The 45,064-nt window shown below is 39.4% G+C and carries 41 protein-coding genes; 19 read left to right on the forward strand and 22 right to left on the reverse strand.

Features of this window, described 5'->3' with window-relative positions:
- Nucleotides 1–644: 644 nt before the first annotated feature.
- Both Q0993_RS17710 and Q0993_RS17715 read right to left on the reverse strand, forming a co-directional pair.
- A complete protein-coding gene (locus Q0993_RS17710) occupies nucleotides 645–1,667 on the reverse strand; it encodes a trypsin-like peptidase domain-containing protein (RefSeq protein WP_299535593.1) in 1,023 nt (340 codons plus the stop codon).
- 937 nt (nucleotides 1,668–2,604) lie between these two features.
- Complete coding sequence (locus Q0993_RS17715) at nucleotides 2,605–3,246, reverse strand: NAD(P)H-binding protein (protein ID WP_299535595.1); 642 nt, start codon at nucleotides 3,244–3,246, stop codon at nucleotides 2,605–2,607.
- 116 nt (nucleotides 3,247–3,362) lie between these two features.
- On the opposite strand from Q0993_RS17715, the gene Q0993_RS17720 reads away from it, so the two are divergent.
- The 6 genes from Q0993_RS17720 to Q0993_RS17745 all read left to right on the forward strand — a co-directional run bounded on the left by Q0993_RS17720 (nucleotide 3,363) and on the right by Q0993_RS17745 (nucleotide 8,506).
- Nucleotides 3,363–3,743 carry a hypothetical protein gene (locus tag Q0993_RS17720; RefSeq protein ID WP_299535598.1) on the forward strand — a complete coding sequence of 127 codons (381 nt, stop codon included), beginning with the start codon at nucleotides 3,363–3,365 and terminating at the stop codon, nucleotides 3,741–3,743.
- A 590-nt stretch (nucleotides 3,744–4,333) separates the two neighbouring features.
- Nucleotides 4,334–4,981: a rhomboid family intramembrane serine protease gene (locus Q0993_RS17725; RefSeq protein WP_299535601.1), complete on the forward strand. Its 648-nt coding sequence runs from the start codon at nucleotides 4,334–4,336 to the stop codon at nucleotides 4,979–4,981.
- Between the two features lie 24 nt (nucleotides 4,982–5,005).
- Nucleotides 5,006–5,815 carry an ATP-dependent Clp protease proteolytic subunit gene (locus Q0993_RS17730; protein WP_299535604.1) on the forward strand — a complete coding sequence of 270 codons (810 nt, stop codon included), beginning with the start codon at nucleotides 5,006–5,008 and terminating at the stop codon, nucleotides 5,813–5,815.
- A gap of 57 nt (nucleotides 5,816–5,872) precedes the next feature.
- Nucleotides 5,873–6,640: a patatin-like phospholipase family protein gene (locus tag Q0993_RS17735; protein WP_299535607.1), complete on the forward strand. Its 768-nt coding sequence runs from the start codon at nucleotides 5,873–5,875 to the stop codon at nucleotides 6,638–6,640.
- A gap of 380 nt (nucleotides 6,641–7,020) precedes the next feature.
- Nucleotides 7,021–7,203 (forward strand): hypothetical protein, encoded by a 183-nt coding sequence (locus Q0993_RS17740; protein WP_299535610.1) that lies wholly within the window; start codon nucleotides 7,021–7,023, stop codon nucleotides 7,201–7,203.
- Nucleotides 7,204–7,843: 640 nt separating this feature from the next.
- A complete protein-coding gene (locus Q0993_RS17745; protein ID WP_299535612.1) occupies nucleotides 7,844–8,506 on the forward strand; it encodes a DUF481 domain-containing protein in 663 nt (220 codons plus the stop codon).
- A gap of 267 nt (nucleotides 8,507–8,773) precedes the next feature.
- On the opposite strand, the gene Q0993_RS17750 is transcribed toward Q0993_RS17745, so the two are convergent.
- Nucleotides 8,774–8,932, reverse strand: a complete 159-nt coding sequence (locus Q0993_RS17750) for a hypothetical protein (RefSeq protein WP_299535614.1) — start codon at nucleotides 8,930–8,932, stop codon at nucleotides 8,774–8,776.
- Between the two features lie 186 nt (nucleotides 8,933–9,118).
- On the opposite strand from Q0993_RS17750, the gene Q0993_RS17755 reads away from it, so the two are divergent.
- Nucleotides 9,119–9,319 carry a hypothetical protein gene (locus Q0993_RS17755; protein ID WP_299535616.1) on the forward strand — a complete coding sequence of 67 codons (201 nt, stop codon included), beginning with the start codon at nucleotides 9,119–9,121 and terminating at the stop codon, nucleotides 9,317–9,319.
- Between the two features lie 143 nt (nucleotides 9,320–9,462).
- Here Q0993_RS17755 and Q0993_RS17760 read toward each other — a convergent pair whose 3' ends face one another.
- The 9 genes from Q0993_RS17760 to Q0993_RS17800 form a co-directional block, all read right to left on the reverse strand.
- Entirely contained in the window at nucleotides 9,463–9,774 is a 312-nt protein-coding gene (locus Q0993_RS17760) for a hypothetical protein (protein WP_299535618.1), read from the reverse strand.
- Nucleotides 9,775–9,859: 85 nt separating this feature from the next.
- The gene (locus tag Q0993_RS17765; protein WP_299535620.1) at nucleotides 9,860–10,231 is read right to left on the reverse strand and encodes a hypothetical protein; all 372 of its coding nucleotides are present in this window, start codon (nucleotides 10,229–10,231) and stop codon (nucleotides 9,860–9,862) included.
- 11 nt (nucleotides 10,232–10,242) lie between these two features.
- Complete coding sequence (dsrP, locus tag Q0993_RS17770; RefSeq protein ID WP_299535622.1) at nucleotides 10,243–11,487, reverse strand: sulfate reduction electron transfer complex DsrMKJOP subunit DsrP; 1,245 nt, start codon at nucleotides 11,485–11,487, stop codon at nucleotides 10,243–10,245.
- Nucleotides 11,488–11,523: 36 nt separating this feature from the next.
- Nucleotides 11,524–12,675, reverse strand: coding sequence for a 4Fe-4S dicluster domain-containing protein (locus tag Q0993_RS17775; protein ID WP_299535625.1), 1,152 nt, complete (start codon nucleotides 12,673–12,675; stop codon nucleotides 11,524–11,526).
- 18 nt (nucleotides 12,676–12,693) lie between these two features.
- Entirely contained in the window at nucleotides 12,694–13,311 is a 618-nt protein-coding gene (locus tag Q0993_RS17780) for a cytochrome c3 family protein (RefSeq protein WP_299535627.1), read from the reverse strand.
- The gene (locus Q0993_RS17785; protein ID WP_299535629.1) at nucleotides 13,308–14,003 is read right to left on the reverse strand and encodes a nitrate reductase cytochrome c-type subunit; all 696 of its coding nucleotides are present in this window, start codon (nucleotides 14,001–14,003) and stop codon (nucleotides 13,308–13,310) included. The genes Q0993_RS17780 and Q0993_RS17785 overlap by 4 nt, the downstream gene beginning before the upstream one ends.
- A 1-nt stretch (nucleotide 14,004) precedes the next feature.
- Nucleotides 14,005–16,335: a molybdopterin-dependent oxidoreductase gene (locus tag Q0993_RS17790; RefSeq protein WP_299535631.1), complete on the reverse strand. Its 2,331-nt coding sequence runs from the start codon at nucleotides 16,333–16,335 to the stop codon at nucleotides 14,005–14,007.
- A 10-nt stretch (nucleotides 16,336–16,345) separates the two neighbouring features.
- Nucleotides 16,346–16,573, reverse strand: a complete 228-nt coding sequence (locus tag Q0993_RS17795; RefSeq protein ID WP_299535633.1) for a hypothetical protein — start codon at nucleotides 16,571–16,573, stop codon at nucleotides 16,346–16,348.
- A gap of 3 nt (nucleotides 16,574–16,576) precedes the next feature.
- Complete coding sequence (locus Q0993_RS17800; protein ID WP_299535635.1) at nucleotides 16,577–17,839, reverse strand: alginate export family protein; 1,263 nt, start codon at nucleotides 17,837–17,839, stop codon at nucleotides 16,577–16,579.
- A 236-nt stretch (nucleotides 17,840–18,075) separates the two neighbouring features.
- Here Q0993_RS17800 and Q0993_RS17805 point away from each other — a divergent pair, with 236 nt between their 5' ends.
- From Q0993_RS17805 to Q0993_RS17815, 3 genes are all read left to right on the forward strand, one after another.
- A complete protein-coding gene (locus Q0993_RS17805; RefSeq protein WP_299535638.1) occupies nucleotides 18,076–19,011 on the forward strand; it encodes a hypothetical protein in 936 nt (311 codons plus the stop codon).
- Entirely contained in the window at nucleotides 19,008–19,895 is an 888-nt protein-coding gene (locus tag Q0993_RS17810; protein WP_299535640.1) for a hypothetical protein, read from the forward strand. Before Q0993_RS17805 ends, Q0993_RS17810 begins: the two co-directional genes overlap by 4 nt.
- A 146-nt stretch (nucleotides 19,896–20,041) precedes the next feature.
- Nucleotides 20,042–21,082, forward strand: a complete 1,041-nt coding sequence (locus Q0993_RS17815) for an L-dopachrome tautomerase-related protein (protein WP_299535642.1) — start codon at nucleotides 20,042–20,044, stop codon at nucleotides 21,080–21,082.
- A 788-nt stretch (nucleotides 21,083–21,870) separates the two neighbouring features.
- Here the strand turns inward: Q0993_RS17815 and Q0993_RS17820 are convergent.
- From Q0993_RS17820 to Q0993_RS17865, 10 genes are all read right to left on the reverse strand, one after another.
- Nucleotides 21,871–23,178, reverse strand: a complete 1,308-nt coding sequence (locus tag Q0993_RS17820; RefSeq protein ID WP_367279641.1) for a mechanosensitive ion channel family protein — start codon at nucleotides 23,176–23,178, stop codon at nucleotides 21,871–21,873.
- A 1,686-nt stretch (nucleotides 23,179–24,864) separates the two neighbouring features.
- The gene (gene cls / locus Q0993_RS17825; RefSeq protein ID WP_299535645.1) at nucleotides 24,865–26,286 is read right to left on the reverse strand and encodes a cardiolipin synthase; all 1,422 of its coding nucleotides are present in this window, start codon (nucleotides 26,284–26,286) and stop codon (nucleotides 24,865–24,867) included.
- A 148-nt stretch (nucleotides 26,287–26,434) separates the two neighbouring features.
- A complete protein-coding gene (locus Q0993_RS17830) occupies nucleotides 26,435–27,544 on the reverse strand; it encodes a DUF6051 family protein (RefSeq protein WP_299535648.1) in 1,110 nt (369 codons plus the stop codon).
- Complete coding sequence (locus tag Q0993_RS17835) at nucleotides 27,545–28,111, reverse strand: HdeD family acid-resistance protein (protein WP_299535650.1); 567 nt, start codon at nucleotides 28,109–28,111, stop codon at nucleotides 27,545–27,547. It abuts the gene before it with no gap.
- Nucleotides 28,112–28,204: 93 nt separating this feature from the next.
- Complete coding sequence (locus tag Q0993_RS17840) at nucleotides 28,205–29,032, reverse strand: universal stress protein (RefSeq protein WP_299535652.1); 828 nt, start codon at nucleotides 29,030–29,032, stop codon at nucleotides 28,205–28,207.
- 188 nt (nucleotides 29,033–29,220) lie between these two features.
- Nucleotides 29,221–29,655 (reverse strand): hypothetical protein, encoded by a 435-nt coding sequence (locus tag Q0993_RS17845; protein WP_299535655.1) that lies wholly within the window; start codon nucleotides 29,653–29,655, stop codon nucleotides 29,221–29,223.
- 558 nt (nucleotides 29,656–30,213) lie between these two features.
- Nucleotides 30,214–31,437 (reverse strand): ABC transporter permease, encoded by a 1,224-nt coding sequence (locus Q0993_RS17850; protein ID WP_299535657.1) that lies wholly within the window; start codon nucleotides 31,435–31,437, stop codon nucleotides 30,214–30,216.
- Between the two features lies 1 nt (nucleotide 31,438).
- Nucleotides 31,439–32,608, reverse strand: coding sequence for an ABC transporter permease (locus tag Q0993_RS17855; RefSeq protein WP_299535660.1), 1,170 nt, complete (start codon nucleotides 32,606–32,608; stop codon nucleotides 31,439–31,441).
- 5 nt (nucleotides 32,609–32,613) lie between these two features.
- Nucleotides 32,614–33,606 (reverse strand): efflux RND transporter periplasmic adaptor subunit, encoded by a 993-nt coding sequence (locus Q0993_RS17860; RefSeq protein WP_299535663.1) that lies wholly within the window; start codon nucleotides 33,604–33,606, stop codon nucleotides 32,614–32,616.
- Between the two features lie 10 nt (nucleotides 33,607–33,616).
- On the reverse strand, nucleotides 33,617–34,960 hold the full coding sequence (locus tag Q0993_RS17865; protein ID WP_299535665.1) for a TolC family protein: 1,344 nt from the start codon (nucleotides 34,958–34,960) through the stop codon (nucleotides 33,617–33,619).
- A gap of 313 nt (nucleotides 34,961–35,273) precedes the next feature.
- Between Q0993_RS17865 and nrfH the strand changes: the two genes are divergently transcribed.
- The 9 genes from nrfH to Q0993_RS17900 all read left to right on the forward strand — a co-directional run.
- Nucleotides 35,274–35,876 (forward strand): cytochrome c nitrite reductase small subunit, encoded by a 603-nt coding sequence (gene nrfH / locus Q0993_RS17870; protein WP_299535667.1) that lies wholly within the window; start codon nucleotides 35,274–35,276, stop codon nucleotides 35,874–35,876.
- Between the two features lie 11 nt (nucleotides 35,877–35,887).
- Complete coding sequence (gene nrfA, locus Q0993_RS17875) at nucleotides 35,888–37,387, forward strand: ammonia-forming cytochrome c nitrite reductase (protein WP_299535669.1); 1,500 nt, start codon at nucleotides 35,888–35,890, stop codon at nucleotides 37,385–37,387.
- Between the two features lie 31 nt (nucleotides 37,388–37,418).
- Nucleotides 37,419–40,568 (forward strand): cytochrome c biogenesis protein CcsA, encoded by a 3,150-nt coding sequence (gene ccsA, locus Q0993_RS17880; RefSeq protein WP_299535671.1) that lies wholly within the window; start codon nucleotides 37,419–37,421, stop codon nucleotides 40,566–40,568.
- A 705-nt stretch (nucleotides 40,569–41,273) separates the two neighbouring features.
- Nucleotides 41,274–42,137, forward strand: coding sequence for an alpha/beta hydrolase (locus Q0993_RS17885; protein WP_299535672.1), 864 nt, complete (start codon nucleotides 41,274–41,276; stop codon nucleotides 42,135–42,137).
- 496 nt (nucleotides 42,138–42,633) lie between these two features.
- Nucleotides 42,634–43,113, forward strand: coding sequence for a Dps family protein (locus Q0993_RS17890; RefSeq protein WP_299535673.1), 480 nt, complete (start codon nucleotides 42,634–42,636; stop codon nucleotides 43,111–43,113).
- A 12-nt stretch (nucleotides 43,114–43,125) separates the two neighbouring features.
- Nucleotides 43,126–43,485 carry a putative quinol monooxygenase gene (locus Q0993_RS17895; protein ID WP_299535674.1) on the forward strand — a complete coding sequence of 120 codons (360 nt, stop codon included), beginning with the start codon at nucleotides 43,126–43,128 and terminating at the stop codon, nucleotides 43,483–43,485.
- 303 nt (nucleotides 43,486–43,788) lie between these two features.
- Nucleotides 43,789–43,974, forward strand: coding sequence for a DUF4437 domain-containing protein (locus Q0993_RS21935; protein ID WP_367279644.1), 186 nt, complete (start codon nucleotides 43,789–43,791; stop codon nucleotides 43,972–43,974).
- Nucleotides 43,928–44,080, forward strand: a complete 153-nt coding sequence (locus Q0993_RS21940) for a hypothetical protein (protein ID WP_367279646.1) — start codon at nucleotides 43,928–43,930, stop codon at nucleotides 44,078–44,080. The genes Q0993_RS21935 and Q0993_RS21940 overlap by 47 nt, the downstream gene beginning before the upstream one ends.
- A gap of 409 nt (nucleotides 44,081–44,489) precedes the next feature.
- On the forward strand, nucleotides 44,490–45,064 hold a 575-nt coding region (locus tag Q0993_RS17900), incomplete at its 3' end, for a Crp/Fnr family transcriptional regulator (protein ID WP_299535675.1).

Consider the following 45,064-nt stretch of genomic DNA (forward strand, 5'->3'; position numbering starts at 1 on the left):
CCGCTACCACGGCAAGTTCAGTTTTGAGTGTTTCTCACATTTCAAAGGGGTCCTGGACAAACCAACGGTAATCGAAACAAACCTCAAGTACTACGGATATAACGAAAAACAAATGGGATTAATAAAAAAGTTGGGCTAAACTAGAATGGAAAACTATGTCCTTCAAAATATGTTATGCCCCATCACAAATGGGGCATAACGTATTTCACAAAATACCAAGCCGATAATATAGATAAGGGGAAAATAAAGGCAGGGTTAACAAATATGGATTCATGAAAATCGACAGTACTAAAGGATTTATAATTCTATAATAAATTTCAAAAGAGCATTTTGGTCGTCTCAACAATTTATTATTATTTTTTAGTTACCACATTGGATTTTCCCATATCCTTTCTAAAAGAAGAAAGAACCCAATCCTAACCAAAAGCAAATAGTCTTTTTTCGGTCTAATTTTATATATTAAATCAACTAATTCTAAGTAATGTTGACCGAACATGGCCTCTTATTTATTGCCGAAAGAAACGGAATCACATCAAATTGCGGGAGACGGAAGGAAGGGTCAAAAGAGGGTATCAAAACAATGCCCATTCTTTTGGCAAATACTTAATTCTTTGTGGTGCCTATTACATAATAAAATAAGGATTTTACTCCTTAAAATCAATCTGAAGCTGTTCTACTTTTCCACCCCGAAGCACTTGCAAAACCAAGGACTTCTGATCAAACAGTTGTGCTCTTTGCTCGTTATTTTGCTGAAGGTTTTCAAAAGATTCCTGGGTAAGAGGAAGACCATTCACCGAAAGGATGATATCACCTCCCAAAACCAATTGATTTCCACTTACGGAAATACCCTCAAAACCTCCCTTTAATCCAGCATAATATGCAGGGGAAAAGACCACAACGGATTCCACCAACATACCACCTCCATTTGGGACATTCAATATCCAAGATAAGCTATTGTCCAGAATGTATCCATTGATACCCGTCCATCTCCTATTTTCATCGATAACAGCTTTTTTGGCCGAATTGGAAGTGGCTGCAAAACCGATGCCCTCAAATCCACCAGATTGAGTGATAATATAACTCGCTATGCCAATGACCTCACCTTTTAAATTGAACATGGGGCCGCCAGAATTTCCCTCATTTATGGAAGCATCGGTTTGAAACGATTCAGGCAATAGAAACCCGGAAGTTCTTTCTTTTTTAGAATGCTTCCCACTGATATGACCTACGGAGAGGGAGTGCTCCAGCCCGTGGGGAGCACCTACAATAATGATTTCATCTCCAATGGAAACCGATTCGGAATCTCCCAATTTAGCAACATTGGATACCTTGGGAACCCAAGATAGCTTGAGCAAGGCAACATCTGCATTAGGAGCCGATCTAAAAACTTTTGCAGGAATTTCTTCCCCGTTTAAAAAACTAACCTTTATCCGCTCGGCATCGTTGACCACATGGGCCGCTGTCAAAACCTCATTTTCTGATATCAATACCCCGGAACCCAGTCCTTCAACGGTGGTTCTTTGATTGTTATTCCCTAAGGCTTTGGATTCCGTAAAAAGGGTGACCACCGAGGGATTAACATTTTTGTAAAGCTTTGAAATATCTTGGGCCATACCCAAGGTGAAACCAGAAACAAAGAAGATTGTGATAAATACTTTTGACTGCATATGGCAAATATACTTTTATTGGATAACATTCTTGTAAATAGAAGTACAAAGCCCAAATACTATAGTACAGAATAACACATTCATATTTCGTTAATTAGCAAGCGGAGTAACTGGAACCTTCGATTCCAAATAGTTCCTTTACTCACAGTAAAATAATACCGTTCTATGTTTTATGTCGTTTTAAACTATGGTTAATGGTATCCTTGGGAATGAAACATCCCTCAATTTAATCGATTACACATTGAAAAAGTCTGAACTCGATTCCAAAATTAATCTAGTCTGTTAAACCATAAGGCAGCTTTGACAAACTGTCAGTTTCAATTCTAGGAGAGCTTCAACAATTTTGGAATTCCCTTTTTGATGCTTTAGACCGCTTGATAGTTATTACTCTCTTAAAATGGCAGCTCCTTTATCGAATTTTTCAATGTCTCTGAGGATGATATTCTTCTTAGCTAATTTTGCTTAGCACATACATGACATTAAGTCGTCTAAAAAGATAGCTCTCACATTTATCTTCAAAACACACATTCTTTACCTGATTCATCAAAATAATACTTTTGTTTTCAAAATAGATAGGTTGACAATTTATATTAATATTACTTTTACAATAAGAAAGCACCTTTGGAATGACAGTGTGTAATTGGTACCTCAACTCAGTGCGAAAAGTTGGTTGATTTCAATACTTTACCAACAACGGAAGGAATTGTTTTGTACCTGAAGTAGTCTACCACAAGTATCAATTGTAAAATTTAGGTTGTAAAGAAAGATAAAGCTTTTTAGGAATTCTGAGGAAAATGATTCTCGTAAAAAAAATCGAAAACCTTTAGGAACATGGTATTTTTATGAAGTACGGATATTATAGATTAATTTGAAAAATTAAAGGTTGGCAAATGAGTATTGAAGCAAACCGTATACACGGTTATGACCGTAGTGGGCGTTATTTCAACCAATCCCGTATTTCCTGTTGTTTTATATATTGAATGCCCTCTTTTCCTTGCTTAAAGGCATTCACCATAGCCTCCGCCAATACTTTGGTGGATAATGGGCTTTGTGATTTCAAGACGCCAAGGGAATTCAAAAAACTTATGATTTTTACACCCCAAACTTCGGTTCCGCGTTTGCTGCCCTTTCTATCTAACAGAGGAGGTTTTAAGATAATCGTTTTTCTAAATTCTAATTTTTTTATGGCCTCTTCCAATTGCCCTTTCATTCGGGAATAAAAAATAGGAGATTTTGAAGAGGCGTTTGCCGCGGAAACCAAAACATAATTCTCCACTCCGTTGTCTCTGGCTGCTTTTGCAAATTCATATTGGTATCCATAATCCACTTTCCATTGCTGTTCTTTGCTACCTGCTGCCTTTACGGTAGTACCTAAACAGGAGAACAATACTCCTCCTTGGACTAGATGCCTCCATTCTTCCGTTTGATCAAAATCGATAAGATGGGTAGTCAGTTTATCCCTTTTGGGCATGCCCCGTCTCACAAAAATGTGCGCTTCGTGGATATCGTCATCCTCCAGGAGTATATTTAAGAGGTCTTTTCCCGTAGCCCCGGTTGCTCCTATAATCAATGCTTTCATGTTAGTATTTCATATTCCGTTTTCCCTCCCATTTAGTGATAAAATTACAAATCATTTGATAATAAATAAATTCACAGCATTTTGCAGCCTCAATTTAATTTATCTTGTGGGATGATATGAAATTCAGTAAGAAGTATGAAAGGGACTATCATTGGTATTTATCCGTAATAGACGTTTTTTCCTTTGATGGTACCGAGGAATACCATAATAATCAAGGTGTTGATCTAATTCAATTTGACCGACGTGGCCGAACTGCAAAAGAGTGCTTTTACCTCTATGACAGTAACGGTATTATCAAACCAACATGTGAACCTGAAAAATTAAAGGCCCTCTACAAAACCAAGGGAAGTGTCAACCTTCACATTAAAATGTTTGCAAAAGATAGAGCTAAGGGTTATTTGCCCAGGATTGAGTTTGAAAAAATGTGTAAGGAGTTCAATGTACCGGATTGGTTTGTCGTAGCTGTAGAAAATCAAAAGGAAAAATATTACGAGTAATTAGAGCTAAATGGACAGACCATACTAGATTTTGGGTGCCGCAACTTAAATTTTGACATAAGCGTATTATTTTTCTAGGTTTTTTTCATTAATTAACCTAGGGTAAATGATTCAAATCAAAGAGTCCATAGCTTTGTCCAGTCCCTAATATAATACCATTAATGATGAAATCAATTTATTCAAGAGTTAAAAACGAATGGGAGGAGGGCTATTGGATATACGAAGGAATTTCAATCGTTGCTTTCACTACTTTTGGGGGAGTTCCGCTTTTTGAAGTATTATTCAATGACCATAGGATTTTCCAAACGGTACAAGTGCTTAATATTCTGATTGTATGTAGCGTAGTGGCCCCTATAATCTTGGCCGTTCAAAAACCACGAATCGTGTTTCGTACTTTCGTGACATTACTTATTGTTAATATGGTGGAACTTATAATATTCAACTTTCAACTATGAAAAGATTTTCTGTCTATACCAGAACCATGAAGTTGAAGTTACCATTGCTTATGACATTAAGATAGAAATTAACTGTAAAAGTATAGTATTGTGATTCCATTGACTGACACCGCCAAAGTTGAAACATTCTGTTGGATGAATTGGACCTTAATCGGTTTGAATATTATCATTTTCTTTTTGGTAGCTGGGATAGATATGGAAAAGTTGCAACTATTAATCTTATATTTTGGAATTGTGCCGGAGAATTTCAGGGTACTCCTGATACATGGAATGACAGAAAATTTAGGTTTGGCTGGATTGACACTTATCACCAGTCAATTCCTGCACGGCGGTCTTGGCCACCTTATAGGAAATATGTGGACCCTTTACATATTTGGTGACAATGTGGAAGAGCGAATGGGAAGTTGGGGATATCTGATTTTCTATCTGCTTTGTGGAGTAATCGCTGGATTGACCCATGTTTTTATCAACCCTGACTCTGCAGTACCTACAATTGGGGCATCAGGTGCTATCTCGGGTGTCATGGGAGCTTATTTATTCCTTTTTCCCAAGAGTAAGGTTGTGTTTTTAATACCCTGGTTTGTTCCAATAGTGTTCATTCCATCAATATTCTATTTAGCTCTATGGTTCCTTGGTCAATCCTTAGGTGGTAGTTGGCAGGTCCTTACTTCCGAAACAGGGGGTGTGGCCTTTTGGGCTCATATAGGTGGGTTTATTGGCGGAATATTGATTCATTGGATTTTCGTTTTGGGAAATCGACTAAGAACCAAGGTGAAATTTTAAAGAACTAATTAAAATCAATATACTATGGAAGGTTTATCAGGGTTATTATGGATTTTTATTATCGTATCAGCCATACAGCCGGTTATTGCGCGGCAGTTACTTCAAGACGAAAGGCGAAAATTGATACAAAAACTGGAAAAAGAGCAAAAGTCCAAGGTCATTGCCCTTATCCATCGTCAAGAAAGCATGGCCTTATTAGGCTTCCCCATGGTAAAGTACATCAACTTGGAAGATTCCGAGGAGGTTCTCAGGGCCATTGGAGCCACCAAACCTGACGAAACCATTGATTTTGTTTTACACACTCCTGGTGGATTGGTACTGGCAGCAATGCAAATTGCCCGAGCCATTGAACAACATCCGGGCAAGGTAAGGGTCATTGTTCCGCATTATGCCATGTCCGGAGGCACCCTGATTTCTTTGGCTGCTGACGAAATCATCATGAGCCCCCATGCCGTACTGGGCCCCGTAGACCCACAACTGGGTAGCTTGCCCGCCCCCTCTTTGGTCAAGCTAAAAAAGGAAAAATCAATTGATCATATTGACGATAAGACCTTGATTATGGCGGACATGGCCGATAAGGCCATTCATCAACTGCAATCAGGTATCAAGGAAATCATGACCTCCACTTATGGCGAAGAAAAGGCTGAAGAGATTTCCAATATGTTAACTGAAGGAAGATGGACACATGATTATGGCATAACCGCAAGATTTGCCAAGGAAATTGGTCTTAATGTAAGCACCGAAATTCCAAATGATGTCTTAGCACTCATGCAGATGTATAGGCAACCGACGAGGTTGGCAGTGCCTACGGTTGACTATTTACAAAAAAAATAAGTTACCTTAAAACCACCATTGGGGCATAATGCCCCTACTTAAGATTGAAGATTAACCATGCATAATTTGGGAATGGTATTCTCCGGAGGAGGGGTAAAGGGTGCAGCCCACATTGGAGTCCTTAAGGCCTTGGAGGAACATGACATAAAACCAACCTGTGTTGCCGGTACCAGTGCGGGAGCAATGGCTGCAGCCTTTTACGCCTGTGGCTATAAGTCTGACGAAGTTCTGGGGTTAATGACAAGTAGGAATTTTTTAAAGTTCAGTTCCCTTTCATGGGCCAAGGCGGGTATGTTAGAACCGAAACTGTTCTTGAAGGTATTTGCTGACTTTTTTAGGGACAGGACATTTGAATCCCTGGATATCGAGTTGCATGTGGCTACAACCAATATTGTGGAAGGTTCCCTAAGGGTTTTTACCAAAGGGCCCATTTTGAAGCCTCTACTGGCTTCTTGTGCCTTTCCCTTTATTTTTTCACCGGTTCCAATTGAAGAATCATTGTACTCCGATGGTGGGATCATCAATAATTTTCCTACCGAAAGCGTCGTGAAGCGTTGTAAAAATACTTTGGGTGTATACGTCAGTCCGTTACGTAAAATCACTAAAGAACAACTCAGGAATTCCATAGATGTGGCCGATCGTGCTTATAGGATATCAAACAGGTATGAATCCATGTCGAAGAGGCAACAATGTACCTGGGTCATTGAACCTCCGGAACTTGAGCATTATGGGACTTTTACCCTAAGCAAGATTAAGGAAATTTTTGAAATTGGATATACCTATGGCAACCAAATGGTAGAGCGCATACATTCGGATTTGGAATAGGGCATACTTTCAAAATCATATACCCATGGCAACTATGGTTTCAAGTCAAATCACTTTTAATTTAGGTGCAAATCGTTTTTTACCCAAGAATAAGCCCTTTCATAATTTAGCTTCATACTAATTAGAGAGGACCACCAAGCTATAATTTTGGTTACTTCTTTCGACCCTTACAAAATTATGAGGCCACATAACTTTGTCATCGCTTTTATCATGGCTTTTTTATCCTCTTTTTATTGTTTAGGCAAGTAAAGATTCAAAAAAATGATACCAAATGGGACAATTTCATTTACGATATAGGCTCTATATTTGGAGAAATTGGCTATTCTTCTATTCGTCCATTATATTAGAAAGGGGAACAATTCCGAAACCTGGGTATTCTTGTGGCCGGAACCGTTGTCCCCTTCTTAATTGATGAAGATGTTCATAAGTGGATTGATGACTTCCGTGGTGATGTACCCTCGGTTATCAATGATTATGACATTGAATACGGAAACCCATCAAACAATTATGCTTTGACCGACTCCGTAATCCTTAAAAGACTTTTTACCAAAATGAGAGGCTGAGAAGAACAAGCGTTTAGTTGATATCGTCAACAAATGCAACCGGTTTACTTCAACAATTAGGTCAGTGTGCAGTCTAAAGGGCAAGGCCGAAGACCAATAAAAGAGCTTACACCTTTGATCGTTGTTTAAATATCGAAAGAAAATCCTCTTTTGATTCTTTTCCTTCGGGCCATGCTATGCTCATCTTTCCCAAGGCCTGCGCCAATGGAAAAAAATTTAAAGACCTTTGGTTTAAAGTTGTGATATATAACGTTGGCTTAGTTCCTGTTGCGGCGCAGTTCATCGATTTGTTCGATTGAATAATGATGTTATCTTCGGCTCGATTGTGACTATCTTTATCGTTAATTCGATATATCGTTATCTCGAAAGGCGTTGCGACGAAAGATACAACACTTCGAAATCAAATATGTTGGATTGGACACCTACAATTCACCCAACCGGCTTGGGGTGATTGTGAATTTTCGAGATTGCGACTACGGAGAAAATCAATAAATCAAGAAAAGAATCACTTATTATGTTTAGTAATCAAGAGTTAAGTAAAGGTTGTACTCGTTGGATGATATATCTCTTTCTTTTGCCTTTTATTATATCAGCTCAAATCAACGAAAGTGATTCCATTACGTTTCGAACAAAACTTAGTTTGAGCGGTTTTTGGCAAGGGGGAAATGTCGAAACCCTAATTTTCAGGACAAAATCGGATGTCAGTTTTAGGACGGGCAAAAAATGGGTATTTAAAACCACCAATTCCTATGTTTATCAAGAATCTGACAGAGTAAAGTCTGATGAAGATCTTTTAAGTATGAATTTCATTTATTTCAACCCGGAACGAAGGATATACCCTTTTGCGCTAGGTATCATTAATACTGATTTTGCTAGGGATATAAACTTACGATATAATTTTGGAATCGGAGGAACTTACCAAATTTTGAGGAAGAAAGAGCATTGGTTGAAACTTGCAATTAATGCGGGATATGAACAAACCGACTTTGCCAGTTCTGACTTCAACCGCCCGGAGTTTAACGGAACAAGTTCCATAAGCACTTTACGCGCAACGTTTTGGGTCAATGGAAAGTACGAACTATTGAAAAAAAAATTAGTGTTCGGTCATGAGAGCTATTTTCAGCCATCATTAGAACAGAGCAACAATTTTCGTTGGCAGGCCGACTTAAGCCTCGAGATGCCCGTTTGGGAATTTTTGAACGTCAAAATCAATTATTTGCACATTCATGAGAGTGTCGTAGTTGAAGAACAGAAGAAGGAAGACCGACTTTTGACAATAGGTTTTACTCTAAATACTCAATGACCCAAGCTAATTAAATTAAAAGCGAAAGTTTTATTTATGCCCTTGGCTTTCTTTGGTACGGGACCCGATATTGACTCACCGGATGACATATCTTTCAACCGTGCATTGATTTCCTTCATATTGGTCAGGATATGCCTAATCACAGGATTTGAGGAAGAAGAGTTTCGAAGCTCTTCCTGACGAAAACCAAAAATGGTATCCAATCTCCGAATAATCAAGGATATTCCGATGAATCCAAGAAAAAGCATTGGAATTGAAATCAATAAATTATTCAAAAATAACCCTGCCTATGGTGGTATCCTTATAGGCCTCCAAAAAGACAAAACCAATCATAAGAAATTGAACGTAGCCGATATACATCCGTGCCCGGTCGATATAGACCTTCCATCTTATCAAAGTTCTCTTGTTTGCTTTAATTTGTGCCATGTTCTATTTTTTAATTCTTTGTTCTTATGCTTTGATAGCGACTCCTTGGTTCGTCTGATGAACCTATAAATTACACGATCTTCAAAAAAAGCTAAATCCCAATAAACCTTTTATTTCTAATTTTAATGGAAAATTTACATTATTTTAATGATTTACTTACGAAAAATTATTTTTTGAATTGGTCCTATGAAGAAGTTTACTTTTGAACAGATACAAGCCAAGGTAGGCAGTTTGGACAAAGAGTTTGTTGAAAAGGTATTCCTGCTGACCAATGGCATGATTGAGGTGCATGGTTTTGAGCGTGAAACAGCTTATCACAGCGCCCTTGAGATTGCCAGTAGCTGGTTGATGAATGGGAAAAGTTATTTTCCCAAATCGAAAGGATAAATAAATCCACCTCGTGGATACCTTCAATGATTTTAATTTTTCGATGACCGCTTCCTATTATTTACCCCTTCTAATGGAATCCAATATTTGGGAACACCATTAGTCAATTCAATAACCTCCCTATCATAAAAGGGAAGATATCCTTACTCGTTTTCTCTGGTTACCCGAACCTTTCTATTAAAGAGTATAATAATGTTCTGCCCTTCTTTTTCCTGTCCCAAAACACTGCGATAGGAATAATTTCCTGTTTCAAAATGGACAGCGTACCATCCCATAGCGGATTCCTCCAATAGTTTGGAATTTACATCATCCATGAATCCTGATTGATCGGACCATTGGTAGGTATACATCATTATTTTCGATTCTATTTTGAAACTGGGTCCTTCAATTTTTTCCTGTGCTTTTGCACCCAAGAATATGGAAAGAGCTAGAAGAAAAAGAAATGTTTTTTTCATAATTAAATGATATTACTGGTAGTGGTATCCACGCCAACAAAGCCTCGTGGACCACTACGGTTACTTCCCTTATCGAATTTACAACTTATAATGTGCCGGCCTTTGGGTTTGGATAGTTGTCCGATTGATCTTCGGTAGTTTCATCCATACACATGAAATCTTTTTCCAGCGTCAATTTTAGCATGTTACCCCTCTGAAGGCTTTGGTTGTGATAAAAACCGACCCGATCAGTAGTATCCCAATCCATTAAAAGGATATTTGGAATATAGAGTAGTATCCGGTTGCCGTTAAAAGAGACAAAAAGGTTTTCGTGTACGGCAGAAGCCTTTATTGCATATGTGAATTCAGAAGTATCGAACTCTGTTTTCTCTTCAAAATACCCTGCCCTACACAATTCCGAAACTTCGGATTTTGTTAAACGGAAGCGTACCGAATTTCCCCGTATCCTAATTTTCATTTGTTTTGTCTTTAAACGTTTTCAGGTTCAAGAACCTCCTTTTTCTTATATCTCAATTCGCCCAGTTCTATCCCAATGGCCGCTTTGGCTAGAATTGTAAAGACAAAGGCTCCCATGGCCCAAATGCCGAGAGTAACCCAGATTTCAATCCATGTTGGGGTATATTCTGCAATTTTACCGTATGGTCCCGGGATGAATCCGGGGACAATAAGGCCAAACCCTTTTTCAATCCAAATGGCAATAAAAAGAATGAAGCAGCAGAAATAGAGTACCTTGAAATTATTGCGAAACCTATGAAAGGTCAACATTACAGTGGCAAATACATTCAATGGTATTGCCGTCCAAATCCATGGCAAAAGAGCTGTTTTTCCATCCATCCCAAAGTAAAGATAAAAGGCACTTTCACTGTGATGGGTAGGCGCGTAAAATTCCTTGAACAATTCAGATACCAACATAATCAGATTGATTTGCGCAGCTACAGTTACTATCAAAGCAATTTTCTTAATGGTCTTATCAGCAATGGAAAAATCGGTGAATTTTCGAATAAGTGCGAGCACTAAAATGATAAGGGCTGGTCCGGCCGCAAAGGCTGAAGCCAAAAACCTGGGCCCTAGGAGTGCATTGTTCCAAAAAGGTCTTGCCTGTAGCCCTTCATATAAAAAGGCAGTTACCAAATGAATGCCTACGGCCCAGAATACAGAAAGGATGGAACCCGGTACATAAACCTCATGTTTTGCTTCCTTACCTTGATAATGACAGTAGAGAATATACAGTGGTATAGAAAAGTTGATAAAGAGGTATCCATTAAGTACAATAACATCCCAAGTTAACATGGAATTTGGAAAATTGAACACCCCAATGCCAGGAATCATATGCCATACCACCCAGGGTCCTCCCATATCCGCAATGATAAAAGCAAGACACATAACAAGAGCCGCAACAGCCAAGCCCTCACCAAGTAAAACTGCTTGTTTGAAATCAATATCGTGCAGGATATAAGTGGGCATGACTAGCATAACAGCTGCTGCCGCCACACCAACCAGAAAGGTGAAGTTTGAAATATATAGGCCCCAACTAACCCTATCGGTCATTCCGGTGGCACTTAGGCCTTGTTCCAATTGTATGGAATAACAATACATGCCCAAAAGCATTACAATCGTCAGGAAAATCATCCAAATATGATATGTTCTGGAACCATAGGTGACATATCCAAAACTATCTCTTAACATATTTCCAAAAACCCTTAATGTTCTCATTGAACAGATTTTTTAATTAAATTCCACTTCTATTTATCAGTCCATAAAATACCAGAACTTGGGTTCGGTACCCAAATCCTCTTTCAATCTAAAAACCTGTTTGTTTTCAAGAACCCAACGAATGGTACTATTGGAATCCAAGAGGTTTCCAAAAATTCGAGCTCCCGTAGGACACGCCTCGACGCATGCGGGGTCTTGGCCCGATCTCGACCGTTGCACACAGAAGGTACATTTTTCCATTACACCCTTTTTTCGCATGCGGTTGCCTAAATAATGTTGGTTTTTATTTACCTCCTCTTCTAGCACCTCTGGTTTACTCCAGTTAAATCGTCTTCCATCATAAGGGCAAGCCGCCATACAATATCTACATCCTATGCACCAATCATAATCAATAACGACCAGCCCGTCTTCTTCACGCCAGGTTGCTTGGACAGGACAAACGTTCACACAGGGCGGATTATCGCAATGGAAGCATTGCGTGCCCATGTAAAAGTGTCCTTCGGCCGGTACTTCATGATAATAATTATCGTCAGCTTCATGAAACTTAAATCCCTGACCATCTTTCATTTCATGGATTCTTATATACTGCATTTGGGAATTCCTATCCTGATTGTTTTCCTCAACGCAAGCACTGACACAGTTCATATAGCCTTGGCACTTTGATATATTGAAAGCATAACCAAAAAGGACATCCTCCAATGCGTCGGTAGAGGACATTTTAATGTTCTTCTTTTTCCGAAGTTGGTAGGAACGTACCAATCGGTCAACGGTGGCCTGTTTTTCCTCTTTGGTCATTAACTTATAATTTCCCTTGAACTGTTCCTCCCAGTCGATTTGAGCCTTTTCCTTGGCTTCTTCCCCAGCCGTTACGCTGCAAGAAGTGTGTATGGCCCCAGCTCCAACAAGGAGGCTGGCCGTTAATTTTCGAAATGCCGTCCTACGGTCCATCCTAACATCAAACACTTGCTGAAAGCCATCTTTTTTGGTCTGGCCGACAGCCGTATCTTCCATAAGCTCCCTTTCTACGGCAGCATCAAACTCTTCGGCGGTTATAGAGTATTGGTTTTTAGGTTTAACGCTATCCAAACCACAGCCTCCTTCGGTCTTTCCACATCCACAGGTTTCTGAAGCCGCCTGTTTGTTGTTAAGACCTAAATCCAATTGAAACCATTTCTTTTTATTTTCCATGCAACAGTTCTTACTAAGCTATTTTCGTTCTATTTCCATTTGTGAATTAAATCTGATAGGCCATTTTGGAGGAATCTGAGGTTGGTGGGGGTTGTGACAGTTGACACAGGTCATTGATGCCCTTGGTTTGGCCCACCCTCCAATATTTTTTCCGTGGGCGCCACCTTTCCAATCTTCAAACTGGGGACTATGACACTGAGCACATAGCAAGTAACTCATATTAAAATCAACCTGATCATTGGCCAAGCTTTTCAAATGATTCATATCGTTACCGTTATGACAGGTAGCACAATTCATGGTACTCGCATTGGCATGTTTCATTTCGACATCCCAATGTGCCCTTTGAATTCGCGAATCCTTTTGCATCCCCACCAATGGTCTCGAATGGCACTCGGTACAGGAAAAAGATTTTATTTGACTTTTTCGTTCCGGTATCAAAAAGGTATGTCCACCCTCTGAGATTTCCACCAATTCATAATCATTGATATAAGCTTCCGAAGAAATATCGATTCCATGATACGTTTTACTCTTTTCCGTAATTTTTTCTTCAAGATTGTGGTATTCTGATTCTTTGTGCTTGCAGGAAAAGAGAAGACAGATCAAGAACGACCCTATTGCTGTTGCTTTTGCTTTCATCTTGAGCCGTTATTTGTTCTCAGGAACAATTTTACATTTTGAATCTCATGAAGCTTGGGAACATGACATTGTCTACAATTCACACGTTCTGGATGACTTACCCAAATCTCCTTAACGGCTGAGGGTCCAGCATGACAGGCAAGACAATTTTCCCGCATTTGCAATTGATGGGGAATTACAGGTGGACTACCAGGAAGCGCATTGTTCACCCCAATTTCGGGCGCGGGCTTTTTATAAAAATCCGTGGCCACAAATGTTCTCTGTACCTGTTGTTCTATATGGCATTGTTTACAATTGATCATTTCGGGATGTGGGGTCACTGGTGCATAAGCATTGAATTTTTCAACGAATCCACCATTCTCATGGCATTGAAGACAGTTATTTCCTCCAATACCCATTTTCTCGCTTACTGGATGTGGAATGCTTGGAGGGGCCCCCGGATAGGCCCTGTTGTCATAATAGGTGGCTATGGTTCTTCTATGCTGTTCATCTATTGGTATCCTCGCATAGTCAAGAGCTTTATCCGAACGCTCAAAGACCTTGATTTCCGATGGGATTACAGGGCCTTTTTCCACCTCGTTTATGGGTATGTAAGCTTCTTCCAAACCTTGATAGTAGCTATAGGTCCAATTGGCCAGAAAAGCTGTGAATAAAATGGCAAAAATCAACAATATGCCCACTCTCTTTTTCATACTAAGCCTTTTCAACCTTTACCGCACATTTTTTATAGTCAGGTTCTTTTGAAATAGGGCAAAAGGAGTCAAGCGTAATATCGTTGATAAGCATGCTCTCATCAAAAAACGGAACAAATACCTGCATTGGTGCCGGCACCCCACGTTCGTTCACCGAAGCGGGTAAGGTGATTTCACCCCTTCTGGTGGTCAATTTGACCCGGTCCCCGGTATTGATGTCCATTCTTTTCGCATCATCTGGATGCAGTTCAACATAACCATGGGGCATTGCCTGATGGAGCACGGGTATTCGCCTAGTCATGGAACCGGTATGCCAATGTTCCACAACCCGTCCTGTTCCCAACCAGAAGGGGTATTCCCCGTCCGGTTCTTCTGCTGCCGGCTCGTAAGGGCGTTGCCAAATAATAGCCTTACCATCCTTTTTACCATAAAAATGAAAGTCCTTTCCATTGGAGCAAGCAGGATCGTATTTTGAGTTAAAACGCCATTTGGTCTCCTTTCCATCGACAAATGGCCACATTGCTCCTGGTTGTGATTTCAAAACTTCCAATGGAGCTAAATTGTGTTTCTTGCCTTCATGATGCTTACGGTATTCATTGTAGATCTCTTCAATATGGCTTACTTCCTGGTAATAAAACTGTTTTTCAAAGCCCAAGCGTTTTGCGACCTCTACAATTTGCCAAGTATCACTCATGGCTTCTCCAGGAGGTTCCACCATTTGTTCAAAGTGCTGTGTCCTGCGCTCAGAGTTACCGTACAAACCCTCGCGTTCCACCCACATGGCGGAGGGGAGAATTACATCAGCAATATCCGTCGTTGGGGTAGGGTACACATCGGAAACTACAATAAAGCGCCCCTCTTTCTTGGCCCCGTCCCTATAACGTTTCAGTTTGGGCATGGTGACCATAGGATTGGTCACTTGTATCCACATAAACCGAATATCGCCTCGATCTAGTGCACGGAACATTTCTACCGTATGATAGGTAGGTTTTGGGTCAATGTTTTCGACGGGTACATCCCAAATCTTGGCGGCAAATTCACGATTTTCCTTATTGGCGACGACTCCGTGTGGCAGTTTATGGGTCAGGGTACCCACTTCCCTTACGGTTCCACAGGCACTGGGTTGACCGGTCAACGAAAATGGACTGTTCCCCGGACTGGAGATTTTGCCGGTAAGCAAATGAATGTTATACACTAGATTGTTTATCCATGTACCTCTCGAATGCTGGTTCATACCCATACACCAAAATGACATGACCTTGGTATTGGGATTACCAAACATAGCAGCCAAGTATTTAATGTCCTTTACAGAAACCCCGGAAAGTTTGGATATCTTTTCTGGCGCATAGTCCTCTAAAAATGAGCGATACTCCTCGAAACCAATGGCCTCCGGTTTATCGGTGAACTGATAGTGATCTTCCAGACCATATCCCATATTCGTCAGGCCTTTACTGAAATTACAGTGCTCTTCAACAAAGGCTTTGTTCATCCATCCATTTTCAATGATTTCGTAGCAAATGGAATTGGCAATTGCCAAATCCGTTTGGGGATTGAAGATGATTGACTTATCGGCCGCCATGCTTGTTCTAGTGGTCCTTGTTGCCAAGTCAATTATTTTTACCCCCCTTCGGAGTCGCTGGTCCAATAATCTGGAAAACAATACGGGGTGCATTTCAGCCATGTTGTTGCCCCATAGGACAAAGGTGTCCGCATAGTCAATATCCTCATAGCAGCCCATGGGCTCATCAAGACCAAAGGAACTTAGAAAACCGGTCACGGCCGTAGCCATACAGAGCCGAGCATTGGCCTCCACATTATTAGTTCCAATACAGCCCTTGAAAAGCTTGGAAGCAGCGTACCCATCCGGTATGGTCCACTGTCCTGAGCCATATATTGATACCGAATCCTTACCAAACGCATCGATGGTTTCTTGCATTTTATTCGCAATCAAGTCCAATGCCTCTTTCATCGACGTTTTTACATATCGCCCATTTTTTTTGACCAGCGGTTGAATCAATCTGTCCGAGCCGTACAATGCCATAATGGAGTGGTATCCTTTTACGCAGCATAACCCCTTGTTAACAGGTGACATGGGATCACCTTTGACAGCTACTGCCTTTCCATTTTCCGTTCCTATCAGAACGCCGCAGCCTACCCCGCAAAAACGACAGGGAGCCTTTTTCCAGTCCAGGTCAGCATTTTCAGGAATACCTTCCTCCTGTTCCTTGGCAAACATGATTCCCGGAAACATTGCGGTAGCAGCTGTCATTGCCGACAGCACCGCCATCTTTTTTAAAAATTCGCGTCGGTTCGTAAGTAGGGATTGATACATGCTGTTTATTTTATGTATTAAAACCAGAGACCAAAGCCATGAGCTTTATCTCACGTATGTTTTCTAATTTTGCCTTTAATGACTCTTCTTCTTCCTTGGTTGTGGTATCAGTTATCAAAATCAATACATCTTCATTTTCCGCGGGAAGCACCTCGCATTGTTCAAAATCAGAAAGTGCAACGGTCAGTTGAATTTTTTTCCCTTGATGTGGATGAACCAAATAACTTTTTATCGGCATTGCTTAATCCAATTGGTTTTCAAATAAAGTAGGCTTGATGGTCACCATGACCCAACCCCAAAAATTCGTGTTACCGTCAAAATTGTTTTTCAGCACTTCCATTCCCTCCGACGGAAATAAATGGGAGTAGCCCGCCTGAATATTGATGTCTTTTTTAAAGTTATAGTTCAGGACAACATCCGCCTCAACGCCCAGGTGTCCTGAAACATCTCCGGGCAATTCAGCCGCTGCAGAAAACGTATGGAGGCGTCCACTCAAAGTTGCGTCCGGACCTACCTTAATTACTGAACCCGCATAAACATCTACCAGTCCAACATTACTGGCGTGGTTGCCCACAAAAAAGTAGTCCATTAGCCCATTAAACTTATGATTGGTACCATAAAAGGGATTGAAGGCATGGTTATCACCATCCGAAGGTGCTCCCCCATCATTTCCGCTGATCAGTTCACCACCTATAAGAAAAGAACATCCTGGTTTTGCCTCGTAATTGGCTTCCAGAGCCAATAAATACCCTTTGATATCATTATCGTTGACATCTTTGCCAAATTGATAATAAAGGTTGGCCCAGCCTCCAAATCTGCTGCCAGGATACTTTAGGTGTGTCCCTATGGTCTGGCTAAATCTAGTTTCACTGTTGTCTGGTTCAATTGCATCCGTAAACTGTAAACCGTTGTTTAGGAAAAGGAAACTTGCGGATAACTTAGTCCAATCTTGATGGAACCATGCATATTGAATGCTCTTGTAGGTATTCGTGGTGGTTAATAGGTTTCCTGTATTGGCCTCACCATCTTGGTTAAATGCCGCCCCAAGGTGTAAAATGGACGCATTCTTTATGTATTTCAGCAGAGCTACATCATGACTCCTTGCCTGTTGTGCCCAAGCCACTCCTCCAAAGATGCGTTGATCGTCGTAGTTAAGTACCTGTCTTCCCAATTTCAAAGAAAATCCCTGATTGAAAAGAATTTCGCCCCATGCTTGGTGGACCCCAAATCCATTACGGTCGGCTCGATTCAATTGCGGGACATCACCCCATACCCGAATATCCTGAACACTGAGGAACAACTTAAGGTAGTCCTTTTCAAAACCTGTGTTCAAGCGTGTTCTTTGGGACACGAATGCAGAGGGATCCACATTATCGGGAAATAGGGTTCCAAACCCATGCCTAAATTCAAATCTTGGTCGAACTTCCGCCTGAATGTTCAGTTGTGAGAATGTCCGAATTACCATCAAAAAAAATAAGCCTAGTAGTATATAGGATGGTTTCATTTTCATATTGATTGGTCATGATTATGTCATTCAATTTATATCTTCAATCCTTTCTAAAGTATTTAAAATCAATAGGTATACCATAGAATAATCAGCATTAAGGGGAGAATCCTTAAAATTTAGAATGATTCTAATTAATTCTACCTTTTCGTTGAATCTTTCTCAATTTACAATGAACAATTCTATCGATTTTGCTATAAAAATCGGTAGATATGAAATAATTGCTAATTTGTGGCATGCAAAGAATTCTTGTCTTATCTGCGCTACTTTTTGTGAGGGTTACCTGGGGACAATCGGATACGAATACGGTATTTGATTATGGAGTAGCAATAAAATTAGAATTTGAGATGCAACGGGATATTAACTTTAAATTGAGTACCGTTGGAGGTATCGGAAGAAAAATTGATGACATTGAATTCATTTATCCCTCTTTTCATGTGGAGCTCCAAATCTTTAATTCTGGATTCGGAACTTCATTGATTCAAGCAAAACACAGAAATTTTGTATTTGACGTGCTTACATCGTTCCAAGTCAGTACTGGTATTCGCGAAATCAACGAGGTGCAACGGGAGAACAGGTTTAATCCCCTGTTTCATTTTTCAAATCTTTCAGCGACTCCCTTGCACAATCCTTATTTTAATTCCATAGGCCTAGGATCGGTCTTTATCATCTCTTCGGATAACAAGAGGGAGAGTCAACTTGTGGGCACCTTATACCTCAACATTGAGCGAACGGTTCAATTTACTTATTACAATGATGGGCCGCCTTTTGCCAATTGGCTTTCGGACGGATTTGACCGATATTATACCGGTGGGGCGCATGTGAGCTTTCATACGGACACTAAAAATTATCTAAGTCAATACGAGCTTTCCTATCATAAGTTTACAGGATATCAAAGGTTTGCTTTTGAAATGGCGAATCATCTTCAAATTGATTTCATACCCTATTCCGATCAGGAAGCATTTTATTACAACCAAAGCCGCTGGCGTTTCAAGGCTGCAAATCCAGAGAACGGATACGGCATTCTCATTTCAAAATACGACATGCAGCATTGGGATATTCAAGATTTGATTCATTTTTCAAGGAACAACAGTTATCATCCAGACACCTACCGCAATAATCGATTGGGCATTGGTTTGGACTATAATTTCATCAAAAACTATAGAGAATGAAAAAATCGGTTGGTCTGTTGTGTATGTTTCTGGTCTCTTGTGGCACCCTATTTATTCCTGGAGCAGAAACGGGCACATTTGATACTAGGGAAAACGGAGGGTTTTCCTTGACTTCACTCTCCAAAAAAGAGGTACAATCCAAATTGGGAGGTGAAATTTATGACCTAAGAGACTTTGAAAGCTATGTGTTTGAGATGTGCGAAAGTGCCGGCCACGACCTGGACAACTTTGACCAGACTGAAATTCTCGCTTTTCCGAGGTATAAAGAGTGTAATGAGGAGAATAAAAAAGTAGTGGAAAAAACCTATCTCTATATTCCTAAGGACGGTGATGGACCTGTCTTTTACGTGGCCACACTATCTCATAAGTATTTAGCTCGAGAATGTGGAACCTTTAATTGTCCGGAGTTTGAGGGCAAGGTCTTTATCGAGGATCTAGATTTTCTATATGCCGGAAAGATGAATACAAAGGATGGCACCCTATTATTTTACAATAAAAGACAGAAGGGGCGCAGTTACTTTAGCAAATGGGAATTTGATACGTTACAGGGAGAGGACTTGGTGTTGAAGAAGGCTACTCTTACGGAATCAAGATTCGATCCTAAGCCTCAAGTCGCCTTGGAATCTGTTTTCAGCATTCCCATAGTCTTCCAAAAAAGGGATTTGGTAACATACTATGGAAAAAGCCTTTTCAATGAAGAATGTTTCAATTCCTGTGGAATCAGCGCTCCGAGGCAAAAAAAGACGGCCCTAATGGACCAACCGATATTATTTATGAGCATTGGCGATAAAAAAATCGCCTTGGTTACTGTTGATGATAAAGGAGATTTCGAGACCCATGAGTTCAGCAAATCCCGATTGAAATTGAATTGGCAGCCCTATTAATCTTTGTATTATCAATATAGGTACCATTTTGGAATATATTCATTTGATTGTTAACCACGACGATTTGGACAGTAAGATTTCCATTTCAATAAAGAAGCTATTACTACAAGTAAAATTATTGAGTGCATTGAAGAAAGGCCTGAAAAATGAAAACACAATTCTTAATTCTAATCATTGTTCCATTTGTTTTTGGATGTCGAGATACTAAAAAAGTTGAAACAAAAGTAATCGAGATAGCTGCCATTAAGGGTCAGCAACTTACAGGAGTTACAGTGAGCAAAGAACGTATGTTTGTTAATTTTCCACGTTGGAGAAAGGGCATTAAATACTCAGTAGCGGAAATAGACAAGAACAATACATTTAGAGCTTACCCAAGTCAAAAATGGAATACTTGGAAGACTGATAGTGCGATAAAAGATTCCGTTTTTATTGCGGTTCAATCAGTGGTTGCTTCCGACGGTCTTTTGTACGTCGTTGATACCAGAAACCCCGAATTCCAAGGTGTTATTGGAGCACCAATAATCTTTGTTTTTGACTTAAATACTGATGAGCACATTAACACCTACAGATTGCCCAACGAGAGTTTTCGCACAAACTCATATATTAATGATATCCGTATTGATGAAAAAAGAAAATATGCCTTCCTTACAGATTCGGGTAGCCCTGGGTTGCTGGTGTTAAACTTACGAACGGGAGATGTAAAAAGGGTTTTGGACAAACACCAATCTACAACAAGCGAATTTGATTTTTTGACCATTGATGGCCAACGATGGAATAGTATAGTCCACTCGGATGGAATAGCATTGGACATTGCACAAGACGAGCTATATTTTCATGCGCTGACAGGTTATAGTCTTTACGCTATTTCGGTTGAGAAATTGATAAATGGCACTAACAAAGAAATCGAGGGGGCATTGAAATTGATATGTAAGACAACAGCACCGGACGGGATGATAATACATGGGAATTTGTTGTATTTTGGGGATTTGGAACATCACAAGATTCTACAGTTGGATTTAAGAACCAAAAAAATGTCCGTTTTGATTGAGGGAGATGATGTGGCATGGGCGGATACCTTTAGCATTGAGAACAACGAATTGTACTACACGAACTCAAGAATACATGAGGCAAACGGGAATATTTCCAACCTGATATTTAACGTAAACAAAATTGTTCTCTCAGATTGATCTACCCAATTCGGAAGGTTTCGACAATCAGTTGATTTGATATTAAACCTATGTACATAAGCAGCTTGGCTAAGATTGAAAAGTCAGCTTTTACGTCAATGCTGCATATGCTTTAATTGCCACGAACCCGAGTTAAATGACAGAGAATTTATTAAGGTAGAATATTGGTTCCTCTTGACAAGTGGAATTAAGGACGTCCCAGCAGCTTCATAACCGATATCCATGATTTCATCAATTACGGTAAAGTCAAATACCCGACACCTTCCGCCTTCTGTGGAATCAATGTAAATATCTCATTGTTTTTATCATGGCTCCAGGTATTGGAAATGGCAATTCTAAGACAAAGACACAGGAGATAAATCATATTCCCTACCTTAAAACAATCTTTTAAACGGTTATCATTCGAGCCTATCAATACTTCGCAATAATACCTGACGGAGGATGTTGGAAGGTTTTTTACCAGTCCTCCATCCGCGCAACGGAATTCTCAGATGGTAACAGGCTTAAAAACAAGTGAGATGAACATTGAGGCTAGAACAGGTTCCCCGCATTTAATATTTGGTGTTGGCTTTATTCATGTTGGTGGCGGAAGGGTATATAAGGTATCTTTAAATCCTTAAAACGAATCGGAAATCTAGAGGTTTTAGGTGCTAAAGAATTATTATTTGGGGTAATCTTTTGATGAACCCGACATAAATATCCAAAAAAACAAAATTTGAATTTCTACTATTTTCAATTTGTCCATGGCATACTATAAAAGCACACTTCCTGTTAACTAACAAGAGGATTCATTTTAAGGAGGTGGGCAGCTCAAATATCTCTAAATAGAAAAAGGGTAGCACAGCGATAAGATGATCAAAAATATCTGCCATAAGGGTTTCGTATTCTTCCCATTTCTTAGAAGCACTAAAGGCATAGACTTCAACAGGCACTCCCTGGGTGGTCGGCTCCAATACACGGACCATAAGGGTCATTTCTTGATTAATCTTAGAATTGCTCTCTAAGTATCCCTGTATGTACTTTCTAAAGAGACCTATATTGATAGGACCATTAAGGGCCAAGTCATTCATGGGGTCATTTGCAATATTTTGTGCAAAAGTTTCCAAAGATTCTAAGGAATCCAAAAACTCTCGAATAATTGGGATTTTAGATATAGAATTCATATCCTGAGGTGTCAAAAACCTTATGCTTTTTTGACTTACGTGCATGGCTCTTTTAATCCGTCTGCCCCCCGAATTTTGCATTCCCCTCCAATTCTTAAAAGAATCGGAAATCAGGGCATAAGTCGGTATCGTAGTAATTGTCATATCCCAGTTCTGTACTTTAACCGTGGCCAAAGTGATTTCAATGACCGAACCATCGGCACCGTATTTCTCAAAAGCAATCCAATCCCCAATGCGAACCATATCGTTAATGCTCACTTGTATACTGGCTACCAAGCCGAGTATGGTATCCCTAAAAATCAACAGTAAAACAGCGGAAGCTGCTCCCAAGGCTGTAAAAAATTTCCAAATTGTAGTATCAGTGATTATGGCAAAAATGGTGAGTATTCCAAGAATCCATACAAAGATCATTACTACTTGGATGTAACTATCCAAAGGTTTATCCTGTAATCGCTGTAAGGTTCTTAAATAGTCCCTAAGGCTCATCAAAAGTTTTCTAATAACCGTTATGACAAGTAAAACCCCTAAAATCATTAGGGTTTTTTGAGCCAACGTGTCCAAATAATCAAAGTCATAGAAAATTATGGGCAACGTTTCGAAAAGAAGTATCAACGGTATAACATGTGCCAATGAGCTGGGAACCTTATGGTCAACAAAAAAATTATCCATCTTGGTCTTTGTCCTTTTTGCTATACGACCGGAAATCATCCGAAATATTTTGTTTAGGATAAAATCAATGACAGAAACCGCCAAGAGAACGGCAACCAATAATAACAACATGTTCACATAGGATGCAGAGGTCGGTTCCATACCTCTTTTTAGGAGATAATCGTAAAATAAACGTTCATATGTCATATCGATACTTTGCATGTTATTCAACAATTTTTTTGCTTCATCTGTATAGATGATTTCTTGTACTTGATGTCGTTTCATGGGTTTTTAAGTTCATAGTGACGCAAATCTTTTTGTCCACCCTATGCAAAATCCTATCTAATCCCTTAAAGACATTTTCTGCCAATTTGGGTTCTTTTACATAGAGCATGGATCGAGTATTTGTTCTTGGTCCTTCAATGAGTTTGAGAGTTTCATTTTTTACGAGTTCGTATTCATCGGCCTTCTTTTTGACCTCGGAATCGGAATGTATGTTTCCATTGAGCAAGGTATTTATGTAATTTTGTGAAAGTGCACCACTCTACAGACTATAATCCACTTTAGTAGCTTCTAGACATTTTCTTGCTACCATACTCTTAATGTCAATTTGGATGCAGCTATTTACTATTTTTTGCTTCCATAGTCCCAATTTCCCTGTCTTTGGAAAGAATTTTAAAATAACACTAGCCCCTTCATCTTTGCCAATGAAATGAGAAATACCAAGTATAAAATACATCTAATATTCCATATTAAATTTTCCATTTTAAAGTTTGTATTATTTAGTTGTTCTACCAGCGATATACCTGTAACAATGCTTGAGAAAAACTTATGTATGTTATGTCGATTTCCAATAGCAAGGTACAAAGAATCGAATATGCGAAATTTAACTTATGCTAAAAACAGATTATAACCTTAGACCTCACTAGTTTCTACAATTGTATGCAACTAGGTCTTTCAAATACAATCTGAGGTCACTGGCAAATAAACAGAAAGGTTATTTCCTTGTATAAAATGAGTATCTCAACACATCAAGATTTCGGAAATCAATGGCTTTGAAGCGGATGAAATTAACCCTATGTCGTTAGCAAGAGTAGCAGTAAATCAATTTACGGAACAGATATTGGTCCAGGGCTCTTCCACGCCGATTCGCATCCTGGAAATATCAGGGTTATTCCAGAACTTGGAAAGTTGAGTTTTAGGATTGGTTATGACGGGTCTTTTAAAGTCAGGTAATTGGGAGTCCTTAGGAGGGTGATTGGTGGATTTATCCAGCGTGATTCTTGAAAAATGATTCTTGTTCCGGAAAAATCGCAATCCAATCGGACATCAAGAACCGCCGAAAACCTGAGAAAGACCTTTAGTTCTTCATGGGGGGAACAGGAAATTCACTAATCCAAAAGGTTGAGTTAAAACCTGTCCTTAACCGCCTTAATATGATTCTTCCCGACAACCAAATCGTTCTCCCCATTATTTCTCAATCAGTATCCATGGAATATTTATGTTCGGGATTGAGCTTAACTGGATCCTGAATTCAATATTTCCAAGGACTTTCGTCCCCATATTTATAAATCCTCCCTAATGCTATCCGGGCCCAAACACCTTCTTTCGAGTTGTCGGGCATGTTTTAGGAGCTTCGACTATCTGATGAATACCTCTCTGAATATTTGGTATATAGATAAAGAAACTAGAAAAATAAAGCTAGTCATAAATCACCAACTCAACAATTTTACTGAATCTAATTCGATATCGGATAGATTGGTAAATCAATTGTTATTGACCATTACTATTAGAGGCCTAACCATTGGTTCGGCTATTTTCGTATTGTATGGAAGCCTCCAAAAATTAATTGGATTCTCATTTTACGAGCGGTGAAATCTACCATTTCAGCTCTATTCTATCAGTTTTTTCTTAGCAATCTCAATGTGACGGCAAAAAAACTTTAGGAAAATGGTTTCCGTAAATCCTCTCTTAAATCAAAGGGGCAAAAAGCCGAAGTGTACGTTCCGCAATTTTGCTGATGTGACTACGCTTTTCCCATTTTTCTCGAGAAATCCTTTTGGCACCTTGAAGGTCCTTATAAAAAGCACCCCTCAACTTACTTGAAAAGGCTTCATCGAAAATCAAGGCATTAATCTCAAAATTAAGCTCAAAGCTCCTTTGGTCAAAATTTGCGGTCCCTATCATTGAGAGCAAGTTGTCACAGACCATCGTTTTAGCATGTACAAACCCTTTTTCATAGCGATAAATTTCAACCCCAATGTCAAGAAGTTCCCCATAAAATGATTTTGAAACGATATTTACCACCTTTGAATCTGACTTTCCAGGAACCAATAACTTAACTTTGACCCCGCTCAGTTTTGCTATTTTAAGGGCATTGATGATACCCTTTTCAGGCACAAAATAGGGTGTAGTAATCAATACTTCTTCTTTGGCCAAGATAATCGCCTGCATCATAGAATACATAATATCAGGATGGTCAGAATCAGGACCACTGGCAACTATTTGAACGATTTGTCGGCTTACAGGTTCTTTGGACAGGTCAATCCTTGGGAAAAAATCGGGGCTTACCCCAATGTTCTGATCGGAGCAAAAGTTCCAATCCGCTAAGAACACCCGTTGAAGCAAGAGCACAGCACTACCCTCAATCCTTAAATGGGTGTCCCGCCAAAATCCGTAGTTTTCATTTGTATTAACATACCTATCGGAGACGTTTATACCTCCTACATAGCCTACCGTTCCGTCCACCACAATTATTTTGCGATGGTTTCTGTAATTTATTCGGGTCGTGAACAAATGCCACCATAGTTTATAAAATGGGAAAACTTCCACTCCCGATTTTTTTAGTGACCGAACAAAACCACGGCTTATTCCTTGACTACCAAAATCGTCGTAAATGAATCTAACTTGGACACCTTCCTCCGCCTTTGTTTTCAGTATTTCTGCTATTTCCTGACCAATACCTATTTCTTCGTAGATATAGTATTCAATATGTATATGATGTTTTGCGGTTTTCAAAGATTGCAGGACCTCCTCAAATTTCTGTTCTCCGTTAATCAAAAGATCTGTTGAGTTACGTACAGTTAATAGGTTTTCTAAGTTCTTAAGATGTGCGAGTCGAAAGAAATGCTTCAAATGCTCTCTATTTTTAAGGAGCATCTCTTCTGAAAATTTACCAAGTCGGACTTCCAATTCAGGAAAAGAATTATTGTCCACTACCAGCTTCTTACTATAAATCTTCCGGGACCTATAATTTATCCCCAGAGAGAAATAGATGATCATTCCTAAAACAGGATAGAGAATGACCAAGAAAGTGTAGGCCAATGCCTTAGAAGTTGATTCGGTATTGCGAATGATAATCACAATGGTGACAAAGGCCGCGATATAAAGCATTATGTAAGGAAAAAAGTCCAAATCTATAATAGTCCTGGTTAAAAATAAGAAAAGTAAAGGATGCCGTAAGAACTCAAAAAATGGCATTTTAAATGTTCGTTCTCTACCAATTTAAAATAAAAGCTAATGAATAATACCTAACAAGGCTTTAGGAATTAAAAAAGTTATTGACCTTGTTAAAAACCACTACCATATCCTCGTCATTGCCGTCCATGGGATCATGGTTTAACGAAAAAGGGATTTCATGTGTATAGTCACGTTCAAAATCGAGCACATCTACCTTAATTCCTAAATTACCTTCCTGACCCCCCATTGTTCGCACTACGGCATCCGCCGGAATGACATCATCCTTTTTTAGGGCGATGACATATAAGTAATCGCAATGTGCTTTGATATGTGCCTCCCTAAATCCCCGCATATGATTATATTGGTAAAATGAACGTAAGACCATTTCATCCATTCTCTGGTGTTCAGAGGATAGGATGATATCATTGACCTCCCCACCTTTAAAATAATCCCGTAGCTTATCCTCCGCACTACTATCCAAAATAAATTTTGAAATGGGTGCTGCACTATCCAAGGTACTCCCACTGCAAAATAAACAGACTTTGGTGTGCGTAAAATATCCCTGGTAGTTGGTGAACTTTAGCATTTGTGCCAAGTAACCCCCTATGGAGTAGGCGAAGATATTAAAGGTAAAATCCTTGTGAATGAATGAATGTTGGCCATCTTTGCAGGTCTCAATAAATCGAATCACATCGTTATAGGTTCGTATTCCCGAGTCCATAAATCGCTGAGGCCTTTCAGCAATTCTTTCACTAAGTGACGCATTGTACGGTGAAGAAGTATGGATACCGGGATTTGTTCTCTTCCTAATTCTGCTGAGTACCTCCATATTTTCTCGGTCCTTCCATTGGCGTGGAACACGTTGCATATGGAAGGCGATGGGAAATAGAACCACGGAACTCCCGGTACCCTCACTAATCATCTCTGCCCAAGGTAGATATTTCTTCCAACTCTTTTCGTTTAGTCCATGAAAAAGGAAAATTACTTTTTTGGCAATTAGCGTTTCCTTTGGGCTAACTATAGAATAATAAAACAAATTGTTCTCTGCAATTGCCATATCCTGAAACTCAACATCACCTTCGTTGGCAAATGATGCCTTGATCGACCCTTTTGAAGGAGTCGATTCAAATTGGAATCGTTTTATTTCGATTTCATTATTAATCGGACGTATTTTTCGAATTGCTGGTGACACTTAAGTTGTTTTTTTAAGCTTCTTCAATTTGGTTGAAAAATAAATCCAGAATATCCCAATGGTCATTAATGCCAATGCTGTCCAGACCACGATTGTAAAACCTGCGAAAAGTGGATTCCATAAAAGTAAGAACGAAAATATTAACCCTAGGACTCCAAATACCATTAAGTTGCCCCAATCCAAAATTCCAATACTCTTGAGGTCTATCGAAATTCCTATAGCTCCCAAGGATCTAAAAAATACTAGGAATCCAACATAAATGGGCAGGGTCAGTGCCGAGATATCTGGACGAACTATTAATAATGCGCCTATGCCCACGGATAAAATGCCAAATACAAGGGACCAGCCCCAATTTCTTATTTGGTCACGATTGGAAACCGCAAATACGACCTCAAAGATACCCGATATCAGAAAAGATATGCTGAAAAGTACTATGAGTGCAAGATATGATTCTAAGGGCATTACCATGGTGTAAACACCCAAGGCTAAAAATAGTACACCTACCATAAAGGGTATATACCATTGTTTAACCGCTTTTTCTGTTGAAGTTAATAGTTCTGCATTCATGTCATTTATATTTATTGTGGTTTTGCCTACTCTATAAAGTTTTCGGCTTCTCTTTTTTTTCAAAATAAAATTTGCTAGTTCACAGAATACCGACTATCTCGCATAGGCGTCCTTGGCATAGGTCAAAACGGGTATATCCGTGTGATCCATAATGCGTTCGGCACTTAAATGGGAATCAAATAAATCCAGTTTTCCATAGGAGCGTTGTATTTTAATGGCCACAAGGTCCACAGGATTATTCCTCATATGATAGAGTACCCCTTTTTCCATACTCTCATCATTAATAATTTCAAGCTCCGTATCCGTAAGGTTGTGGATTTTGCAAAATTCCTTCCATTGATCCATGGTTTCATGAGTAGATTGCCAAACATCCTTGGTATTAACATAAAGAACCTTCAGTTTTGCATTGTTGATTTCCTGAATCTTTCTAAGATTGCCGACGGCCGTTATCGGTGTATTATCGAAATCTGTGATGAACAGGATATTCTTTATATCATCAAAATTTGTTTCTTTTCTGGTACTTAAGACAGACCCAGTTGCATATCTCATAATGTCACGCGTAGTAGATCCGACCTGTTGGGGAACTTTACTTGCCTTCCGACCGATTACGGTAAATAGTACTTCTCGTTCTTGTGAGGTGCTTATAATTAAAGGGGCCGGGCGGCCATCCTTAATGCTGATTTCAATATCATTGGGATTTATTGACACTTCCTCAAGGGCTTTGTTAACTTCGGATTTCGCGTTGGCAAAAACAATTTCTTTCAAACGATCGGCTTCCTCGGTTTTGTAATAGGGATAGTCTTCCAATCCTAGGGAATGTATTAATTTGAGATTCAAACCCAAATTAGTTGCCAATTGTTTGCCCAATTTTAAGGCGTTTACTGCTTCTTTTGAAAAATCGAATGGTACGGATACTTTCATGATAAATGTTTTATCGTTATTGAATGGTCGTTGTGGTTTGAGTCCATCTGGTCTCGCCCACTTCTATTTTAATTCTATAATGCTAATGTAGGATAGTTTTCCCGCTTCCTAGTTAACCTATGGTAAATAATGCCTATGGCTTCTAAAAGAAAACCCCTTCATTATTTGGTTAGTTCACTTTCAATGATTTATGTGAACAATTCTAATTGAAGGTATTTAAAGGCAGAAACAATTCCAAGAAGGATGTCCAAGACCTTCACTCTAAGAAGCGTCAGTACATTGATTGCAAAATTATCGCTCGTTCCTAAGATTTGGAGATTTCGTCCATGACCATCCGCATATATGGTGAAAGCCTTTCTTTTGATTATGTCGCGAATGCTGCTTCGAATACTATCGAATCGCTCATTGGAAATGTCTTCTGCGGTCTCAATATTTTGATGGAATGCAACTTTGAAACTTGCAGCAACAGGTGGGGACAGATGCCTCTTAAGTGGAAAGCACCCTCCATATTCTACCATGGATTCCAAGGAAAAATGCCCGGTGACCAAAATGTTTTTTCCCTTGATGTCTTCATCAGATTTTCTAATTCGATTAAAAAATCCCTTTCTGTACCATACTTGCACTCAGCGGTGGCGGCCGTAGGTTTTTTATGGGAATAGTTCTACCAACGGGTATTGATGTATACTAAAATTAAATAACCATTGATTTCAATAAGGTCCGGTCCAGGAAATCCTTTTTCCAATGGTCCATTTAACATTTTGAAAGCCCATGCTTTTAATGAGTCTTTCCAACTTCCTCACACTATTTTGTCCTTCTTTCCCAGAATTGACCCAATCTCTGTCCCCGGGCACTAAAATGACTTCCAAATTTACAATTTGCGGAAATGGTCTTAGGAGGGCATCAAGTCTGAGGGAATCTTTTGCTGAGTTACCATTTGAGAACCGCCTATCGATGAGGCCCCCATGAACACTACCGTATATTTATCCTTTGCGGGAAGTAGGTAGTTCTAGAAAACATCTTTGAACCCAAAATCGTCAGCTATGTCCACTGCATTTCCATGGGGGAAGACCTAGTGTTTGGGGGTGGGAAGTCCTAGGCATTTAGACGAGCCAAAACTGTCATGTCCAATAGGTGAGGTAGGATACTAAATTTCTCAGCAAGTTTCATAATCCCAAATTGTTTCATTTAACTATTGTGCTTGATTCAGGGTTCCTAAATTTTTTTGAACTCCCATATTTCCTGGCCTTGAACCTAATTCGAAGTACTGTCAATATGAAATAGAACAAAGAAAGCACCCATAATTTTGCCCATTCCAATTTGATTTCCTCAAACGACGCTCCCATTTGTGTCAGTTTGATCATTCCCCTAGTACCTGAAGTGGAAGGCAAGAGTTCTGATAGGTACTTATATGACAATACAAAGCCTTCATAAGGATAAGTCAATCCGGTTAATACCAGCGAGGGAATTACCAGAACCGAAAGGAACAAAATGGCGTCTTCACTTCTTTTAAAAAATGTACTGATAAAGATTCCCAAAAACACCAAAGAGATGATGTAGGGTAAATTGAAAATATAGACGGCACCTAGGGAAGCACGCATTGGGAAGGAAAAATAACTGAAAATCAATCCATACTGGATGGGAAAAATAACAAGAAAAATAACAAGGTAAAGACATGCCCTACCGAATAGAATCGGCATCGATCCGCCAGGTTTGATTACATGTTGCTCAATGGCCGTAATCCACTTGATATTGCTGTCCCCCCCCAATATGCCTATGGCCAATAGAATAATGAGCTGCAACGCCAATGAAGCAATTGTGGGAACCAAATAAATGCCGTAACCAGCTGAAGGGTTAAATAGGGAAGTGGAAATTAACGATATAGGCGAAACTGCTGCCACACTGTCACCAGAAGCTATTGCCCTTTTGACTTTTATACCTCCATTATAGTACCCCTGAGCGGTGACGACTGCTCCCTGGACAGCTCTGTAAAGAACGAAATTGGAGGCATCCGAATAAATCGATACTATGGTCTGCCTGTTGGTAAGAAGATCTTTTTCAAAGTTCTTGGGAACCACCAATAGCCCATAGACCTTATTTGCATAAAAATCAGGCTTGGCATCTTCCAAGGTCGTAAATCCTCTAATGATCTTTGCACTTTGGTTAAGTTCTACCATATTGATAAATTCCCTGCTTGACCGAGAGTTATCCTGATCGATGATAGCAATGGGGACATCATGAACCACTTCTTCCCCATAAATCAATGAATACCCAACCAAAAGTAAAAGCCCCATTGAAACAAAGACGGACACAACGGTCCTATCAGAAGAAATAGCTTTCCATTCATTTTTGAAGGCCTGTGTGAATAGGGTCTTAAAGTTTTGGATATGTTGTTTATCCTGTCTCATATCATTCTTTGATGGGGTATCCTCCCTGGATTAAACGTTTACGATATATGGGCTTTCCAAAGGTAATAGGTACAATAATCATGATAAGTAATATTCCTATTTCGGGGAGCACATAAAATGAAGGTGTGCCCCTAACGGTTAAATCCTTGAATATTCCGAGGAATTGTGTAAAAGGAAATATTTGGCCCGCCCACTGAAAAAAGGGCAGCATACTCATTAACGGAAATGAAAATCCGGACATGGTCAGTGATAGAGCCGCTATGGCGTTTCCCATAGTCATTGCTGAACGTATATCTGGTAAAGCCACAGCTAAGAAGAACGCATAGGCTTGTCCAGAAAGAATAAAGAGCAACAAAGTCAACAACAACATTGGTCTGCTTCCATTTATGGGCAGTTCCAAAAAAGTTGCCATGCTATGAAACATTACAAGGCCAAGTAAAAAGAACCATATGGTATAAGGAGCCAATTTTCCAAAGATGATACTTGGTATATGGTTTTTACCCATTTCCATGAGCTGAGCTCCCCGTTGATACTTTAAATCTTGCCCAATGACATAAATACTGGTCAAGAGCACGAATATTTGAAGAAATACAGGCAGGAATGCAGATAAGAAGTAATATCTATAGTTTAGGAATGGATTTGAAATGATATGTGAATCCAATCGTACCGGTTCCAACGCAACCTCCAAACGCTGCGGGTTTCCCCCATTGTTGAGTCTAACCAAAGACTGGACCTTTAAGGAAAGTGCATTGACCGCCTTTCGCACGGCACTACTTTCCAACCCCCCCGGTACTAGAAGGTTTTGATTGAATTCGTTCAGGACAACGGGTTTTCTTCCCAACATTAAATCTCTATCAAAATATTTTGGAACCATGACCAGGCCATATACCTCAGTCTTTCTGATAAGAGACTCTGCCTCTTCCATGGAAGCTACTTTATGGGCGATATGAAGTTGTGGAGTAGCCTCCAGATATTGGAGCAATAATCTCGAACTGGCGGAATTATCATAATCTACTACCGCGATGGGAATATCCCTTACTACCCCTGTATCCATAAACCCTTTAAAGAAAAAAGACATTACGAACGGCAAAGCCACCGTAAAGATTATTAGGGTCCTGTTGCCCAGGGTGTCCGCCACTTCATTTTTGAATATGTTGGTAAAGCCGCTCATTTGAATCAGTTGGCAAATTGTTTTCCGTCAACTAAAACGCTCATCCCAGGTCGTAGGCCATGTTCATCTTCCAATGGTTGGGCTTTTATTTCAAAAGTCCTAACATCGAATTCACCTGTGGTTTTCGTAGCATTCCAGGTAGCAAAATCACCAAGGGCAGAGATATAGTAAATTTTAAAAGTGAGTTTCTTATTGCCTAAAGCCGGGACAGTAGCCGTAAATTCCTCTCCTTTCTTGAATTTGTGCAATAGGGTTTCCTTAATATTAAGAACGGCATGGGCATCCTGTAAATCCACTAGATGTACAACAGGAAAACCAGCACCTATCAACTCTCCTTCTTCGGGTAGGAATTCCAATACTTCGCCATCAATATTCGAGACTATTTTACGCTCACCTTGATAGACCAGAACCTCTTCCCACGCACTTTTTGCCCTTGCTTCATTGGCGCGGGCAGCAGCCAAATCTTCGCTCCGAGTGGCTTTGGTCGAAATAATGTAACGGTTATGAGCCACTTGTTCATCTCTCAATGCTGCTTCCTTTTTAGCAAATATTTCATCGCGCTGTTGTTCAGAAACTACTCCGTCCTTATAAAGAGTTTCGATACGTTTGTAGGTCTTCAGCATTACCTCGGATGCCGCCTTGGCTTTTTCATATACGCTCTTTGCCGTATTGATTTCTTCATCTCTAGCCCCTTTTAATGCTTTGCTCTTAAGTGCCATTGCAGCATCCCTCGCAGCAGCTGCTTGCTGCTCTTTGGCATCAATTTCTGGGCTTTCCAAAGTAACCAGCAATTGACCCCTTTGAACGGAAGTTCCTTCCTTTACTTCCAAGGTTTTGAGACGGGAAGGTATTTTTGCAGAAAGGTATACTTCTCGAGCTTCTACCCGTCCCTGATATACTTCTTCCTTAGGTTTTAGAAATACCCAGAGTACTGCCAAAAGTAAGGTCATAACAATCACTGAGATTATCACGGTTCTAGTCATATTAGATTTTTTCATGATGCTGATTTTAGTTTAAAAAATTATCGATCTGACCCATCCGAACCATCAGTTCACCTTTTGTGACACTGTAATCGTAGAGGTTCATTATTTTTTGAAAGCGTACTTGTGATAATAAGAGTGTTGCATCAACTACTTCCAGTGAGGTGCCCGTTCCTTCTTCAAACGCTCTTCTTCTCATGAACATTAATTCTTCTGCTAATTTCTGGTCGTTCTCAAGGCTTTGTGATAGCTCGTATTGCTTTTCCATGGAACGGTATAGTTTTTCCGTAAGAGTCATCAATCCCAATTCTGCCTGTGACTTTAAGGCTTCTACCTGTGATTTCATCTCTTTTGCCGCCTTGATTTTATGTTCTCGCTGGAAACCATCAAAAAGGTTCCATTGTAATCCGAGACCTACGTACCAGTCGGTTTGGCCAATCGCAAAACTTTCATTGTAAAATCGATAGCTGCCCATAGCAGCCAGGGAGGGCAAATAGGCACTTTTTTCAGCCCTAATGTTAACTCCAGCAAGAACTTTGTTCTGTTCCAGAACATCCAAACCGAGACTTTGCGTTATCATGATTTCCTGAAATTCCTCTAATGTTGGCAGTTCTTCAGGAATATGAAATGTTGAAGAAAGATTCTCAATGGCGATATTGCCTATGAGGTTTTGGAGAGCTGTTTTTGCTAGATTATAATCTTTTTCTGCAGCTACTACCTCACGATTGGCATTGGAGTAGGCCACTTTTGCATTCAATATCTCGACCTCTGGTATCATACCATTTTCAAAAAACTTATCAGCCCTGTCTTTATGCAAGGTTACAGTGTTTAGTACCTCTTTACGAAGGATTAAGAGTTCTTGGGCCAATTTCGTCCGATAATAGGAGTTTATAAGTTCGATCATCAAATCACGTTCTTTGATATCTTGCTGCTTCGCTCCGATTTCAAGTCTGATGCCCGAGGCTTTGTTGGCAGCATTGATTTTGCCACCTGTGTAGAGTGGCCATCGGAATCTTGCGCTTGCAAATGCGAAGTCCTTTCCTTGTAACACCCTCCTCCAATTCCCCAACGCATTAGGGTCAGGGACGTTCAATAATCCCGCGAGTAAGTCCCGTTCATTATTAAGGTCAACACTAATGTCGTCTTGAAGATGTAAGTAATTGCCCAAGATACTCAAACTGGGATAGTACAATCCTTCATTGACTTTTTTTTCCTCCCGTAACCTATTAACTTCAATGACAGAAGCATTATATTCCCCGTTGTTCTGCAATAACAATTTCTTGGCAGTGGTAAGGGTAAGTTCTTGGGCCGACAGTATTAAGGGTAAAAACATCAGCAGTAGTAGGACCAATTTTGATATTTGACGTTTCATATGGTTGTATTTTCATGATTTCCTTGGAGGGAAACCAAGGTTGATTTACACTTTGGAGGTTAATCCGAGTGCAAGGTATAATAAGCTCATGGAGAGAAATTTACCCTAGGATAAAAAGTATTAATCCTTATGTTAAAATTGGGTATTACCCATGAATTGCAGGAATCATATCAATATTCCTTGGGCCTTGTGTAACTTCATTTTTTTGAATCTCTTAAGGGTTAAAAAATACCTCTGGTATCAATTACCTTTTTTTAATCATCCATTCCATTAACATTTCTTAACAATTCGCTATCTTTAAGGGGAACAGAACATGCTAGGATTCCTAAGAAAATATTGGCCTAAAAAAGATTCCAAGTGGCGCACAACGGCGGTGGTTCTGGTTGCAAGTATCTTAGGTCTTGGTTTATTTATTATTAAAGAGGGAGAAGTTGTATCTTATCTTTCTGATGACCCCCAGGCCTGCGTGAATTGTCATGTAATGACTCCGGTGTACAATAGCTGGATGCACAGTTCACATCGGGAGTTGGTTTCATGCAACGATTGTCATGTCCCTCATGATAACCTAATCAAAGCCTACTCTTTCAAAGCAATGGATGGGCTATATCATGCTTCAATATTCACAGCCAGAATGGAGCCTGAGGTCATTTTTATGCGTAAAGGTTCCCAAGAGGTGGTACAAGACAACTGTATACGTTGCCACGTACAGCAGGTAACGCAAGTGAAATACGATGGGTTTATCGAGAACCATAGGACTAACAGAACCGAAAGGCAGTGTTGGAGCTGTCATAGAGAAGTGCCCCATGGAAGTGTACATGGTATGTCAACCATAAGATACAATATTGCTCCGCTACCTACAGATACGGAGGAAATGATAATTCCCAAGTGGTTGCAACTGGAAATGGAAATGAACTAAATCCAATTGAGATGAAAAATAAGGTATTGTTTATCGTAACCATTGTGGTCGTTTTCCTATTAGGGCTATTGGCATCTAGTATTATAAATAGAAAAAGTGAGGCAAAATACAAGTATGTACCTCAGGTCGATATCGGGGAAAACGAAGTAAAGAATGAGGTTTGGGGAGAAAATTACCCTAAGGAATATCAGTCTTGGTTGCAGACCTCTGAAAGCTCTTTCGCTTCTTATCAAGGAGGCTCTGCCATGAGGGATATGCTCGAAGAGGATCCTAGGTTGGTTGTACTTTGGGCGGGATATGGGTTTGCCAAGGACTATAATCAAGGTCGTGGGCATTATTATGCAGTCGAAGACATCCATAATTCGTTGAGGACTGGAGGGCCAAAAGGTCCTGGCGATGGTCCAATGCCAGCGACATGTTGGACTTGTAAAAGTCCCGACGTCCCGAGACTCATGGATGAAAATGGTATAGCAGAATTTTATAGTGGGAAATGGGCGGATAAAGGACCTGAAGTTACCAATCCAATCGGTTGTGCTGATTGCCATGACCCAAAAAGTATGAAACTTCATATAACACGACCAGCTCTCGTTGAAGCCTTTGATGCAATGGGCCGCGACATCAATAAGGCCACTCACCAAGAAATGCGATCATTGGTCTGTGCGCAATGCCACGTGGAATACTATTTTAACAAAGACCTACCAGGAAAAGAAGGAATTCCTTATCTAGTGTTTCCATGGAAAGATGGCATGTCAGTTGAGGAAATGGAGGGATATTATGACGATTTAGGTTTTTCAGATTGGACCCATAAGATTAGTAGGGCTCCGATGTTAAAGGCTCAGCATCCGGGATATGAAACCTACCTAACAGGGGTCCACGCCGATCGAGGGGTGTCTTGTGCTGATTGTCATATGCCCTACAAAAGTGAGGGAGGTCAAAAATTCACTGATCATCACCTTCAATCACCCCTCAATAATATAGCCAACTCCTGTCAAGTTTGCCATCGTCAAGAAGCTGCTAAATTAATGGAGAATGTATATGAGCGACAACGAAAAACTACTGAGAATCGTCTAAAACTGGAAGATCTTCTTGTGCGAACACATATAGAGGCTGGAAAAGCTTGGGAACTTGGAGCAACTGAAGAACAGATGAAAGAAATTTTGATAGACATACGTCACGCCCAATGGCGTTGGGACTATGCTGCGGCAGCCCACGGCGCATCTTTTCACTCGCCCGTGGAGACCGCACGCGTTATTGGGGGCGGTATGAACATTGCTCAGGAAGCTCGAATAAAATTAGCCCGACTTTTGGCAGATTTGGGACATAATGAGCCTGTTCCTGTTCCTGATATCACCACAAAGCGAAAAGCACAAGAATTCATTGGGCTTGATATGGAGCAACTGACACAGGAAAAAGAGGAGTTCAAAAAAACACTGCTCCCTAAATGGCTTAAGGAGGTCCAGGCAAGGGAAATACATGCCGATGAAGAAGAGGTCAGTATGAATAAGAAGTAGTTGGAAACTGCCAAACTACCGTTATTTGTCTATGAAATTTTTATATCGTTTTTTCTCTTCCCCTCAATTAGCCCTAATACTATTGCTTGTTTTTGCATTGGCCATGGGCACGGCCACGTTTATTGAAAATGACTTCGGAACAGGTACAGCTTGGTCAAAAGTATACAATGCGATTTGGTTCGAATTGGTCATGGCAGGATTAGGGCTGTGTTTTATTGCCAATATCTTTAAATATCGTCTTTGGCGCAAAGAAAAATGGTCAATTCTACTGTTTCATTTGTCCTTTATTATAATCCTAATTGGGGCTGGAATTACTAGGTACCATTCCTATGGGGGAATCATGCGAATACGGGAGGGATCTTCGTCCAATATTATCATTTCGGATAAAAACTATTTTCGGGTGGATTTTGAAGACAAAGGAATAAACAAATATTGGGAAACGCCTGTTTCATTTTACTCTGGAATGGGAACCAATTTTTCCATGATATTCGATTGGAAAGACCACCCTGTTAAAATTACTTACCGAAAGTACATTCCGGATGCGCGACCGGAAATAGTGGAAGATCAGGAGAATGGGTATCCCCTTTTAAAAGTGGTAGTAACTACCGGAAATGGTAGGGAAACCCTTTTTTTAAAGAAAGGGGAAATTGAAGAGCTTGGAAGGTTTAAACGGAAATTGGGATTTGAGGCAGAGGGTAGCAATCTTATCAATCTGTTCGAATCCAATGGTACATTCCAAATACATTCCACTGAACCCTTGGATTTCTTTGTCATGGCCGATCAAAGTGCTGGAGTAATCAAAGCGGATACATTACAAACGATTAAGCTTAAAAACCTATACCGCTTAGGGGATATTTCTTTTATTCCTCTTTCCTTTCATCCCAAAGGGCGAATAGAATTGGTTCCCAAAGGTGAAAACAATCTTCAAAATGACAAGACCTTAGACGATGTATTATTGGTTAATGTAGAAAGGAATGGTATACAAAAGGAAGTAGCCCTACTTTATCGTGAAGGCCATCTTCCACCCACACATGGTGTTTCCATAAATGGTTTAGGTTTGAAGCTCTCTTATGGGGCCAAACCAATTGACTTACCGTTTTTCATTAAACTTAGGGATTTCCAATTGGAGCGCTATCCTGGTTCCGAAAGTCCCTCGTCATATGCTAGCGAGGTTGTTGTGGTTGAGGACGAAAGAGCAACATCCTACCGTATTTTTATGAATAACGTCCTCGACTATGGGGGATACAGGTTCTATCAAGCTAGTTACGATACGGATGAAAAGGGAACCGTGCTTTCCGTCAATCATGATGTGGCCGGAACTTATATCACCTATCTTGGCTATTTTTTAATGATGACAGGTATGTTCTTCACGTTGTTCGGAAAAAAATCCAGGTTTATATTGATCAATCAAAGATTGCGTCAACTCAAGGCAACAAAAAAGCGAATATCGGCCACCTTGATTATCGGCCTATTTTCATTGACGTCTTTTGCCCAAAAAGATATACCCATAGACGTTTTGGTTGCCCAACAACAAGTGGAGCGTCAACATTCTGATCTATTTGGACGTTTAATGGTCCAAGATTTAGATGGACGCATTAAACCAGTAAACACCTTGGCATCCGAATTTTTAAGAAAGGTGTCGCGTAGGCCCTACTTCAAATTTGAACTAGGGCAGCAAAAGATAAGGTTGGATGCCAATCAAGTGTTTTTAACAATGCATGTGGCTCCTAAGGCCTGGCAACACATTCCGATTATTAAAATAGATGTCAAAAAGGGAAGGGGCTTTTTCGAAAATCTAAAAGTCAACAAGGAAGGCCTGATTGCTTTCAATGATCTAATTGACCTCAAAGGCGAATATGTATTATCAAAAAAAGTGCAGGAGGCTAACGCCAAAAAGCCTGCTGAACAAAGCGAATTTGATAAAGAGATACTTAAGGTAGATGAACGTTTCAACATTTTGTTTAACATTTTTTCAGGAAATTATTTGAAAATTTTTCCAAATCGTCTGGATGAGAATGATACTTGGTTCAGTTATAATCACCACTTTTCGGATTTCCCTTCTGAGGATGCCAGGTTTATTGAGACCATCATGCCCAATTACTTTGAGGACATCATTGAGAGAAATTGGAAGGCAGCCTCTGAAAAGCTTTCATATATCAGTACTTATCAAAGTACTTTGGGGGCTCATATCATACCCAGCACAAAAAGAAGGGAGGCGGAAATATGGTACAATGCCATGAACCTTAACTTTTGGTTATTTCAGGCCTTCTTTACTATTGGATCTATACTATTGGTTTTGGTCCTTGTCAGGATATTCAAGAATAACCGGTTGTTAATCCTCATTTGGAACATCATGGTTTTAGTTGTGCTTGTGGGTTTTCTTGTATTTAGCGGTAACATTCTATTACGTTGGTTTGTGGCAGGGCACGCTCCTTGGAGCAACGGCTACGAAATGTTGGTGTTTGTAGCTTGGGTATTGATGCTTTGCGGACTCATGACCTTCCGAAAGTCTGATTTTGCATTGCCCTTGGCTACGTTGTTCTCTGGTTCATTGCTTCTTGTGAGCTATCTTGATTGGCTAAACCCTGAAATCACCAATTTAATGCCTGTACTTAAGTCCTTCTGGTTAAAAGTACATGTAGCTACCATCGTAAGCAGTTATGCTCCTCTTGCACTTTCTGCGGTTATTGGTCTTATGGCCTTAATACTGATGATTTTAAGGACCGACTCTACACACAAGACTATTGGTCTTAAAATTCGGGAACTGACCTATATTAATGAAATTTCAATGACCATTGGACTTTTTGTGTTATCTGTTGGCACCTTTTTAGGGGCTGTTTGGGCCAATGAATCCTGGGGGCGATATTGGGCATGGGACCCTAAGGAAACATGGGCCCTTATTTCCATTATCGTGTATGCCGTTGTATTGCATTTACGTTTTATTCCAAGTCTTAGATCCGATTACGTATTAAACCTAGCTAGTGTCATAGCTTTTGGTTCCATAATAATGACTTCTTTTGGAGTGAACTACTATTTATCTGGATTGCATAGTTATGCCGCTGGGGATCCTTTGCCCATTCCTAAATTTATCTATGTGATATTGGTAGTAGTACTGGCTATAGCTACCCTAGCATATATAAAAAGGAAGAAAAAGCGCGAAAAAACGATATGTGCTGAATAAGGGTTTTAAACAAACAAGTGTAAATATTTGGAGTACCACTTTATTAGTTGAGCGAACCCCTATGAACAATATAAACTATGTATTTAAAATAAAAGGGAACAACAAAGATTATTGAACGTTTGGATAGAATCCTTCAGCAAATGGAGAACGCCCAGGCTGATATTCAATCGCGTCAACACTTATTATAAAAAAGTGCGACATATATGCATGGATTAAAGTTCATTTCAGAATCTATTTCAAAGTTAAACCGATGCAATAAGATCAATTTCCCAGTAACAAGGGCATCATGGAAAACCAGATTTAATTATTCTATGGTTTTTCATATTTTTAAGGAAAATATTTTTTGACACGATTTGTTACAATTACTGCTGAAACGACCATGACCAGAAATCGTATGGATTTCCATTACATTATTTCACTTTTTGTTATGTTAATATGATAGAGAAATATCTCCCTAAATGAAAATTATTTTTTTATGCCGTCAAATAGCTAGTATTTCGTATATAAGTCTACTTCTCTTCAAAATGCATATAATAAAATCATTCACTGATTAATCAATGAATGATTTTTAGAAATGGTGACAAAAAGTTTTATCTATAATCAACATTTTTTATCATAGGATAAGACTTTCAAAAAATTATCTTGAGAACTTTGTTGCAAATAACAAGATAATCCTAACCGGATTGCCTATAAAATCAATAGGACATGAAAAGTATAGAAGTAATGAACCACTTAGCTACAGGTAAATTCGTCCACGTAGATGGAACCAATGCTTTTGTATACGATCAAGGATCGGGAGAACCAGTAGTGTGCTTTCATGGGGTACCCGCTTCCTCTTATCTCTATCGGAATATTGTGACTGGACTGGCTATTAAAGGATTCCGGGGTATTGCTTTTGACCTCTTGGGAACAGGCCTATCGGAAAGGCCTGAGAATTTTGACTACACCTGGACCAATTTAGGTAAATGGTCGCTAAAACTGATTGACAACCTCCGATTGAAAAAGTTCCACATCGTACTTCACGATATTGGTGCTCCAATTGGCTGCGAGGTAATCGCCAAGATACCCGATCGAATCCTTTCGGTGACTATAATGAATGCACCACTGGCAAATCTGCACCGTTTTAAAAAACCATTTCCAATGTTTCTGTATGAAAAAAAGGGGGTTGGCGAACTTCTGGCAAATTCATCAAATGCCATTGGTTTTAAAAAACTCATGCACTTGAAAGGGGTCGTTGATCGCGATAAGATTGGCTTTAACGAAGCCCGAGCGTATGCAAAATTCTTGAGAGGGAACAATCAAGGGAGGTCCTTTATTAAGATAATGAGGGGATTTGAAACTACGATGAAGAAGGAAGTGCTTTACATCAATGCACTCAAAAATCTTAACGTACCCAAACAAATTATTTGGGGGACGGAAGATAGAGGTTTGACCATTGAGGAAAATGCTGAGCCCTTGCGCAATGCTTTAGGGTTGGAAAAGATTATCAAATTGAATGGCAAGCACTTTCTCCAAGAGGACAGATACGTTGAAATAACGGAGTTAATTTCAATGCTAGCAAAAACGTAATACTAGGATATGTATTTTACCCCAGGGAAAAAATGTCTCTGTCCTTCCGCACTAATTTGGTCTATCAAATAAAAGATTAGCTTTCAAGGTATCCAAATAGTTCGTTGAGATAAAATAATAAGTAAAAAGATCCTTAATATATAATAGAAATGCAATCATAAAACTAATTGTGGCAAGTTCGATTCTAGAGTTTTTTTTCAATAAACCTATTCATAAGGGTAAAAGATTTGAGAAGAGTCTTTAGAGATATGTCTACCTATATTCCGTGAGACGGAGTAATTGATGAAGGAAATGAGGCACATTCATTACATAGAAGTGTTAGACAGAATCGTTAGATGTTATGCAATCTTTCATTATCAGTTTTATGAGCGATTAGGCAGGATACAAGTAGGACCAAATTTTGCAAGAAACTGGCACTTACTTTAGATAAGTATTGTAGAATTTGAACCAAATTCTGAGTCAAAACAACTTTAAATAATCTTAAAAATAGAATATCATGACTGTATTAAACAACATTGGGCTCCAAGACCAGCCTTCAAGGGAGTTGGCTGAAAAACTGAATATTCTTTTGGCCAACTATCAATTATTCTATATGAATGCCAGAAGCTTCCACTGGAACATTAAAGGGAATTCCTTTTTTGAACTACACCTAAAATTTGAAGAACTTTACACAGATTCATTAATCAAAATCGATGAGATTGCGGAAAGGGTACTGACCTTGAGTCATGGCCCCTCGCATACCTTTTCCAAGTACTTGGCTGACTCCAGCATAAAAGAAGCCAAAAATATTAGCAAAGGTAATGAGGCTATCAAAAAGATTTTAGAAGGATTTGAGATTCTCTTGCCTTTGGAAAGAGAGATTTTATCATTGTCTGACGAAATGAATGATGAAGGCACCAACGCAATGATGAGTGATTACATCCGTGAACAAGAAAAATTGGTATGGATGTATTCTGCGTATTTAAATGAACATTAATAACCTTTAATCATGAGTTTTTTAGAAGCAATGGAATATGGGTATACAAATCAGAAATATTATCCCACCCATACTAAAGAGAAAAAAAAATTGACTGTAGTGGTCAGAGTTTTTGCGAAGGCCAACGGACGTGGGTTAATAAAGTCTGAATTAACCAAACTAATTGAGTCCATGGGAAAGGAAAAAGGCTGTATCAGTTGTAATCTTTACCAAGACAGCCAAAACGATAATCTTTTCCTACTTATTGAAAATTGGGAAAACAAGGATTTATGGCAAAAACATATGAACAATAAACACATGAAGTCATATATGAAGGCTACCAGTGGAGCCATTAAGGAGTTTACAATAAATGAATTGTTTCATATTGTATAATTCCTCTTTCAGTGATAATGGTCGGAAACGATAATCCAGGCCAAATCTCCAATCATTTTTTACTGAAGATCTCCTAGTAAAAGTTAGTCCTTTCAAAAATAAGATGAAAAAATAGCTATTCCACTCAATTGAACCCTGGTTTGGGCAAGAAAAAACAATCCCAAATCACTATAATGATTTGAAAATCAATTTTCTGAGATATGAATTCGTTTTGAATAAACTTGAAATCATGACCAAGTCGAAAAAAGTTCATTGGTAAGGGCAATTTAGGGAAACCAAAAATAAAATGTGACAAGTGTGTTTGTGGTCAAATTCCTCACAAGCTTTTTATCGCCTCCTAAAATCCATAATGTTGACTACATAACTACCGTTATCAAAGATGTAATTCATAACGATTACCGCTACGCACAAATTATTGACCTAACCTTGAAGAGAAATCCATATCACTTCTGCAATAGAAGAAGAGAACTTGGCTTATATCAATGTTGATTCTAGCATCTTTTTCGTCAAACCTACCAGCGATTTCTATTTGAACGATGAGCAATATAATATTATTGCAGTCAGTAATATAGTCAGGTTTGGGGTGACCGACTAACTGAATTAATAAATATCGCAAGACAGAAATAAATTTTCAATAAAAGTTGAGCGACAAAAGTCTTTTGTTTGATTACTGAAATGATTTACTTGAAATATCACAAATTTTGGGGCATGCTTTTAGGTCATTGTAATTCCAATTCAGTTTGACTGTGAATTTTTTCAATCCAGGAAATAAAATCTATACATCCCAGTAGTTTATTTCGCACTAAAATAACCGCCAAGATTTTCAATAGAACTAGAACCTATACTATTTTGTTCAAATGCATTTACCAACGATAGTGTTAAAATAAATGGTCCAGTTCTTCACTTTTTTTCTTAGTTCTATACAATAAGCTTCTTTATGGCCACTTACTCTAAATAAAATACCCAAATACTTCTAAGGTATTAATGTTTTTCGCTATATTTAAATGTATTTTCTTCTATATAATTTGGTTAGAACGGATAAGTATATCAAACTTCAGGATATCCTCCAATGGGCTGATACCCTTGACCTTAATATTGAAAGCATACGGGTGAAGAAGGGCAATGTTTTTCTTGAGCAGGGCCATAAATGCAGTTATTTTTATTACATCGTCAGTGGATTGATGCGCATTTTCTACTATGATCGTGAAGGCCATCAGGTCACGCATTGGTTTAGCTCCCAGGATATGATGATAACCTCTCCAGATAGTTTTTTCAACAACAATGAGAACATCCTAAATTTTGAGGCACTGGAGGATTGTGAACTGTTGTTAGTGACTAGGGACCATTTAAAAACCGCCTCCAGAAATGTCCCTGGCTTCGATACCCTATACCGAAAGCTCATCGTCGATTTCACCATATTGTTAAGCAGGAGGGTGATGAGCATCCACACGGAATCCGCGGAGTACCGATATTTGCAACTCATCAAACAATATCCTGGTATTTTTCATAGGACCAAGCTCTCCTATATTGCCTCCTACTTGGGGGTCACCCAGCAAAGCCTGAGCAGGATACGGAAAAA

The sequence above is a fragment of the Ulvibacterium sp. genome (genome assembly GCF_028285715.1).
Classification (GTDB): domain Bacteria; phylum Bacteroidota; class Bacteroidia; order Flavobacteriales; family Flavobacteriaceae; genus Ulvibacterium.

Excerpts from the sequence above, each read along its gene's own strand:
- Q0993_RS17780 (WP_299535627.1), bottom strand. The coding sequence starts at position 13,311 with ATGAAAGCAAAAGCAACAGCAATAGGGTCGTTCTTGATCTGTCTTCTC.
- Q0993_RS17715 (WP_299535595.1), bottom strand. The coding sequence starts at position 3,246 with ATGAAAGCATTGATTATAGGAGCAACCGGGGCTACGGGAAAAGACCTC.
- Q0993_RS17735 (WP_299535607.1), top strand. The coding sequence starts at position 5,873 with ATGCATAATTTGGGAATGGTATTCTCCGGAGGAGGGGTAAAGGGTGCA.
- Q0993_RS17730 (WP_299535604.1), top strand. The coding sequence starts at position 5,006 with ATGGAAGGTTTATCAGGGTTATTATGGATTTTTATTATCGTATCAGCC.
- cls (WP_299535645.1), bottom strand. The coding sequence starts at position 26,286 with ATGCTTTATATCGCGGCCTTTGTCACCATTGTGATTATCATTCGCAAT.
- nrfA (WP_299535669.1), top strand. The coding sequence starts at position 35,888 with ATGAAAAATAAGGTATTGTTTATCGTAACCATTGTGGTCGTTTTCCTA.
- Q0993_RS17805 (WP_299535638.1), top strand. The coding sequence starts at position 18,076 with ATGCAAAGAATTCTTGTCTTATCTGCGCTACTTTTTGTGAGGGTTACC.
- Q0993_RS17775 (WP_299535625.1), bottom strand. The coding sequence starts at position 12,675 with ATGGAAAATAAAAAGAAATGGTTTCAATTGGATTTAGGTCTTAACAAC.
- Q0993_RS17835 (WP_299535650.1), bottom strand. The coding sequence starts at position 28,111 with ATGAATGCAGAACTATTAACTTCAACAGAAAAAGCGGTTAAACAATGG.
- dsrP (WP_299535622.1), bottom strand. The coding sequence starts at position 11,487 with ATGAGAACATTAAGGGTTTTTGGAAATATGTTAAGAGATAGTTTTGGA.
- Q0993_RS17885 (WP_299535672.1), top strand. The coding sequence starts at position 41,274 with ATGAAAAGTATAGAAGTAATGAACCACTTAGCTACAGGTAAATTCGTC.
- nrfH (WP_299535667.1), top strand. The coding sequence starts at position 35,274 with ATGCTAGGATTCCTAAGAAAATATTGGCCTAAAAAAGATTCCAAGTGG.
- Q0993_RS17710 (WP_299535593.1), bottom strand. The coding sequence starts at position 1,667 with ATGCAGTCAAAAGTATTTATCACAATCTTCTTTGTTTCTGGTTTCACC.
- Q0993_RS17790 (WP_299535631.1), bottom strand. The coding sequence starts at position 16,335 with ATGTATCAATCCCTACTTACGAACCGACGCGAATTTTTAAAAAAGATG.
- Q0993_RS17810 (WP_299535640.1), top strand. The coding sequence starts at position 19,008 with ATGAAAAAATCGGTTGGTCTGTTGTGTATGTTTCTGGTCTCTTGTGGC.
- Q0993_RS17760 (WP_299535618.1), bottom strand. The coding sequence starts at position 9,774 with ATGAAAAAAACATTTCTTTTTCTTCTAGCTCTTTCCATATTCTTGGGT.
- Q0993_RS17850 (WP_299535657.1), bottom strand. The coding sequence starts at position 31,437 with ATGAGACAGGATAAACAACATATCCAAAACTTTAAGACCCTATTCACA.
- Q0993_RS17785 (WP_299535629.1), bottom strand. The coding sequence starts at position 14,003 with ATGAAAAAGAGAGTGGGCATATTGTTGATTTTTGCCATTTTATTCACA.
- ccsA (WP_299535671.1), top strand. The coding sequence starts at position 37,419 with ATGAAATTTTTATATCGTTTTTTCTCTTCCCCTCAATTAGCCCTAATA.
- Q0993_RS17765 (WP_299535620.1), bottom strand. The coding sequence starts at position 10,231 with ATGAAAATTAGGATACGGGGAAATTCGGTACGCTTCCGTTTAACAAAA.
- Q0993_RS17795 (WP_299535633.1), bottom strand. The coding sequence starts at position 16,573 with ATGCCGATAAAAAGTTATTTGGTTCATCCACATCAAGGGAAAAAAATT.
- Q0993_RS17890 (WP_299535673.1), top strand. The coding sequence starts at position 42,634 with ATGACTGTATTAAACAACATTGGGCTCCAAGACCAGCCTTCAAGGGAG.
- Q0993_RS17800 (WP_299535635.1), bottom strand. The coding sequence starts at position 17,839 with ATGAAACCATCCTATATACTACTAGGCTTATTTTTTTTGATGGTAATT.
- Q0993_RS17895 (WP_299535674.1), top strand. The coding sequence starts at position 43,126 with ATGAGTTTTTTAGAAGCAATGGAATATGGGTATACAAATCAGAAATAT.
- Q0993_RS17755 (WP_299535616.1), top strand. The coding sequence starts at position 9,119 with ATGAAGAAGTTTACTTTTGAACAGATACAAGCCAAGGTAGGCAGTTTG.
- Q0993_RS17820 (WP_367279641.1), bottom strand. The coding sequence starts at position 23,178 with ATGAAACGACATCAAGTACAAGAAATCATCTATACAGATGAAGCAAAA.
- Q0993_RS17860 (WP_299535663.1), bottom strand. The coding sequence starts at position 33,606 with ATGAAAAAATCTAATATGACTAGAACCGTGATAATCTCAGTGATTGTT.
- Q0993_RS17840 (WP_299535652.1), bottom strand. The coding sequence starts at position 29,032 with ATGAAAGTATCCGTACCATTCGATTTTTCAAAAGAAGCAGTAAACGCC.
- Q0993_RS17815 (WP_299535642.1), top strand. The coding sequence starts at position 20,042 with ATGAAAACACAATTCTTAATTCTAATCATTGTTCCATTTGTTTTTGGA.
- Q0993_RS17855 (WP_299535660.1), bottom strand. The coding sequence starts at position 32,608 with ATGAGCGGCTTTACCAACATATTCAAAAATGAAGTGGCGGACACCCTG.
- Q0993_RS17720 (WP_299535598.1), top strand. The coding sequence starts at position 3,363 with ATGAAATTCAGTAAGAAGTATGAAAGGGACTATCATTGGTATTTATCC.
- Q0993_RS17725 (WP_299535601.1), top strand. The coding sequence starts at position 4,334 with ATGAATTGGACCTTAATCGGTTTGAATATTATCATTTTCTTTTTGGTA.
- Q0993_RS17865 (WP_299535665.1), bottom strand. The coding sequence starts at position 34,960 with ATGAAACGTCAAATATCAAAATTGGTCCTACTACTGCTGATGTTTTTA.
- Q0993_RS17750 (WP_299535614.1), bottom strand. The coding sequence starts at position 8,932 with ATGGCACAAATTAAAGCAAACAAGAGAACTTTGATAAGATGGAAGGTC.